Below are 56,525 nucleotides of genomic sequence, written 5' to 3'. Positions count from 1 at the left end.
ATGCCGGGCAGCTCGACGAGCGGGCCGACCAGTACATCGCCTTCGCGGTGGACGGCGCGCAGCGGATGCAGCGCCTGATCAACGATCTGCTCGCGTTCTCCCGGATCGGCCGTCTCACCACCGGCTTCGTCGAGGTCGACCTCAACAAGGTGATGGGCGACGTGGCCGGCCAGACCGAAGCCGCCCGGCAGTACGCCGACGCCGAGCTGACCTGGACCGAGCTGCCGGTTATCTCGGGGGAGGAGCCGCTGCTCACCAACCTGCTCGCCAACCTGGTCAGCAACTCGATCAAGTTCCGTCGCCCGGACGTGCCGCCGAAGGTGCACATCTCGGCCCGGCTGGTGGGCACCGAGTGGGAGATCAGCTGCCAGGACAACGGCATCGGGATCGAGCCGGAGTTCGCCGACAAGATCTTCGTGATCTTCCAGCGGCTGCACTCGAAGGACGCGTACCCGGGCACCGGCATCGGGTTGGCCATCGTCAAGAAGATCGTCGAATATCACGGCGGCCGGGTCTGGGTGGACACCGACGTGCCGGAGGGCACCGCGATCCGGTTCACCCTGCCGGCGCTTCCCGAGGACATCGCGGCTGCCGCGGCTGCCGCTGTCGACCCGTCGGAGCAGCCGCAGGCTATGGCAGCGGGCGACGCGACGCCCTCGAACGAGGTTCCGGCAGCGCTGACGGAGCAGTCCGACGGGTCGGACCGGCCGGACCGGGCCGACGAGTCGCCGGAAAGCGGTAGAACGGGTGACATGAGGGAGACGGTGGGATGACCGCGCCGGCGGATGGCAAGAGCCCGATCGAGGTCCTGCTCGTGGAGGACGACCCGGGTGATGTGCTGATGACCCAGGAGGCGTTCGAGGAGCACAAGCTGCGGAACCGGCTGACCGTCGTCTCCGACGGCGCCGAGGCGCTCGCCTACCTGCGGCAGGAGGGTCAGTACGCGGACGCGGTGACACCCGACCTGATCCTGCTCGACCTCAACCTGCCCCGCCGTGACGGCCGGGAGGTGCTGGAGGAGATCAAGAAGGACGAGGAACTGCGTCGGATCCCGGTGGTGGTGCTCACCACCTCGCAGGCCGACGAGGACATCCTGCGCAGCTACCAGCTGCACGCCAACGCCTACGTGACCAAGCCGGTGGACTTCGAGCGCTTCATCTCGGTGGTCCGTCAGATCGACGAGTTCTTCGTCAGCGTGGTCAAGCTGCCGCCGCGTGGCTGACACCCTGCTCGACGACGTTGGCGACCTGCTCCGAGAGGCCGCCGACCAGGTCGTTCTGCCACTGTTCCGCAAGCTCGACGACGCCGACGTGTCGGAGAAGGCGCCCGGCGAGGTGGTCACCATCGCCGACCGCCGGGCCGAGGAGTTGCTCTCGGCGGGGCTGCGCCGACTGCGGCCGGGCTCGACGGTGGTCGGTGAGGAGGGCGTCGCCGACGATCCAGGGCTGTTGCGGCACCTGCGCGACAGCGGGGACGTCTGGTTGGTCGACCCGGTCGACGGCACCGCCAACTTCGCCGCGGGCCGCCGGCCGTTCGCCCTGATGGTGTCGCTGCTGACCGACGGGCGGCCGACCGCCGGCTGGATCCTCGACCCGCTCGCCGACACTCTCGCCGCGGGCTGGGCGGACGACGGGACCCTGCTCAACGGCCGACCGGTCGACGGCACCGCCACGGTGCCGCCACTCGGCGAGCTGCGCGGCGCGGCGATGACCCAGTTCCTGCCGCCGGAGACCCGCGACCGGGTCCGCGCCGGCGGGCGCCGGCTCGGTGAGCTGCTGCCCGGCCAGCACTGCGCCGGCCGGGAGTACCTGGACATCCTCACCGGCGAGCAGCAGTTCGCCCTCTTCTGGCGCACCCTGCCGTGGGACCACGCGCCGGGCACGGTGCTGGTCCGCGCGGCTGGTGGCGTTGCCCGCCGGTTCGACGGAGTCGACTACCACCCCGCCGACGACGGCCGAGGTCTGCTCGTCGCGGTCAACGAGCAGGTCTGGGCCGAGGTACGCGACGCCCTCCTCAACCCCTGATCCGCGCACTGCGCGACGGCGTCAAAACGCTCCGTCGACATTGAGGCAGCTCGAAGGTCAGGGGACTGGTCACCGGCCCACAGTCCGGTATCGTGACCGGCGGTCTCCGCCAGCAGGCCGCCGACCGGCGCCGGCGGGGACGCCGCCGCGCAGTTGTTGACCCGGGGGCCGGCGGTCGACGGAAGGACGCTTGCGTGCCCAGGACCAGGCTCAGCCCGCGGCTCGGTCGCCGCGCACTGTTCGCCCTGCTCGCCACCGTCGCGCTGATGCTCGGCGGTACCGCCGTGCCCGCGTACGCGGAACCCGGCGAGGGTGGCAGCAAGAAGCTGCAGGACGCGTTGGAGCTGACCGCCAAGGGGCACATCGAGGCCAAGGCCAAACTGGACAACTCCAAGCGGCGCCAGACGGCGCTGACCGGCGAGCTGACGGTGGTCGAGGGTCGCCTGGTCGGGCTCACCGCCCAGGTTGGCGAGGTGGCCGCGCAGTCGTACCGCGCCGGCCGGCTCAGCCCGGTCGCCATGCTGCTCAACACCGCCACGCCGCAGACGTTCCTGCAACGCGCGAGCGACCTTGAGCTGATGGCCCAGCGGGACAGCAAGCGGCTGCGTGACCTCGTCGAAGCCCGGCAGCAGGCGCAGCAGGCCAAGCTCGCCATCGACGCCGAGGTCCGCGAGCAGCAGAAGCAGCTCGCCGTCATGGCGAAGAAGAAGAAGGAGGCCGAGGCGGCACTCGCCGAGGTCAGCTCGGGCGGCAGCAACGGTTTCAGCGGCGGCAGTTCCGCCTCGGCGAAGCCGGCGCCGCGCAACTCCGACGGATCCTGGCCGTCGGAATCCTGTTCCGTGAAGGACCCGACCACCTCGGGCTGCATCACCCCGCGCACCCTCCACGCGCTGAACCAGACCCAGGCGGCCGGCTACAAGCGGCACGTCTCCTGCAAACGCAGCGGTGGCGGCGGCGAGCACCCGAAGGGGCGGGCCTGCGACTTCGCGGCCGCCACGAACGGCTTCGAGGACCGCAACGCGACCGGCGGCGACAAGGCGTACGGCGACAGCCTGGCCGCCTGGCACGTGCGCAACGCCGACCGGCTGGGTGTGCTCTACGTGATCTGGTACCGGCAGATCTGGCATCCCGGCACCGGGTGGCGTTCGTACAGCGGCAGCGGCAGTCCCGCCGCGTCCCACACGAACCACGTTCATCTATCGCTGTACTGACCCGAGGCATCAGCTTCGCTGCGTACCATCGCGACGATGAGCACCCCACCGTCCGACGTGGCGGCCCCGCCGGCATCCTCGGCCCCGCCCGTGTCCATCACTGGCCGGGCGCTGCCCAACGGCCTGGCCGCCTTCCTGGTCTTCTTCTCCAGCGGTGCCGTATTGGTGCTGGAGACCGTCGCGCTACGCCTGGTCGGCCCGTACGTCGGGGTGACCCTCCAGGTGACCAGCTCGGTGATCGGCATCGCGCTGGCCGCGATCGCCTACGGGGCGTGGTCCGGCGGCTGGCTGGCCGACCGGCGCAATCCGCGAGGCCTGCTGGCGCCAGCGCTGGTGCTGGCCGGCATCGCCACCGCCGTCACCCTGCCCGTCGTCCGGTACGCCGGTGAGGTGCTACGCGGTGGCGCGGCCAGCGGCATCCTGCTGCTGGTTGCTCTGGCCGTATTCGTACCGGCCGCGCTGCTCGCCGCGGTCACCCCGCTGGTCGTGAAGCTCCAGCTCGCCGACCTGCGCCGCACCGGCCAGGTGGTCGGCCGACTTTCCGGGATCGGCACCCTGGGCGGAATCACGGCGACCCTGCTCACCGGCTTCGTGCTGGTCGCCGCACTGCGCAGCACGGTCATCCTGCTGACCCTGGCGGTCGCGCTCGGGCTGGTCGGCATCGGCCTCGGCTGGTACCTGCGCCGGCAGGAGCCCACCGAGCTGCCCGGTCCCGCCCGGACCCGGGCCGCGCTGGCCGTGCTCGGCCTGGTCGGGGCGGGGCTGACCACCGTGGCACCGAACCCGTGCGACATCGAGACGGCGTACCACTGCGCCCGGGTCACGTCAGACCCCGACCGGCCCACCGGACGGACCCTGCTGCTCAACTCGGCCCAGCACTCGTACGTGGACCTGGCCGATCCGAAGCACCTGGAGTACGCGTACACGAAGTGGGTCGGCGCGGTCGCCGACGTGGCCGCGCCGACCGGGCAGCGGTTGGACGCGCTGCACCTGGGCGGCGGTGGGTTCACCGTGCCGCGCTACCTGACCGCCACCCGGCCGGGCACCGACAACGTGGTCTTCGAGATCGACGGCGGGCTCGTCGAGTTGGGCGAGCGGGAGCTGGGCGTACGCACCGGGCCGGACCTGCGGGCGGTCGTGGGCGACGCACGGATGCTGGTCGTCGGCGAGCCGACGGACAGCCGCGACCTGGTGGTCGGTGACGCGTTCGGTCACCTGGTGGTGCCCTGGCACCTGGCCACCCGGGAGATGGCCGCCGAGGTCCGGCGGGTGACCCGCCCCGGCGGCGTGTACGTGCAGAACGTCATCGACTACCCGCCGCTGCGGTTCATCCGCGCCGAGCTGGCCACGGTGGCCGCCGAGTTCACGCACGTCGCGCTGATCGCCCCACCGGAGGCGCTCGCCGAGCAGCAGGGCAGCAACTTCCTCATCGTCGGCTCCGACGCCCCGCTGCCGCTGGACGCCATCCGCGCCCGGCTGAACGCGGTCGACCCCACGGTCAGCCTGCTCGCCGGCACTGAGCTGACGGGTTTCGTCGGCTCGGCGCTGGTGTTGACCGACGACTACGCCCCGGTCGACCAACTGCTGGCCACCGCCTGAACGGGTGACAATTCTGACCGATTCCGATACTCCAGGTGTAGGTCGGTTGCTCGTGGGCAACAACGGTCACCATGGGTGGTGGGGACCGAAACGGCGCGCAGCTGCTCGATGAGCGGTACCGGCTCATCGAGCAGCTCGGCGCGGGCGGCATGTCGGTGGTCTGGCGCGGCTACGACGAGGTGCTCGGCCGCCAGGTCGCGGTGAAGGTGCTGGCCTCGCGGCTGGCGAGCGACCGGGCCTTCCGCCACCGGATCCGAATCGAAGCGCAGGCCGCCGCGCGGCTCTGCCACCCCAACATCACCAACGTGTACGACTACGGCGAGTCCGAGCAGGTCGGCCTGACCGTTCCCTACGTCGTGATGGAGCTGGTCGACGGCGCATCGCTGGCCAGCCGACTGGGCCGGGAGAGCCAGCTGCCGTGGCGGGAGGCGGTGACCATCGCCGCGGAGGTCAGCTCGGCGCTGGCCACCGCGCACGCCCGTGGCGTGGTGCACCGCGACGTCACCCCGGGCAACGTCATGCTCACGTCGACCGGGGTCAAGGTGGTCGACTTCGGTATCTCCGCGCTGGTCGGGGAGAGCGAGAAGGGGCCGGACGGCGCGCTGCTGGGCACTCCCGCGTACCTCGCTCCCGAACGGCTCGACAACGGCCAGGTCTCCCCGGCCACCGACGTGTACGCCGTCGGGCTGCTGCTCTACCGGATGCTCACCGGGCGGCTGCCGTGGCGGGCCAGCACGACCACCCAGATGTTGCGCGCACACATGTACAACGAACCGGAGCCGATGCCCACCGTCGCAGGGCTGCCCGACGAGGTGACCGAACTGGTGGGGCGCTGCCTGGCCAAGCGGCCCGATGACCGGCCCGCCACCGCCGAGCTGACCCGGACCCTCGCGGACGCAGCCGGAATGCTCGCGCCGGTCTCCCCGGCCGGCGGGCCCCTGGACCCGGCCATGTTGGGCAGTGCGCGGACCACGATTCTGCCCTGGTCCGCGGCGACCGACGCGTTGCCGCTGTCGCGTACCCGTGAACGGGACCGGCGGACGCGTCGGCGGGTGACCCGACGTCGTCGGGTTGAGGCGGGGGTGGCAGCCGTCGGGCTGATCGCGGTCACCGGGGCGATGTGGGGGTTCACCTCGCGCAGCCCGGCCAGCGGTGAGGGCCGGCCGACGACCGAGGCCCGGATGGGTCTGCCGCCGTCGGCGCCGCCCTGCGAGGTGGCGTACGCGCTGCGCACGGACTCCGGCACCGACTTCGCCGCCGAGTTGACGCTGACCAACACCGGTGACCGTGAGCTGCGGGACTGGGCGATGAGCTTCACTTTCCCCGGTCAGCAGACGGTGACGAAGGCCGAGCCCGCGCCGGTGCACCAGCAGGGAAGCACGGTGCTGATTCGGCCGACGGCCCAGCGCAACACGCTGGCACCCGGTGCGGCCGAGAAGCTCACCCTCACGGGGAAGTACAGCGGGGCGAACCCGCTGCCGGTGGAGTTCCGGCTCGGCGAGGCGACCTGCGGGGTCCGCGTCTCCGGTGTCGCCGGCAGTGCGCCGTCCACGGTCCCGCCGGTCAAGGCCGCCCCACCGAAGGCCCCAGCGAAGGCGACGACGGTGCGCGGCGGCTCCGGTACGGGCGGCGGCGCGACGAAGGCCAAGCCCCCGAAAGCCGCCAAGGTCCCCGCGAAACCGAAAAAGGCCGAGGGACACGGTGGCGGTGGCCCGGGGCAAGCACCACGTTGACCGAAGGTCGCGGCGGTCGTTGAAGGCGCGTTGTCACGGTTCAGGGCCGTCAGACCAGTTGGTCTGACGGCCCTGTTCGGTCTGTTGACGCTCAGGCCTTGTTGAAGGTGTTCTTGGCCCAGAGGTAGGAGACGAGGGCGATACCGGTGCACCAGGCGGTGGCGATGATGGCGCTGTTGCCGATCGGGGTGCCGAGCAGGAGGCCGCGGACGGTTTCCATGATCGGGGTGAAGGGCTGGTACTCGGCGAACCAGCGGAGGGCGGTGGGCATGGAGTCGGTGGGGACGAAGCCGCTGCCGAGAAAGGGGAGCAGGATCAGGGGCATCGGCGCGTTGCTGGCGGCCTCGGGAGTCGAGGACTTCAGGCCGAGGGCGACCGCCAGCCAGGTGACCGCCAGGACGAGCAGGGTGAGCACTCCGCCGGCGGCGAGCCACTCGGTTGCGCTGGCGTTCGGCCGGAAGCCGATGGCGAGGGCGATGCCGATGAGGACGGCCATGCTGAGGAGCTGCTGGACGAGGCTGCCGATGACGTGGCCGGTCAGGACCGAGGCCCGGGAGATTCGCATGCTGCGGAAGCGGGCGATGATGCCTTCGGTCATGTCGGTGGCGACCATGACGGCGGTTCCGGTCGCCGCTGTGGCTGCCGCCATGAGCAGGATGCCGGGGACGACATAGTCGACGTAGGCGTCGCGGCCACCGCCGATGCCCGCGCCAAGGGTGCCGCCGAAGACATAGACGAACAGGACCAGGAGGATGGCGGGCGTCGCGACCAGCTGCACGGTCATGGACGGGTAGCGGATCAGGCGCTTGAGCTGCCGCCGGACCATCGTGGAGCTGTCCCGCATGGCGAGGGTGAGGGTGTTCATCGGGTGGTCTCCTTCTGGCGGCCGGTGAGGGTGAGGAACACGTCGTCGAGGTCGGGGGTGTGGACGCTCATCTCGTCGATGTCGATCGAGCCTTCGTCCAGGCGGGCGAGCAGTTCGCGGATCGCGCGGACACTTCCGTCGCTGGGCACCTGCAGGCTGAGCGCCTCGGGGTCGGCGACTCCTGCTCCGAGGAGGTGCTGAGCGGCATCGAGCAGGTGCGTGTCGCTGAAGGTGAGCTCGATGTGGCCGCCGGGAATGAGGCGCTTGAGTTCGTCGGCGGTGCCTTCGGCGATCAGGCGTCCGTGGTCGAGGAGGGCGATGCGGTCGGCGAGTTCGTCGGCCTCTTCCAGGTACTGGGTGGTGAGGAAGATGGTGACGCCGTTGGCGACCAGTTCGCGGACGATCTGCCACATGGAGCGACGGCTGCGGGGGTCGAGCCCGGTGGTGGGCTCGTCCAGGAAGATCAGGCGGGGGTCGCCGACCAGGGTCATTGCCAGGTCCAGCCTGCGCTGCATTCCACCGGAGTAGGTGCCGGCGGTCTTGCCGGCCGCGTCGACCAGGTCGAACCGTTCGAGCAGCTCGGCGGCCTTGCGCTTGCCATCGGAGCGGGACAGGTGATTCAGGTCGGCCATGAGGAGCAGGTTCTCCTCGCCGGTGAGCAGCTTGTCGACGGCCGAGTACTGGCCGGTGACGCCGATCGCGCCGCGCACGTCGTCCGGCTTGCGGGCCAGGTCGTAGCCGGCGACGTGGACGGTGCCGCCATCGGCGGGGAGCAGAGTGGACAGGATCTGGACGGTGGTGGTCTTGCCCGCCCCGTTCGGGCCGAGCAGCGAAAAGATCGTTCCTTCGGGTACGGCCAGGTCGATGCCGTCGAGCACGATCTTGTCGCCGTAGGACTTGTGCAGTCCGTTCGCTGAGATGGCCAGGTTGGTCATGATCATGCCCTTCAGAGGCTGCGGGCGACGATGTCGCCGTAGCCGGTGGTCGCGTGGATGTTCAGGTCGGTGGCGCCTTCGGTGTTCTTGAGCGCGTTGTGGATCCGGCCGAATCCGGTGCCGGCGTCCAGGGAGGCCGAGACGCCGTGGGCGGCGCCGACCGACAGTTCGCCGGCGTCGGTACGCAGGACGACCGTGCCGCGTACGGCCTCGGTGATGCGGATGTCGCCCTTGCTGGTGCTGATCTCCGCGGAGCCGTTGATGCGGCCGACCGAGACGTCACCGGCGACGGCGGTGAGTCGGGCGGTGGCGGCCTCGTCGAGCTTGATGTCGCCGTGTGCGACCTCGAAGGCGACGTCGCCGAACCGTCCGACGCCCAGCAGTTCGGCGCTGGCCGCCTTGGCCTCGATCCGGGAACCGGTGGGCAGCTGGACCGTCACCTCGATGGATCCGGAGCTGCCGAAGAGCTGGTTCTTCGCCGAAGCCTTGATCCGGAGAACGCCGTCGCCGTATTCGACAGTGGTCTGCTCCGCGACCTGCACGTCGCGGCCGTTCGAGGCGTCCGCGGGGAGGACCTCGACCGCGGTGTCGACGCGGTCGGCGGCGATGAACCGCACCCGGCCGGCGGGGATGTCGACGACGGTGGAAATCGGGGTGGGGCTGTCGAACTTCTGCATGACGCTCTCCTTGCGGCCCGTTCTTTCTGACATCGGAAACGCTACGTTGCTTTCCAATGCCCTTCAAGCCGCTCGTTGCGATGCAGAGGTGTTGTCCCAGCTCAAGCCGCTAATTTCGTTGCATCGGGAATGAAGCTAACGCAACGAAGATCAAATTGGCGTTGCTATGAGCTGGAGTGAACGCTATGCGGTGGCCAGCAGGAAGCAGTCAGGTCAGCGCTGTCCCGCGAACCGCTGCACCTGGTCGATTCCACCCTCGACGATGAGCACACCACCCTGCGGGAGCGCGGTGTCGTCCGAGGTGTAGCGGAAGCGTTCGCCCGGCAGTTTGGCGCCGACCACCCGAACCCCATAACGCTCCTCCGGTCGCAGGTCGAGCAGGGTGCGTCCGACCAGGGACTCCGGCACCCGGACGGTGGCGATGGCGAAGTCGTCGTCGAACTCGATGAAGTCCAGCAACCGGCTGACGATCAGGTGCGCGACCCGGTCCCCGGTCTCGGCCTCCGGAAAGATCACGTGGTGTGCGCCCACCGACGACAGAATCTTGGCGTGCTTCTGTGAGGTCGCCCGGGCCCAGATCTGGGGCAGGCCCAGCTCAACCAGTGCCAGCACGGTGAGCACGCTCGCCTCCACCGAGGCCCCGATGGCCACCACCGCCCGTCCGAAACTGGTGACCCCGAGCTGCCGCAGCGCTCCCTCCTCGGTCGAGTCTGCCTGGACGACCCGGTCGAGCTGCGCCGACCAGCGCTGCACCTGCGCCGGGTTGCGGTCGATGGCCAACACCTCGCGGTTCATCCGGGCCAACGACCCGGCCAGGTGGCAACCGAAGCGACCAAGCCCGATCACGACGACGCCGCCGCTGTCCGCTCTCTTAGCCGACACCGCACCGCTCCTTCCCTGCTAGCCGACGATGGGTTGTTCCTGGGGATAGCGGTAGAGCCGGCGTCGCGTGTTCAGGGCGATCGCCGACCCGAGGGTGAGGGTCCCGACCCGGCCGATGAACATCAGCACGGTCAGGGTCAGTTGACCGCCGGCCGGCAGTTCGCTGGCCAGGCCGGTGGACAGACCGGTGGTGCTGAACGCGGAGGTGATCTCGAACAGGGCCGCGACGAAGCGGACGCCCTCGGTGAGCAGCAGCAACGTCATCGTTCCGAGCGTGACCAGCGCGACGCTGAGCAGCGCCACGGTGACCGCCTGCCGCTGACTGGCGGTGGCCACCCGGCGGTGCCCGACCGTCACGTCGGGCTCGCCGCGCAGCTCCGCCCAGAGGGTGAACGCCAGCAGGAAGAACGTGGAGACCTTGATGCCACCGGCCGTGCTGGCGCTGCCCCCACCGATGAACATCAGCACGATCAGCAGGGGGTAGCTCTCCTCCTGCAGGGCGGCGATGTCCAGGACGCTGAAGCCGCCGGTGCGGCTCAACGCGATCTGGGTGAACGACGCGAGCATCTTGCCGGGTACGTCGTACTGGCCGATCGTGCTCGCGTTGGTCCACTCGGCGGCGAGCAGGCCGGCGAAGCCGATCAGCAGCAGCACCGCGCTGCCCCAGATGGTCAACTTGGTCGCGACCGCCCAGTGCGCCGGCTGGCGCCACTCGCGTACCGCCTCGAACAGCGCGGGGAACCCGAGCCCACCGATGATCGCGCCGACCGCCAGGGGCAGCGACACCCACGGGTCGCGGCTGAAGGCCAGCAGACCGTCCGAGTAGAGCGCGAAGCCACCGTTGTTGAACCCCTGCACGGCGTGGAAGACACCCGACCAGAGAGCCCGCCCCGGTGAGTAGTCGTAGGCCAGCCAGAGCCGACCGGAGATCAGCGCGGTCATCACCGCCTCGCAGGCGAAGACGGTCACCGCGATCCGGCGTAACAGCCGCCCTACGTCGCCGATGCCGAACTCCGCCGTCTCGGCCTGCACGAGCAGCCGGTTGCGCAGCCCGAGCTGACTGGAGACGACCAGGATGGCCAGCGCCGCGACGGTGAGGATGCCGAGACCGCCAAGCTGGGTGAGCAGGGTGATCACCAGCAGTCCCCAGCCGGACCAGTAGTTCGGCGTGTCGGTGATCGCCAGGCCGGTGACCGACACGGCCGAGGTGGCGGTGAAGAGCGCGGTGACAAACGGCGGGCGCTCATGATCGGCGGTCGCCCAGCGCGCCATGAGCAACCCGGTACCGAGCAGGATCGGCACCAGGAACGCGAACGGCACCAGCCGCACGGGGTTGCGGAAAAACCGGCGCACCAGACAATCTTCCTTTTCCGCCCGCCACCCGGAGTGAGAACGCTCATTCCGGAGATTCATCTCCCGGTCAGCCATCGACCAACTGCCGGTCAATCCGGGGAGGTCTGCTGGAGCGGCTTCCCCCGACGACAGGAGACGGCGATGCGACGCACCCTCTCGACCCTGGGCCTGGCCGGCGTACTGCTCGCCACCGCCGTGGCCGTGCCGACCATGGCCGAAGCCGAACCGGTGGCCGACGCGGACCGCTCCCGGGCGAGCGACCGACCGATCGTGATCGGGCACCGTGGCGCCAGCGGCTACCGGCCGGAGCACACGCTGGAGGCGTACCGGTTGGCGATCCGGATGGGTGCCGACTACATCGAGCCGGACCTGGTTTCCACCTCCGACGGCGTGCTGGTCGCCCGGCACGAGAACGAGATCTCCGGCACCACCGACGTGGCCGCCCGCCCGGAGTTCGCCGCCCGCAAGGCGACGAAGAGCATCGACGGCGTCGCGGTGACCGGTTGGTTCACCGAGGACTTCACCCTCGCCGAGCTGAAGACGCTGCGGGCCAAGGAGCGGCTCCCGCAGGTCCGGGTGCCGAACACCGCCTTCGACGGCCGCTTCGAGGTGCCCACCCTCCAGGAGGTCATCGACCTGGCCCGAGCCGAGGGGCGGACACGGGGCCGCACCATCGGCATCTACCCGGAGACCAAGCACCCGAGCTACTTCGCCTCGATCGGCCTGTCGCTGGAGGAACCGCTGCTCCGCGTGCTGCGCCAGAACAAACTGGACCGGAAGAACTCGCCGGTCTTCATCCAGTCGTTCGAGACGGCGAACCTGCGTCGGTTGAGCCGGCTGACCGACGTCAAGCTGATCCAACTGCTCGACGCCACCGGCCGCCCGTACGACTTCACCGTCGCCGGCGACACGCGCAGCTACCAGGACCTGGCCTCGCCGGCCGGGCTGAAGTGGATCGCCGGGTACGCCGACGGCATCGGGGCGAACAAGAACCTGATCGTGCCCCGGGACGCCGCCGGTGCCCTGCTCGCCCCGACGGACGTGGTGCGTGACGCGCACCGGGAGCGCCTACTCGTGCACTCCTGGACGTTCCGCGCGGAGAACCAGTTCCTCCCGGTGGACTTCCGCATCGGCACCGATCCCAACGCGCGTGGCGACATCACTGCCGAGTACGAACTCTTCCTCGGCCTGGGCCTCGACGGTGTCTTCACCGACCAGCCCGACACCGCCGTCGCCGCCCGTGCCGGCCTCGCCGGGAACTGACCTCGGCCCGGAGCTGATCCGCTCCGCGCCGACCACCGGGCCGACCAAGCCCGGCCCACACGCTGGCCCGCCGTCCGCCACCCGGACTGCGGGCCAGCGGCACGTTCGTGCTCGATCCAGGTTGTAGTGGCCTCGCAGGCTCAAGATCGTGCTCGATCCAGGTTGTAGTGGTGTCGCTGCGCGGTCGAGGCCACTACTTCCAGGATCGAGCACGACCTTCGCCGGGGTGTCCAGCCCGACCGAGGGCGTGGCGGGATGGCGCGGCCCGACACAGGGGTCGAGTGGTCCGTGGGGGTTTGGGCCACCGGGGGAGCGGCTCTCCGAATGCTTGTGCGGCCCGTTGTAACCCTGGGCCACCTCATTCCTGTTACTTGTGTGTTTCCGCCACATAGCTCGTGGGTGACGTCACTTCTAGCGTGAGCCGACACGAAGAAGTTCTCTCCCTCCGAGTCCTCATGTGGAGTCGCGATGACGGTCCGGACGACGCGGCGGGTGTTCCTCTCCGCCGCCACGATGATGGCCGCGGCGTTGGCCGCCACGGCCTGTGGCAGCCCGCAGGACACCGCCACCGGCGGCGGCGACAGTGCCGCGCCGGTCAAGGTCGGCCTGGTGTATTCCCAGTCGGGTGCCCTGGCCAGCTACGGAAAGCAGTACATCGAGGGGTTCAAGGCGGGGCTCGATTTTGCCACCAAGGGCACCGGCAAGGTCGGCGACCGCAAGATCGAGTTGACCGAGGTCGACGACGCGGGCGACCCGGCCAAGGCGGTATCCGCCGCGAAGGACCTGATCGGCAAGGGCACGAAGATCATTGCCGGCTCCACGGCCTCCGGTGTGGCGCTGCAGGTCGCGCCCATCGCGGCGCAGAACAAGGTGCTGTTCATCTCCGGCCCGGCCGCCACCGACGCGGTGACCGGCGCGAACAAGTACACGTTCCGTTCCGGCCGACAGTCCTACCAGGACGTGGTCACCGCCAAGTCCTTCATCGGCGACTCGGCCGGTAAGAAGGTCGTGGTCTTCGCCCAGGACGGCGCGTTCGGCGACGCCAACGAGGCGGCCGTCAAGACCGTCATCGGCGGCGCGGGCGCCACCGTGAGCAGCGTCCGGGCCCCGGCCAGCGCCACCGAGTTCACCCCGTTCGCCAGCCAGATCAAGGCGGCCAAGCCGGATCTGCTCTTCGTGGCCTGGGCCGGCACCACCGCCCCGGCGATGTGGCAGAGCCTCGACCAGCAGGGCGTGCTCTCGTCCACCACGGTCGTCACCGGCCTGGACATCCGCTCCTCCTGGCCGACCTTCGGCGCCGCCGGCACGAAGATCTCCTTCCTGTCGCACTACTTCGACGGTGCCAGCGACACCGAGGCCAGCAAGGCGCTGAAGGCCAAGGTCAGCACCATCGACCTGTTCCACCCGGACGGCTTCGCCGCCGCCCAGATGGTGGTGCGCGCGGTGCAGGAGGGCGGGGACGACGTCGACAAGATGGTCACCGCCCTGGAGGACTGGAGCTTCGACGGGGTCAAGGGCAAGATGACCATCCGAGCCGCCGACCACGCGCTGCTTCAGCCGATGTTCCAGGCCAAGCTGACCGGCAGCGGCACCGCGTTCACGGCGACCGCGCAGAAGAGCCTCACCGGTGACGAGACCGCGCCACCGGCCGTGGCCATGAAGGGCTGACCCATGCTCGCCACCCGCGGTCTGACCTGGCGGATCGGTGAGGTCGCCATCGTCGACAGCGTCTACCTCGACCTCGCGCCCGGGGAGTTCCTGGGCGTGATCGGGCCGAACGGCGCCGGCAAGACCTCACTGTTCAACCTGATCACTGGCCTGCGCCGGGCCACGGAGGGTCGGATCACCCTGGACGGGCAGGACATCGGGGCGCTTCCGCCGCACCGGCGGGCCCGCCTCGGGTTGGGCCGTACCTTCCAGGCGTCCTCGGTCTTCGGCTCGCTCAGCGTGCGGGAGAACGTCCGGCTCGCCGTGCAGGCGCACCGCGGGGGCTCGATGGCACTGTGGCGGCGGGCGGCGGCCGACCGGGAGGTCGCCGTCGCCGCCGACACGGCGCTCGACCGGGTCGGCCTCGCCCACCGGGGTACGGCACTGGCCGGCACCCTGGCCCACGGCGAGAAGCGCAAGTTGGAGATCGCCCTGCTGCTCGCCGGTGAACCGCGGGTGATGCTGCTGGACGAACCGATGGCCGGGGTCAGCGCGGAGGACGTGCCCGAGCTGGTGGCCGTCATCAAGTCGTTGACCGGCGACAGCGGCCGGGCGGTGCTGATGGTGGAGCACCACATGGACGTCATCCTCGAACTGGCCGACCGCATCGCCGTGATGCACCACGGCGCGCTGCTGGCCTGCGACACCCCGGAGACGGTGATGGCGAACCCCACCGTGCAAGAGGCCTACCTGGGGGAGTCGCTGTGAGCGCGAGGAGTGAGCCGGGTTCGCGAGCCCCGCAGTCGCGAACGGAGGCGGCTCTGCTGGAACCGATCCTCAGTGTGGAGGACTTGTCGGTCCGGATCTCCGGGCTGCACATCCTCCAGGGGGTGTCCTTCACGGTCGCCCCGACCGGCGTGACCGTCCTGCTCGGGCGCAACGGAGTCGGCAAGACCACCACGTTGCGCGCGATCGTCGGCCTCACCCCGCCCGCCGGGGAGGTCCGCGGCACCGTCCGGATGGGCGCGCAGAGCCTGCTGGCTCGGCCCACTCACCGGCTGGTCCGCGGCGGGTTGGGCTACGTGCCGGAGGACCGGTGCGTGTTCGCCGGCCTCACCGTCGCCGAGAACCTGCGGCTCGCCGAGCGGCGCGGCACCAGCCCGGCGTACGACAGGGTTTTCGCGCTCTTCCCGGAGCTGGACCGGCGCGGACGGCAACGGGCCGGTTCGCTCTCCGGCGGGCAGCAACAGATGCTCGCGATCGGGCGGGTGCTGCTCAACGACAACCGGCTGCTGCTGGTGGACGAGCCGACCAAGGGGTTGGCGCCGAAGGTGGTGACCGAGGTGGCCGAGGTGCTGGAACGGGTCGCGGAGTCGGTGCCGGTGCTGCTCGTGGAGCAGAACCTGGCGGTGGTACGCCGGCTGGCCCGCGATGCGGTCGTGTTGGCCGCCGGCAAGGTGGCCTGGACCGGCGACGCCCGCGAGCTGCTGCTGGAAACCGCGCTGACCAAGTCGCTGCTCGGCGTCGGCTCGGCGGAGGTGTCGCACTGATGGGGACCGTGATCCTGTTGGCGTTGACCGGGCTCGGCCTGGCGGCGCTGTACTTCCTGGTCGCCTCCGGCCTGTCCCTGGTCTTCGGTCTGGCCGACGTGCTCAACTTCGCGCACGGGCTGTTCCTCGGCGTGGGCGCGTACGGCACCTGGTGGGCGGCGGGCAACCTGCCGGGCGCCGGCCCGGACGGGTTCGGCTTCGTGTTCGCGGTCGCCTTCGGGGTGGCCGCCGGAACGCTGGTGGCGATCCTGGTCGAGTTGGTGCTGATCCGCCCGCTCTACTCCCGCACGATCGAGCAGGTGCTGGTCACCGTTGGTCTGTCCCTGGCCGGGGTGGCGCTTCTGCAGGCCACCTGGGGTGCGGACGCCCGACCGTTCCCGCGTCCGGACTGGACCCGGCAGGTGACCGGGATCCTCGGCGCGCAGGTGCCCAACGGGGGCCTGCTGCTGATCATCGCGGCGGTGCTGGTGCTCGGCGCGATCCTGGCGTTCCTGCGCTGGACCCGGTACGGCCTGGTGATCCGGGCCGGGGTGGAGAACCGGGAGATGGTGACCGCGCTCGGCATCGACGTACGCAAGGCGTTCACCCTGGTCTTCGCGATCGGTGGGGCGGCCGCCGCGCTCGCCGGTGCGCTCGGCGGGGTCTACTTCGGCACTGTCTCGCCGGGGCAGGGCAGCTCACTGCTGATCTTCGCGTTCATCGTGGTGGTGATCGGCGGGATGGGCTCGGTGGTCGGCTCCGCGTACGCGGCGGTCGTGGTCGGGCTGGTGCAGCAGTTCGTCAACTACTACGGCACGTCCGGGCTGGGCGACATCTGTGTGGTCGGCCTGCTCGCCGTGGTGCTGCTGCTGCGCCCGCAGGGCATCGCCGGAAAGGTGGCAACGGCATGACGCTCCTCGACATAACCCCGGCACCGGCACCCACGTCGCCGCGACCCGGCCGTGTGCACCGAATCCGCCCGTTCCTTCCGCTGGTCGCGCTGGTCGTCCTCGTGATCCTGCCGTACTCGACGATCTCCCTTCCGGGGATCTTCGAGGGGCCGGTCAACTCGCCCGGCACCCTGCAACTGCTCGCCATCTGCCTGATCTTCGGTGGGCTGGCCGCCGGGTACGACCTGCTCTTCGGCCGGACCGGCATGCTCTCCTTCGGGCACGCGCTCTACTTCGCGGCCGGCGTGTACGGCACCGACATCCTGGTCACCCGGGCCGGCCTTCCCCTGTGGCAGGCGGCGCTGCTGACCATCACCGGCGGCACGATCCTCGCCGCGCTGCTCGGTGCGGTGGCGCTGCGTACCGTGGGTATCGCCTTCGCCATGGTCACGCTGGCCTTTGCGCAGGTCGGGGCGATCCTGGTCGCGCGCGACTTCGGTGGGCTCACCGGTGGCGAGGAGGGCCTGCCACTGGACGTGTCCGGGTTGCCCGCCGGCCTGGTGGGGGTGACGAACACGGTCAACCTCTACTGGCTGGCGCTGGCGTACCTGACGCTGGTGGTCTTCGTGGTGCACCGGGTGAGCGGGTCGCCGACCGGTCGGGTGCTCGCCGGGCTGCGCGACGACGAGCGGCGGATCGGTGTCCTCGGGTTGGACCCCTACCGCTACAAGCTGGTGGCGTTCACTCTGGCTGGTGGGCTGGCGTCGACGGGCGGGGTGGTCTACGTCCTGATCGTCGGCGGCGCGTCGCCGCACATCACCTCGTCCGAGCTGACCCTGTCACTGCTGGTCATGGTGGTGCTCGGCGGGCCGGGCACCCGGTGGGGGCCGGTGCTCGGCGGTGTCCTCTACATGTACCTGGACCACCGGCTCACCGCCTTCGGCACCTCCGACGCGGTCGACAACCTGCCGGCGGTCCTGAGCCATCCGCTGAGCCAGCCGCTGTTCGTCCTGGGCACGGTCTTCATCCTGGCCGTCTATTTCTTCCCAGGAGGCCTAACCAGCCTCGCCCCCCGCCTGTCCCACCTGACCCGCTCCCTAAAACCCCGAACCCCCCCAAACTGACCCAACCCCACCCCCACCCCCACCCAGGCCCCCCGCCCTGGCCCCGGTCGATCATGAAGTTATTGCCCCGACACGGCGTGCGGCTTGTCGCTAACTTCATGATCGACGGGGTTCTGGGTAGGGGTTCGGGTGAGGGAGGTTGGGGAGATGGACTTTAAGGTTGCGGTTGTCAGTGGGGGCGGGACCGGGATTGGTGCGGCCGTTGCGGGGACGCTCGCTTCGGACGGGTACGACGTTCTGATCGTCGGGCGGCGGACGGACGTGTTGACGGACACTGCCTCCCGCATCTCCTTCGACTGTGGTCGGGCCGATGCCGTCACCGCCGTCACCGCCGATCTGACCGACCCGGAGCAGCTCGACCGCGTACTCGCGGCGGTCGGCGACCGGGCGATCGACGTGGTGGTCAACAACGCCGGTGGCTATCTGGGCGGAGACACCGACACGCCGGCCGGGATCGCCGCGCACTGGCGGGCCAACCTGGACGCCAACGTGCTCACCGCCGTGCTGCTCACCGAGGCGCTGCGGCCCGCCCTCCGCCGCCCGGGCGGCCGGGTGATCCTGGTCAGCTCGATCGCCGCCCAACGCGGCGGCGGTGGGGCGTACTCGGCGGCGAAGGCCGCCCTGCACGGCTGGGCGTACGACCTGGCCGCTCAGCTCGGCCCGGAACAGATCACGGTCAACGTGGTGAGCCCCGGCTATGTCGCGGAAACCGAGTTCTTCGGCGACCGGATGACCACCGAGGGGTACGCGAAGCGGGTGGCGGCGACCCTGGTCGGGCGGGCCGGGCTGCCGGACGACATCGCCGAGGCCGTCCGCTATCTCGCCAGCCCTGCTGCCGGTTACGTCACCGGCCAGGTCCTCGGTGTCAACGGGGGCTCGGTCCTCGGCCGCTGACCAGGCCCCGCGGCCACGAACGATTAGCCGCGGCCACGAACGACTGAAGGGCGGCGGCCCCCCGTGTGGCCGCCGCCCTCCTGCGTCGTGGGTCAGCCGTTCAACATCTCGTACGCCATCTTGGGTGCGTTCGTCACGGCAGCGCCGGTCGGCACGCTGATCTTCGGCGTGGTGCCGTAGTCGGCGTAGTTGACGACGTAGTCGTACGCCTTCGCCTTGCCGGCGGCCGGGATTTTCAGCGTGAGCGAGGTCAGGTGCTTGTCCGCGTCGACGACCGCGGTGAACGGCACCGTCCTGGCGGCTTCGCCGAGCGCCGCCGCCTCGCCCTCCTCCAACGCCTGGGCCGCGTTACCAACGCTCATGTCGATGACCCCGACGTACTTCCCGGGGCTCTGCTCCTTGACGGAGGTGGCCGCCTCGATGAGTGGGCCGGCGTTGCCCTGGTCGGCACCGTCGTAGGCCGGGATGGAGTCGCTGTCGGCCAGCTTCGTGCGGTCCAGCTTCATCCACTTGTCCGGGAACTTCGGCAGGCCCGGCTGGCCGCTGAACTTCGCCTTCACCCAGACCTCCTCCCCGATCAGCAGGAACGACATCTTCGTGGTGATGCCGTCGGAGCCCGGCGCGGCAGTGGTGTTGATCTCGATCGCCTTCGAGGCGTGGTCGATCCGTCCGCTGAGCGTGCTGGAGGAGTCCTTGCCACTGAACTGGAACGTCCCCTCGGTGCCGTCCGGGACGGCGTCGAGGAGCGCCTGCTTCGGGTCGACGGTCGGGCTGGCGCTCGGGCTGCTCTGCGGTGCAGAGGCTGGTTCGTTCTTGGGCCCGCACCCCCCGAGCAGGGTGGTCGTGGCCAGCATGGCGGCGACCGCGCCGACCGTCCGTCGGATGGTGCTCGCGCTGCCCGTTGCCTGTGTCATCACACTTCTCTTTCTCGATGCGTGGCTTGTGCCGATGACGATGTTGTCGGCGGGCACGGCGGTGCGGCTGCCGATATGCTGCCGTCCGGCTGCCGGGCACTGCCGTCCGGCGCTCGCCGGGGGTGTCAGGAGCGGAAATTCGCATGTCAGGAACGCTGCGTTTCGAGATCCTCGGGCCTCAGCGGGCCTGGTACGCCGACCGTGAGATCGACCTCGGTCCCGGCAAGCAGCGCGCGGTGTTGGCCGTGCTGCTGCTCTCCGCGGGTCGTCCGGTGGCCACCGGGCAGATCGTCGAGGCGGTCTGGCCGGACGATCCGCCCGCGAACGGCCCCAACGTGGTGCAGAAGTACGTCGCCGGGCTGCGCCGGGTGCTGGAGCCGGACCGGTCGCCGCGTACGCCGGGGCAGGTGCTGAGCCTGACCGACGCCGGTTACCTGCTGCGGGTGGATCCCGAGGCGGTGGACGCGGTCCGCTTCGATCGGAGCGTCCAGGCCGCCCGGCAGCGGCACGCGTCCGGGCAGACGGAGCAGGCGTTGGCCGAGTTGACCGCCGCCCTGGACCTGTGGCGCGGAGAGCCGTTCACGGGCTTCTCCGGGGGAGTGTTCGAGGCCGCCCGGCACCGCCTGGTGGAGCTGCGGGCCGTTGCCCTGGAGACCCGCGCCGAGCTGAAACTGGACAGCGGGCGGCACCGCGAGCTGGTCGGCGAGCTGGTCGAGTTGGTGGCCGAGTTCCCCGTCCGGGAGCGGCTACGCCACCAGTACATGCTGGCGCTGTACCGCAGCGGCCGGCAGGCCGAGGCGTTGGCCGCGTACCGGGATATCGACAGCCTGCTCCGCGAGGAGTACGGCATCGGGCCCGGCGAGGCGCTCCGCGAGTTGCACGGGCGGATCCTGCGCGCCGACCCGACCCTCACCGCCAGCGTCCCGGGTGCCCCGACCTCCAACCCGACCGTGCCACCCCCCGCTGCGCCGCCCGCCTCGACCGCCCCGGCCCAGGCGTCGGCCCCGCCGCTCCAGGCGGCCGTCCCGCCGTACGCGGACCTCCCCTCGCCGCTGCACCCCGCGCTGGACGGTCTGCCCGCCGGCCCGCCCTCCCCGTTCGGGGTCGACCAGCCGCGCCGGGAGCGGCACCCGCTGCCGACCTGGGTGAGCACCACGGCCACCGTCGCCGGCACCCTCCTGCCACTGCTGTCGTTCGGCACGGTGACCTGGCTGGTGATGCTGGCGTACGCGGTGCGGCGGCGCAGTCGACGGCTCGGCCTTGCCGCCTTCGGCTACCTCGTCACCGCGTCGGTGCTGGTCGTCATGATCTCCACCGACGACCTCGAGACGGAGGACTCCGCCGTCGAGGCGTTCTCCGGGCTCGGCGTGCTCGGTCTCTGCTGGGTGGTCGGCGCCGCGCACGTGGTCCTGCTCAACAGATGGGTCTGGGGACGGGTCACCGGGCGGCGGCTCGTGGCCCAGGCGCGCGACGAGGAGCGCCGGGTGCGCCGCCAGCAGGCGCGAAACCTGCTGCACCGCTACCCGTCGGCGCGTTACGAGTTCGCGATCGGCCGACCGGACCTGGCCCGCGCCTTCGACGACGGCGGGCTCGTCGACGTCAACGCCGTACCCGACCAGGTGCTCGCCACCCTTCCCGGGCTCACCGAAGTGCAACGCCGGCAGATCGCGATGGACCGGTGGGTACGCGGCCCGTACGCGTCGATGGAGGAGCTGGCCGCCCGCTGCGCGCTGCCGCTCGCGGCTGTCGACGCGCTCCGCGGTGTCCTGCTCTTCCTGCCGCCGCCCGCCCCGCCCGCGAGCCGCCCCGCTGCGGTGGAGGCGGAGCCAGCCGAGCCCCGCTGATCGTGGGGGTTCTCGGGTCAGGGCTGGTAGAAATGCCGGATGGGCGACGAGCGGGCGGCGGTACGGGAGCGGGCCGAGGCGGTGCTGCGCCGGCTGGCCGGCGACCACGCCCGGCTGCGGGAGGATCAGTGGCGGGCCATCGAGGCGCTGGTCGTCGACCGGCGGAGGGTGCTCTGCGTGCAGCGCACCGGTTGGGGCAAGTCGGCCGTCTACTTCGTGGCCACCGCGCTGCTGCGTGACGCCACCCGGGCCGAGCAGGCCGGCCCGACCGTCATCGTGTCGCCGCTGCTGGCGCTGATGCGCAACCAGGTCGAGGCGGCTGCCCGGGCCGGCATCCGGGCTCGCACGATCAACTCGGCCAACCTCGACGAGTGGGACGAGATCACCGCCGAGATCCAGACCGGTGCGGTGGACGTGCTGCTGATCAGCCCGGAGCGGCTCAACAACCCGGACTTCCGCGACGGTGTGCTGCCGAAGCTGGCCGCGACCACCGGGCTGCTGGTGGTCGACGAGGCGCACTGCGTCTCCGACTGGGGGCACGACTTCCGGCCGGACTACCGGCGACTGCGGACGTTCCTCGCCGAGTTGCCCGAGCGGACCCCGGTGCTGGCGACCACCGCCACCGCCAACGCCCGGGTCACCCAGGACGTCGCCGAGCAGTTGGGTGACGCTCTCATCCTGCGCGGCACCCTGGACCGCGAGTCGCTGCGTCTCGGCGTACTCGACCTGCCCAGCCCGGCGCACCGGCTGGCCTGGCTCGCCGACCACCTGGACCAGCTGCCCGGCTCGGGCATCGTCTACACGCTGACCGTGGCGGCAGCGGGGGAGACGGCCGAGTTCCTGCGCTCCCGGGGCTACCCGGTGGCCTCGTACACCGGTCAGGTCGAGGACGCCGACCGGCGGGCCGCCGAGCAGGACCTGCTCGACAACAAGATCAAGGCGTTGGTCGCCACCAGCGCGCTCGGCATGGGCTTCGACAAGCCTGACCTGGGCTTCGTCGTGCACCTCGGCGCGCCGCCCTCGCCGATCGCGTACTACCAGCAGGTCGGCCGCGCCGGCCGTGCGGTCGAGCACGCGGAGGTGCTGCTGCTGCCCGGTGCGGAGGACGCGGCGATCTGGCGCTACTTCGCCTCGCTGGCGTTCCCGCCGGAGCAGCAGGTGCGTGCCGTGCTGGCCGCCCTGCACACCGACCGCCCGCTCAGCACCCAGGCTCTTGAGCCCCTCGTCGACCTGCGCCGGGCCCGGTTGGAGCTGATGCTCAAGGTGCTCGACGTGGACGGCGCGGTCCGCCGGGTGCGCGGCGGTTGGCTCGCCACCGGTGAGCCCTGGGTCTACGACGAGGCCCGGTTGCGGCGCGTCGCCGAGGCACGCACCGTCGAGCAACAGGCCATGCGGGAGTACGCGACCACGACCGACTGCCGGATGCGGTATCTACGGGAATGCCTGGACGACACCGGGGCGGCCGACTGCGGCCGGTGCGACAGATGCGCCGACCCACTCTTCTCCGCCGACGTGTCGACGGCCGCGCTCGCGGCCGCGCAGACCTTCCTGGGCCGACCCGGCGTGGAGATCGCGCCGAAGAAGCTCTGGCCGACCGGCCTCGACGCGGTGGGCGTACCCCTCAAGGGCCGGATCTCCCCCGCGGAGCAGGCGCTGCCGGGCCGGGCCGTCGGACGCCTCTCCGACCTGGGCTGGGGTGGTCGGCTGCGTGATCTCGTCGGTCCGGAGGCGCCGGACGCGCCGGTGCCCGACGACGTCGCGGGCGCGGTGGTCGAGGTGCTGAAGGCGTGGGCGCACGGCGACGACCCGTGGCCGCGTCGGCCGGTGGCGGTGGTCGCGGTCGGTTCCCGGCGACGGCCCCGGCTGGTCGGGTCGCTCGCCGAGCGGATCGCCGCCGTGGGCCGGCTGCCGATTCTCGGCGAGGTCACCCCGGCCGGCCCGGGCGGCCCAGGCGGGCCGCGCGGCAACAGCGCCCAACGGGTACGCGCGCTGCACGACACCTTCACCGTGCCAGCCGACCTGGCCGATGCCGTGGCGGGACTGGACGGTCCGGTGCTGCTCGTCGACGACCTGATCGACTCGGGTTGGACGATGACGCTGGTGGCCCGGGCTCTGCGCCGGGCTGGCGCACCCGACGTGCTCCCACTCGCCCTCGCGGTGGCGGGCTGACTCGCTGCCGCTCGCGGTGGCCGGCTGACCCGTGCTGCTCGCGCCTGTGGCCTCGGCCTCGCCCGGGTGGGCGGGAAAGTTCCCGGGCGCTGCCGAATGCGACGGGCGCCACGCCGTCCGGGCGTCTGCCTGGACGAACCCGCCACGGCGGTACCGTGGGCGGCATGACCGACCAGCACCCCACCGCCGCGCCGGTGGTGTCTGACCAGGTCTCCGCCGCGCCCGCGGTGCCTGATGACGTCGCTGTCGCGCCCGCGGTGCCGGACGAGGTCTCTGCCGCGCCGGACCGGAGCACCCTTCGGCTGGCGCTGGTGGTCGGCGGGCTGGTGCTGGCGGTCCTGCTCGGTTTCGGCCTCGGCCGGTTGAACACCGACGGTGCCGCCACGGGCAGCCCGTCGTTGGCGGCCGGGCACACCGATCCGCCCGGCATCGGGCCGCACAGCCACGGCACCGCCACGGGCACCGATCAGGGCGCGCCAACCGAGCCGGGAGGTCTGGCGGTCAGCTCGGCCGGGTTCACCCTGGCACCGCTGGGCACCGAGTTCGCGGCCGGCCGTCCCGGTCAACTCCGCTTCCAGGTGCGCGACGTGCAACGCCGGCCGGTAACCCGGTTCGCGATCGTGCACGACAAGCCGATGCACCTCATCGTCGTCCGCCGGGACCTGACCGGCTACCAGCATCTGCACCCGACCATGGCGACGGACGGCACCTGGTCGGTGCCGTTGACGCTCGCGCAGCCCGGCGTCTGGCGCGCGTACGCCGACTTCACCGTCGTCGCCGACAACGGCGCGCAGACCGCGGTGACCCTCGGCACGGACCTTGTCGCGCCCGGTGGCTACCAGCCCCGCCCGCTGCCGGGCACTGCGACGTCGACGACCGTGGACGGGTTCACCGTCGGCTATCAGGGCGCCCCGCAGGCCGGAGCGACAGTGCCGCTGACCTTCCGGGTCGACGGCGCTGGCGGTGCGGCTCCGCTGGAGCGTTACCTCGGGGCGTACGGGCACCTGGTGGCGTTACGCGAAGGCGACCTCGGCTACCTGCACGTGCACCCGGAGCCGGAGCTGGTCGACGGCCAGGTCAAGTTCTGGCTGACCATCCCGGGCCCCGGTCGCTACCGCCTCTACCTCGACTTCCAGGTGGGGGCCGACGTCCACACCGCGGAATTCAGCGTCATCGTCCCCTGAGCCGGCCGGCTCAGCCGGCGCGGCGGATGGGGCGGCGGGCCAGGTAGCGGAGCAGGTCGCGGATGTGGTGCTTCTCCTCGGCGCTGACCGTTGGGTCGGCCAGCCGATCCAGGATGGCACGGACGTCCGCCTCGACCGGGCCGTCGTCGTGGCGTCGGCGGGGCACCGGACCGGCGTCGGGCAGCCCGAGCGCGCGGAACGCGGCAGCGACCGGCAGGTCCAGTGCGGCGCAGAAGCCGCGCACCTTGGCCAACTCGGGATAGTCCTGCCAGTCACCGGCCAGCCAGCGGAACACGGTGGAGCGGCCCACGCCCGTGTGTGCGGCGAGATCGGTCACGGTCCAGCCACGTTCGTCGCGAGCGTCGTCGATGGCACGCCGAACGAAGCGGGCGAAGGCCATCTGCGGTGATATGTCGGCGGATCCCATCCCTGTGTGTCTGTTCCTCCCTGCCGAGCACTGGGACGATCTGCCTTCCGAGGGTAGTACTCCCAGGGTCGGAAACAACTGACTGATCGCACAAACTGTCCCGTGGGCGGGACTTTGCATCCGTCAGGATGCGTACCAACCAGAAATGGCACCGAGCGATCACCATCGTTCTTCCACTAAGCTCGGTGCCCGCCCCGGCATGGCGTTCGTTCGCCTGCCGTGTTCGACCGGACCACCGCCGAGGAGCACCATGGCCGAATCGAGCCGTCCCCAGCCGTACCAGCCCGGTGCGGTCAGCCTCTTCTTCGTCGCCAAGGCTGGCGTCTTCGCTGCCACGTTCTGGATCTGGTTGCTGGTCCTGGTGCTCCGCACCGACTCGGCGACCGGTCTCCAGGTGCTGGCAGCCACCGGCGCCATCACCACCACGCTGCTGGGCGTGGTGCTGGGCGCCCGGATGGCGCTGCAGCACAACGCCGCCATCCGGCACGCGGAGATGAAGAAGCTGCTTGTCGACATCTCCTGGAACGCCTTCACCGCCGCCGGCAACGCCGAGAGCACGGGCAAGGTGGTGCCGTTCCCGACCGCCCCCGGCGACACCGAGTGGGCCAGCCAGCGCAGCGGTGGCGACCGGGTGACGGTCCTCGACGGTGGTGCCGGCGAGCGCAACAGTGGCCGGGAGCGCGGCGACAAGCGTCGCTAGCCCTCGCCCCGGGGCTGGCTAGGCCACGGGCTGCTGGTCGATCGGCTGTTCGCCGGCGGCCAGCAGGGTCTCCAGCCGGGGCGTGACCTGCCACTGGTTCACCAGCTCGCGATACTCCGCGCGCTGCGGCTCGGTTGCCGCAGCGCCGGTACGGCGGGCGCGGATCAGCAGGTTACGTGGCGTGTGCTGGGAGTCCACGAACTCCACCACCTCGGCCCGATATCCGTGCACCCGCAGCAGCCCGGCCCGCAGCGCGTCGGTGAGCACGTCGGCGAAGCGCTCGCGCAGGATGCCCTGTCGGGTCAGCAGCTCGTACGGGGCCGGGGCGGGGTGGGCGCGGAGCTGCTTCGCCAGGTCGTGATGGCAGCACGGCGCGGCCAGCACCCAGCGGGCCTCCCAGCGCACCGCGCGGGCCAGCGCCTCGTCGGTGGCGGTGTCGCAGGCGTGCAGCGCCAGCACCAGGTCGGGGGCGGGGTCGACGACGGCGTCGGCGATCGTGCCGGCCACGAAGCTGACCCGCTCGGCCCAGCCCAGCCGCTCGGCCAGCTCGGTGTTGCGCCGCCGCTGGTCCTCCCGGACATCCACGCCGATCAGCTGGACGTCGAGCCCTCGGTTCGACAGGTAGCGGTACGCGGCGAACGTCAGGTAGGCGTTGCCGCAGCCCAGGTCGACGACCCGCAGCGGACCGGTCAGGTCGTCGGGCAGGGTCGCGGCCAGGGCACGCAGGAACGCGTCCACCTGGCGGCGTTTGGCCGCCGACCCGCCGATCTCGGCGAAGATCTCATCGCCCGGGTCGAGCAGGTACTCCTTGGTCCGGTCGTTCCCGCCCGGCGTCGCCGCCGGACGGGCCGTCGCGGCCGCCCGGTGCACCTGCGCCTCGCCGGACTTGGTCACCCGCAGTTGGAGCGTCGCGTCGGCCGTCTCCACGTGCCAGTTGCCGAAGGGCTCGGCCAGCAGTTCGTCGACCGCGACAGCGGCCTCGGGACCGGGGGCGACGTTGCGGGTGTACGGACGAGCGCCGTCGGACGTGGCGATCTGAAGTCTGGGCCCGGCCTTGAGCGTCACCGGCCGCAACTCGGCCCGAACAACAGTGGGACGGTGCCCGCGCCGGCGTCCGGCGGCGACCGCCCGGGTCAGCGCGGGGTCGAGCAGCAACGCCCGGACCTCGGTCAGGGCGGCGTCCAGTGATTCCGGCATCGTTCCATCTTCGGCAGGTGGGGTGGGAAGGCAACATCCCCCGTACCGCGCGTGGCGGTGCGGGGGATGTCAGGTGTGGCTGGTGGTCAGTCCGCGGTCGCCTCGGCCGGCGTACCCGCGTCGGAACCGCCACCACGGCGGCGCCGACGGCGGCGCGGCTTCGACGGCTCGCCCTCGGACGCGACGGCCGGCTCGGTGGGACCGGCGTCGGTGGAGATCACCGCGGTCGGCTCGCCCGCGACCGCATCGCCGGCCCGGCGGCGACGCCGACGGCGCGGGGTACGGGTGCCTTCCTCGGCGGCGTCGCCGACGGGCGCCTCGGCGACGGCTGGCGTGCCGGCGTCGGAGCGGTCACGACGGCCGTCGCCCCGACCACGGCGCTCGCCGCGGCCTTCGCCCCGGCTCTCACCGCGTCGGCCGCCCCGAGGGCCGCTGTCGCCCCGGCGGGAGCGCGTCGTCCCACCCAGATCCTCTTCGATCTCGGCGGACAGCCCGGCGCGGGTGCGCTCGGCGGTGGGCAGCGTGCCGCTGACCTCGGTGGAGATGTGCAGGTCGGTGTAGAGGTGCGGCGACGTGTGGTACGTCTCCGGCGGCTCGGGCATCTCCAGACCGAGGGTCTTGTCGATGATCCGCCAGCGCGGCATGTCGTCCCAGTCGACGAAGGTCACCGCGACACCCGTCGCGCCCGCCCGGCCGGTACGGCCGATCCGGTGGGTGTAGGTGTCCTGGTCTTCCGGGCAGTCATAGTTGATCACGTGCGTGACGCCGGTGACGTCGAGCCCTCGGGCCGCCACATCGGTGGCGACCAGAATGTCGATCTTGCCGGCCCGGAAGGCCCGCAGCGCCCGCTCGCGGGCACCCTGGCCGAGGTCACCGTGCACCGCGGCAACCGCGAACCCGCGGAAGTCGAGGTCCTCGGCGACCCGGTCGGCGGCCCGCTTGGTACGGGTGAAGATCATGGTCAACCCGCGCCCCTCGGCCTGGAGGATGCGCGCCACCACCTCGACCTTGTTCATCGAGTGGGTGCGGTAGACCAGCTGCTGGGTCTGCGGCGACGGGCCGGTCTCGGCGGTGTGCCCGGCGTGGATCGTCATCGGCTGACGCAGGAAGCGCCGGGACAGGGTGACGATCGGGTCCGGCATGGTGGCCGAGAAGAGCATCGTCTGGCGGTCTTCCGGAAGCATCGCCAGGATCTTCTCGACGTCGTCGAGGAAGCCCAGGTCGAGCATCCGGTCGGCCTCGTCGAGAACGAGTGCGTGCACCCGGTCCAGTCGGAGGTGCTTCTGCTTCTGCAGGTCCATCAGCCGGCCGGGGGTGCCGACCAGGATCTCCACGCCCTTGCGCAGCGCGTCGATCTGCGGCTCGTACGCCACGCCGCCGTAGATCGGCAGCACCCGGACGCCTCGCGTCCGGCCAGCGGCGGCCAGATCCTTGGCGACCTGGATGCCCAGCTCGCGGGTGGGGACGACGACCAGTGCCTGGGGGACGCCGTCGCTGCCCTCGCCCGGTGCGAAGACCCGGTCGAGCAGCGGGACGCCGAAGCCGAGGGTCTTGCCGGTGCCGGTGGGCGCCTGACCGATCAGGTCGACGCCGCGCAGCGCGATCGGGATCGCGTACTCCTGGATGGCGAAGGCGCGGGTGATGCCGGCCGCGGCCAATGCCTCGACGGTCTCGGCACGGGCGCCGAGTGCGGCGAACGTGGGGGCCTCCGGTCGAACCGGGGCTGTGGGGGCCAGTTCCTGGCCGTCCATCAAATCTTGAGTCAGCTCGCTCATGTGGATGTGGGGGTGCCCTCTCGTGGGTGCGCCCGTCATGTCCTCAGGGCGCGATCGGTGTGACGCGGGCCACACGGTCGGCGGCAGATTGCCGAGCCGGACCGGGCCGCACGCGCGCCGCGGGCTGAGCTTCGATCAGATCGGCGCCCACGGCAACTGCTCCATGCTACCTGAACAGGCATGGCCCCGTCCCGATTCCCAGCCGGCCAGGCGCCACGCGGGGGCAAGGATTATGATCTGCATCACACGATCGGTGAGGGCGGGGGGCGTCCTCGGCGACGCGATGACCGACGAGTCATCCGAGCGGTCGCCGATGCGCGGGAAGTGCCGAGGGGTCGGCCGAGCGGGCCGCGCTCACCGCGCGCGGGTGGCCGGGCCGACGTGCCGGGGCTGTGCGGGAGGCCCGCCGCCGCGCACACCACGCGGATGACCGCCGTCGGAATGACGAACCGGCCACCCGGGCGAGTCGGGCCCGGCACCGGCCTGCGGCAGGTGGGTCGACGCCGACCTGCCGCGATGGCCGGACCGGTCAGCGGACGGTGAAACCGACCGACCGGGGCGACGCCTCGGCGATCTCGACGTAGGCGACCTTCTCGACCGGAACGATGACCCGCCGGCCCTTCTCGTCGGTCAGGGAGAGCGTGCCGCCGTTACCGGCGAAGGCGTCGGTCACGATCTGCTCGATCTCGGCCGGCGACTGAGCGCTGTCCAGTACCAGCTCACGCGGCGCGTACTGCACGCCGATCTTGACCTCCACTGTGCCTCCTCAACTGGGGCGAAAGAACCGCCCTGCGAAGGCTATCCGATCACGGGGTCGGCGGTCAGGCTGACTCACCTTGCAGCGGGAAGCTCGCGATGCCCCGCCAGGACAGCGCGGCCACCAACGCCTCGGCCTCGGCCTTCGGCACCTGCCGGCCTCCGGCCAGCCAGAACTGGGCGGCCGTCTCCGCCGCGCCGACCAGCCCGGAGGCGAGCAACTCGGCGTGCGCCCGGCTCACCCCGGTGTCCGAGATGATGGTGTCGGTGATCGCCGCGATGCAGCCCTGCTCGACCCGCTCCACCCGCTGCCGCACCGCCGGGTCGTTGCGCAGATCCGACTCGAAGACGAGGCGGAACGCCTCACTCTCGTGGTCGACGAAGTCGAAGTACGCCCGCACCGAGGCGCCGACCCGTTCCTTGTTGTCGCTGGTGCCGCGCATGGCGTCGTGCACCTTAGCGACGATGGCGTCACAGTGCGTGTCGAGCAGCGCCAGGTAGAGATCCATCTTTCCGGGAAAGTGTTGGTAGAGCACCGGCTTCGAGACCCCGGCCCGCTCGGCGATGTCGTCCATCGCGGCGGCGTGGTAACCCTGCGCGACGAACACCTCCTGCGCCGCAGCGAGGAGCTGCTTTCGGCGCGCGGAGCGGGGCAGGCGGGTGGGCCGGCCAGCGGTCTGTGCACCGTTCCCCGCAGCGGTCATGGGATCCTCCGAGTTCTCCGTACGAGCCGGCATTTTCCCCCCAGACCGGGCGAAGCCCGTGACCCCCGTCGTGGAAATGGCCCGCCGCTGTAACTTATCGCCACTCTCGGCACACGGTAGCCTCAGCGAGGGCGACCAAGGAGCGCGCGGTGAGTGAAACAGGGCAACCCGGAGCCGCCACCCCGGGAGAGCACGGTGACGGAGCGGGTCAGCACGACGACCCGGGCCGTCCCGTCAGCGGGTGGGCGCCCCCGGCGGGTGGGTGGCCACGAGCCGCCGATCGTGAGGATGCCCGGGACGAGGCGCCACGCTGGCAACCCGACCCCGCGTCCGGCTGGCGCACCTCTTCCACCCGTCATGGCGACCTGCCGCCGCCCCTGGTCGGGCTGCCGGGTGACCTCGATCCGCCGGCCCGCGCCAACGGCCACCACGCCAACGGCCACCACGCCAACGGCGTGCACCACCCGGACGAGACCAACGGCGTTCGCCGTCCCGGTCTCGAACCACCCGCAGGACGCCCCACGCCGGTGAGCGCGCCGCCCGGGCTGCCTGCGGAGGGTCGACCCGAGGCGACCAGCGACCGGCTGGTGGTGCCCGCCCAACGACCCGTACCTTCGCTGGAACAGGGGGGCGGCGAGCCCGACACGGGCCCCGCCAAACGCTCCAGCGCCGATCCGGCCGCCGCGCACCGGGCTCGCTGGGCCGAGCCCGGGTTGCCCACCTCGGCGCCGCCGGCCGTCCAGGTGCCGCCCGTCGGCACCGCCGCGTCGGGTTTCGAGGTGCCGCCCGGCTTCCACGCGCCGACCAGCGAGCGGCTGGCCGCCGACGAACCTCCGGCCGTGCCACGCGACTGGCGGGACCCACAGCCACCGGGGGGCCCGGCAACGCCGGGACGCACCGGACCGGCCGGGCACGCCGACGCGACCGAGCCGGGTCGCGCCGCCGAAAGCTCCCGGCCAGGAGAATCGCGCCGTGCCGGTGACGCGCCTCGTGCCGGAGAATCGTCGGCCATCGAGCCGGACTGGTCGGGGCCGAGCTGGAACCGCCCGAGTTGGGGTGGCGGATGGGCCCCGCCCTGGTCCCGTCAGGACGACGAGTCGGCTGGCGCCACGTCGCGGGACGAGTCCCCGCCGGGCTGGGTCGCCGAGCCCAACCAGCCGTACGAGCCGGTGCGCGCCGACCCGCCCCACCCCTACGAATCGACCCGGGGCGAGTCGCTGTCCGATGCCGCGCCGGTGCGCCCCGCCGAACCAACCAGCGCGCCGCCGTCCGACCGTCCGTCCTGGGCGGCACCGGCTGCCGTGCCGCCTGCTGATCGCCCGCTCCGGGCCGCCGACGCGGACCCGCCTCCCACCAGTGGCCCGCCGGCGTCGTCAGGCATGACACCACCGGTCGTCGAACGCCCCACCTGGGCCGGTGGTCCGACGCCGAGCAGTGGCCCGCCCGCCGAGCGGCCGACCTGGGCTGGCGGTCCGACGCCGACCAGTGGCCCGCCCGCCGACCGGCCGGCCTGGGCCGGCGGCTCGACGCCGACCAGCGCACCCCGTCTTGAGCGGCCGTCCTGGGCTGGCGGAGCCGACTCCGAGCCGACCAGCGCTCCGCCGGTTCGGCCGTCCTGGGCCGGTGGGTCGGAGTCGTCGACGAGCGTTCCGCCGGTTCGGCCTTCTTGGGCCGGTGGGTCCGAGGCGTCGACGAGCGTTCCGCCGGTGAGGCCGTCCTGGGCCGGGGGATCCGATCCGGCGCCAACCAGTTCCCCGCCGACGCGCCCCTCCTGGGCCGCCAGCTCGGCGTCGGCCGACGGGCCACCTGCTGCGCCAACGGCGCCACCTGCCGCGCCACCCCCGGCGCCGGCCGGGCCACCTCCCACGTTGGCCGACGCGCCACCGGCTCCGGCGGGCCCGCCCCTGGTGGCGGAGCGCCCCTCCTGGGTGAGCGGTGCGTCCACCACCCCGGCGAGTGCCGCCCGTGCCGAGCGGCCGGACTGGTCCGAGGGTCGCATCCCCCCGGCCGCCGCGGAGCGCCCGTCCTGGGCGGCGAGCCAGTCGGCGAGCCGACCCCTCGGGGGCGACGCGAGCGAGACGCCCGGTATGCCACGGCCCGAGATCCGGCCGGCCGCGCCGTTCCGACTCCGGCCGGCGACACCCGAATCGCCCGGGCCGTCGCCCGTCGATCCACCGCGCGCACCCGTGTCGACAAACGCCCCGTCCTCCGCCGAGGGCACGTCGTCCTCCAGCGGAGCGGTCCCACCCCCCGCCACGATGGGGTCCGATCGCCGCGACCGGCCCACGTCCGCGTCCACCTCCCCCTACGCGGCTCGCCGATCCGCCCCCGACCTGACGTCGCCGACCGACCCGGCCGACGACGCCCGCCAACCGGACCCGAGGGCGGTGGTGTTGCCGCAACGCGTCCCCGCGGAACCGGACGTGCCCGTCGTGCCGGAACCGCCAGCCGTGGAGCCACCCGCCGAAACCCCGGAGCGCGCCCGCATCGCCACCCACCTCCGCCGTGAGGACGAGCCAGCCCCACTGCGGGAGCGCCCCGAGGGGTTCGACGTCAACGCCATCCTGGACGCCGTTCGGGAGGTCGCCGGTGTCCGCGACGCGGCGCTGCGCCGCACCCCGGCAGGGGCGCACAGTCTGCGACTGGACCTGGCCGACGGCGCCGACCCGGCCGAGGTGAGCCGACAGGTGGCCCGGCTGCTCCAGGAGCGGATGGGGCTGGCCGCCGCCCCACAGAACGTGCCCGGCCTGCCCACCACCCCACCCCCGCCGGTACGCCGTCGCGTGGCCGAGCCCCGAACTGCCGAGCCCCGACCTGTCGAGCCCCGACCTGCCGATCGGCGTACCGCGGAGCCCCAGGGCACGACCCCGCGCGATGCCGGTGCCGACCCGCGTACCGGCGAGATCCGGGCGGCCGAGTCGACAGCGGTCGGTCGACCGTCCGGTGGTCCGGCGGAGGCCACGCCGGCAGACCCCGAGCAGTGGACCGGCACGGACACCTCGCGCCGTCGCCGGCCGAACGCGCCGCACCGGGGTCGGGCCACCGTCGAGGAACCGGGATCGGTCTCCGCCGCCCCGGCCGGTGCCGCAACCGGCAGCCCGGCGACGCTCGGGACGTCGTACTCCGGTGGTCAGGTGACCACGACGGAGTCGGCGCCGTCCCGACCGCTGGACACCGGCGGCACGCCGGGTCCGCGGGTGGTCATCGACCATGTGCAGGTCAGCACCTTCGGCCTGGACGCCAACGTGGAGGTCCGGCTGCTGGCCGATGGCGAAAGCGCCTCCGGGTACGCCACCGGGCCGGCCGTGGACGGCTACGTGCTGCGGCTCTGCGCGGTGGCGGCGGCCGCCGCCGTGGACGAGCTGCTGCGTGGCGCCGACAACGCCGAGCGGGGGCGCTGCTTCGTCGAGCACGCGGCGGTGGTGCCGTTCGGCAACTGCGAAGTCGCCACCGTGGTGGTGCTGCTCGTCTGTGAGGGCTGGGTCGAGCAGCTCGCCGGTTCGGCCCTGGTCGCCGGTGATCCGCGGCAGGCGGTGGTCCGGGCGACGCTCGCGGCGGTGAATCGTCGGCTGGAGGCGCTGCTGTCCTGAGTGGTCCGGGGCAGACTGTATTGATGAAGCGTGCCACCCTCTGGCCGGACCATCTGCTCCCCGATGACCAGGTCCCGCCGCCGTGGCCAGGCCGGGAGGTTCGCCTCGACGGCCTGGTCACGTACGTGCGGGACACCCCGGCCACCGCCAGCGGCGCGGAGCCGGCGCTGTACGTGCACGGGCTGGGTGGGTCGTCGCAGAACTGGACCGACCTGGCCGGGCTGCTCGCCGACCGGCTGGACGGTCAGGCCATCGACCTGCCCGGCTTCGGCCGCAGCGAGCCGGGCCCCCGCTACACCATCCCGGCTTTCGCGGATCTGGTCGTCCGCTGGATCGAGCACTCCGGTCGGGGCCCCGTGCACCTGTTCGGCAACTCGCTGGGCGGCGCGGTCACGGTCCAGGTCGCCGGGTCCCGGCCGGACCTGGTCCGTACCCTCACGCTGATCTCCCCGGCGCTGCCGTTCCTGGATTTCCGCCGCTCCCTGCAGGGGCGGATGCTGCCGGTGCTCGCCATTCCCAGGGGTGAACGGTTGGTCGCCCGACGGCTCACCCAGCTTCCCCCGGAGGTGATGGCCGAGCAGGTGTTGGAGGCCTGCGTCGCCGACCTTAGCCGGATCTGCGCGCAGCGCCGGGCCGAGGCGCTGGAGGAGATCCGGGTGCGCTACGAGGCGGAGCACTACGCCGCCGCGTACGTCCGGACGTTCCGCGGGCTGGTCTCCAGTTTCCTGCGGGCGTACCTGCCGGGGCCGGGTTCGCTGTGGCGCCTCGCCGCGTCGGTGCGCGCACCGACCCTGGTGGTGGGCGGCCGACAGGATCGCCTGGTCGACGTGCGCGTCGCGCCGCAGACCGCCCGGGTCATCCGGGACAGCCGGTTGATGATGCTCGACGGCGTCGGTCACGTGGCGCAGCTGGAAGTTCCCCGCCTGGTCGCCCGGGCGGTGGTCGGCCTGCTCGCCGAAACGGGGGACACCGTCGGGCGGTCTGATCTGGCAGGCTGAGCCGGATGCCCAGCTCAGCCCGCCGCCCTGTTCGCCGTCAGCGGCGCTTCGCCCTGCTCGCCCAACTGGTGGCGGTGGTGTTGGCGGTCGGCGCGGTGGTGACCGTGATCGCCGAAGGACCGGGTGGCCGCCCCGGCGCCGACCAGTTGGCCGCCGAGGAGGTCGCCACGCTGCCGCCGCTGGTGGCCGCGCCGTTGCCGCCGTCGGTCAGCCCGTCGCCCTCCGACTCGGTGCCGTCCAGCCCGCCCCCGGTGCTGCGGGTGTCCGGCGCGGTCCCGAGCGCCGGCACGGGGACGTTCGGCTACGACGCGCGTTCCGGCCCGGTGCTGGGTCGCGCGGGTGAGCTGCGGCGTTACCGGGTCGCGGTGGAGTCGGGCAGCAACGAGGACGCCGCAGACTTCGCGCAGGCGGTGCAGACGGCGCTCGCCGGGCCGGGTAGCTGGGTCGACAGCGGCAGGCTGCGGCTGCAGCAGGTGCCGGGGGACGCGCCCCGCGACTTCACCGTCTACCTGGCCACCGCCCGCACTGCGGGTCGGATGTGCGCCGATGGTGGGGTGGACATCCGGATCGGGGGTCGGCCGTACACGTCCTGCCGCGCGCCCGGCCAGGTGATCATCAATCTGGATCGGTGGCGGCTGTCCGTGCCGCACTTCGTCTCGGCCGGCGTGCCGCTGACGGTCTATCGGACGTACGTGGTCAACCACGAGGTGGGTCACCAGCTCGGGCACCGGCACGAGCGCTGCCCCGGTTCGGGTCGACCGGCGCCGGTGATGATGCAGCAGACGCTCTTCCTCAACGGGTGCCGGGTCAACCCGTGGCCGTACCTTGACGGGCGCCGCTACGCCGGCCCTGCCCTCTGAACGACCGCCGACACGCCGACCGCCCTGCCCTCCATCAGGCGTCTTGCGTCAATAGCGGCAAAAACAGGGAAATGCCCGAATAATCTGGCAGGCTCGACGTCATGACGCCGTCGTCCCCTTACGGCCCGCCCTCGCCGCCCGACCCCTCAGGCCGGTCGGTGTACGGGGGTGTGCGTCCCGCGACCGTCCGGATGCACCGGCGACGTCGCCGCAGTCTGCTGCTCGGCCTGCTCGTGCTCGCCGCCGCCATCGTCGTGACGGTGAACCGGGGCGGCGAGCCGCCAGCCGAGACTCCTGCCACCACCCAGGGCGAGATGGGCCACGGAGGAGGGGCGCCCGCGCACCCGGCGCCCACCAGCTACCCGTCGGTCGGAGCGGGACGGTTCACTGCGGCCGACGGCGAAACACCCGTGCACGGCACGGACGGGCCGCTGCGGCGTTACCGGGTCACGGTCGAACGCGGCACCGGCCAGGACGCGGACGCGTTCGCCGCCAAGGTGGACGAGGTGCTGACCGACCCGCGCAGCTGGATCGCCTCCGACGAGCTGCGGGTGCAGCGGGTGGCCGACGCCGGGGCCGCCGACTTCACCATCTACCTCGCCACGCCGGTCACCTCCGAGCTGATGTGCGCCGAGGGTGGGCTGACCACCGAGCGCTACACCTCCTGCCGCCTGCCCGGCCAGGTCATCATCAACCTGGCCCGCTGGATGGAGGCGGTCCCCGACTACGGTGCGCCGCTGGACACCTACCGCACCTACGTGATCAACCATGAGGTGGGCCACGAGTTCGGCGAGGAGCACGAGGCCTGCCCCGGCCCGGGTGAGGCCGCTCCGGTGATGCAGCAGCAGACGTACGGCCTGAATGGCTGCCTCGCCAACGCCTGGCCATACCTCGACGGCCGTCGCTACGCGGGTGACATCGTCCCCTGATCGGCCGGGTCGTCGGTTATTCCCGCTCCCGCATCGCGGACCAGTGGCGTCCCTCATGGCCGAGTGGGGCTCCCGCGAGCAACAATGGCGCGGTTCACACCGCCGATCCCGGGGAGTCCACCGTGTCGTTGCCCCCGCTCGTCGAGCCCGCCGCCGAGCTGACCGTTGACGAGATCCGCCGCTACTCGCGCCACCTGATCATCCCGGATGTCGGAGTGACCGGGCAGAAGCGGCTGAAGAACGCCCGGGTGCTCTGTGTCGGCGCCGGTGGCCTCGGCTCGCCCGCCCTGATGTACCTCGCCGCAGCCGGGGTCGGCACGCTCGGCATCATCGACTTCGACACCGTCGACGAGTCGAACCTCCAGCGTCAGATCATCCACGGCGTGTCCGACATCGGCCGGTCCAAGGCCGAGTCCGCCGCCGCGTCGATCCGCGAGATCAACCCCCTGGTCAACGTGGAGATCCACAACACCGCGCTGGACCGGGAGAACGTCCGGGAGATCTTCGCCCAGTACGACCTGATCGTCGACGGCACCGACAACTTCGCCACCCGCTACATGGTCAACGACGCGGCGGTGCTGCTCGGCAAGCCGTACGTCTGGGGCTCGATCTACCGCTTCGACGGCCAGGCATCGGTGTTCTGGGCCGAGCACGGTCCCTGCTACCGCTGCCTCTACCCGGAGCCGCCGCCGCCCGGCATGGTCCCCTCCTGCGCCGAGGGTGGCGTGCTCGGCGTGCTCTGCGCGTCGATCGGCTCCATCCAGGTGAACGAGGCGATCAAGCTGCTGACCGGCATCGGTGAGCCGCTGGTCGGCCGCCTGATGGTCTACGACGCCCTCGAGATGGAATACCGCAAGATCAAGGTCCGCAAGGACCCGAACTGCGCGCTCTGCGGCGAGAACCCGACGGTCACCGACCTGCTGGAAGACTACGAGGACTTCTGCGGCGCGGTCTCCGAGGAGGCCCAGGAGGCGACGGTCGACTCGACCATCACCGCTCTGGAGCTGAAGGAGTGGCAGGACGCCGGCAAGGACATCTTCCTGGTCGACGTACGGGAGCCGGCCGAGTACGAGATCGTCCGCATCCCCGGCGCCACCCTGATCCCCAAGGGCGACATCATCTCCGGGGAGGCCCTCGCGAAGCTGCCGCAGGACCGGCAGATCGTGCTGCACTGCAAGTCCGGCGTCCGCTCGGCGGAGGCGCTCGCCGCCCTCAAGGCGGCCGGTTTCCGGGACGCCGTGCACGTGCAGGGCGGCGTGCTCTCCTGGATCAAGCAGATCGACCCGTCGCTGCCCGCGTACTGAGCGACGACCGGGGCCGGCGGCGGGCCACTCACCCGCCCCGGCCTCGGCCGATTCCCCGAGGCGCGACGACCTTTCCGCAGGTAGCGTGACCGCCGTGGTGGACATGGACGCCGCTATCGGCTTCGTCGTGGCGCACGGAGACGCGGTCGACCGCGCGCGTCTCTCCTGGCTGCGCACCGGCGCGCCGGTGCCGGACGAGGTACTCGACGCCGCCGAGACCGGGCAGACGCCCGACGGTGGCTGGCCGGCCGTCCTGGACGGTACCGTCGGCTCCGTCGACGCGACCTGTTACCGCCTCGCCGAGCTGGACGATCTCGGCGCCCTCGGTCGGCCTGCGGCCCGGCACGCGCTGGACTGGCTCGCCGCCCGCCAGCTGCCCGACGGCGGCTGGGACGAGGACCCGTCGCTGGCCGACCTCGCCCCGGAGTGGGCCCGGCCGGGCGACCTGGAGGCCCGTCTCTACCTCACCGCCAACGCCGGCTTCTGGCTCAGCGTGGGCGGGCGGGACGCCCGGGCCGCCGGGCCGCTGGACCACCGGGTCGGCGGGTCGTACGCCGGGGTGGTGCAGGCCGCCGCGCAGGCGCTCGCGGTGCAGCTCGCCCCGGACGGCACCTGGCCGTCCTTCGTGCCCGTCGGTTGGCTGAGCGCGGCCGTGCTGCACCGGCAGGAGATGTACTACGAGTCGGCGCTGATCCAGGGGGTGCTCGCCGAGCGGATCCCCAAGCTGTCCCCGGCGGACGTGGCCTGGCTGGCCGGGACGCTGCGCCGGGTCGACGTGGGCGAGGAGCACTGGTTGCTGGTCGCGGCCCGCGAGCGGCTCACCAGGACGCAGCGCAGCGACGGCGGCTGGGACAGCGACGACGGTCACCAGTTCGACGTGCACACCACGCTGCGGGCGATCCGGGCCTGCCGGACGGTCACTGCAACTGGCTGATCACCAGCGGCCACCAGCCGTTCGGGGCGAACGCGGGCGGGTCGATGCTCTCCAGCACCGTCCGCAGCGTCTCGGCCCGCTCCGCCCGGCCCGCCTTGCCCTCGTCGGCCTCGACGAAGAGGGCGAACTGGTAGAGGAACTCGACGAACGTGCGGAAGTTGCTGTTGACGCCCTGGACGTCCTTCTGGTTCATGTCGAACTGGAGGATCTCGCCGGTGCGCGGGTCCAGCACGTAGAGCAGGTTGGGGTTGTCGGCGACCGCGCCCACCACGATCAGCCGGATGTCCAGCGAGCCGTCCTCGGTGGTCAGCTGCATGGTGTCGAACAGCTCGACGTCGTCTTCGAGGTAGGCGGTGTAGACGACCGCCACGTCGAGCGGGATCTCGTCGCCGGCGGGGAGCAGGTCGGGGCTGAAGCCCCCGTCCAGCCACGCCTCACGCGGGTACGGGATGAGCTCGTCCTCGTGCCAGAGGACACGGAACCGGGGATCAGCGGCCATGACGATCCTTCGTGGTCACAGGAGTCGGCTCGGTCAGGACGACAGGCCGGCGGTGATCAGCAGACGGTGCCAGTTGTCGGCGTACTCTCCGGCATGTCGGCCCTTGCGGAGCCGCCGATCGCGGACTCCGGGGCCGAGGACTGTCGCGACCAGGTCGGGGTAGCCCGGACCGAGCACCCGCTCGTTGAAGAACGTGGCGAGGTCGGGGGCGAGGACCGTGTATTCGACGTCGTCGTCCGGGTGCTCGTACTGGAACATGTACGCGCCCGGCTCCATCCAGTAGACCTCGAGGTCCTCGATGTCCAGGAAGATCGCGGCACCGCCCGGGATCTCGCTGCGTAGGCCTTTCGGAATGCTCCAGATCTCGTGGCCGATGGGCAACGGGCTGCCCATCGGATCGTCCGGGTCGACGGTGTAGGCGCTCCAGGCCGCCGGGCTGGTGATCTCCTCGGGGGGCTTGAACCGGAAGTTGTCGCCCTCCACCCGGCCGAGGAGGCTGTAAGCCTCCGCCACGCCGGGCAGGTCGGGGAGGGGCTCCAGCGGAGCCAGGTCCTCGATGACGACGCCGAAGCCGTGCTCGGCCTCCAGGCGCGTGAGCAGCGCCAGCTTGTCCCGGATTTCGGCCAGCACGCCGGTGGCGTCGGGGCTGCTCACTCGTCGATCCACTTCACGATGATCGGGTGGCCCTCGGGGACGTTCCGCAGCGCGACGGAGATGTCGCTGCCGATCTGGCGGTTGGTCCAGGCGTCCATCAGCCTGAGGTTATCGTATGCATCCTCCCCATCCAGCTGCAGCTCCTGGATGTGGTCCGCGTCGACGCCCTGGCCGACGGCGGTGGGCTGTTTCCGCTTGGGGTAGTAGAGGCGATCCACCAGGGACTTGTTGGCCAGGTACTTGTTGGTCTCCCGGGTGCCGTGGTCCTTTGTCAGCTTCCCGTTCTTGGTCAGCCGCCGGATCATCCGCTCGCGGTACACGCTCGAACGGTCGCGCATCGTCTTGTTGTTGCGGTCGTAGACGCTGTTGCTATCCCGGTCCGACTTCGCCTTGGACAGCTTGCCCTCCTGACCGAGCCGGACCAGATCCCTCGCCTTGCGGTCGAAGTCTCTCTTGTCGAAGTCCGGTCGGTATTTCAGACGCAGTACCGCGGGCTCGGTGACCTTGGCACCGGTGGTCTTGGCGGTCCGGAAGACCTCGTCGTTGTCCAGGAACGCCGAGACGATTCGCGCGCCCTTCGCCTTGGCCTGCCGCGTAGGGGCGTCGCGCTTCTTACCCGCCATTGAGCACCGCGTCCACCGCCATGCCGATCAACTGATCGACGATCAATCCGGTGATCATCTTGAAGATCGGGATCTCCAGCAGCGACGCCCCCAGGGTGACCACCGCTGTCGCGATCGCCTGCGCGATCTGGATCGCCAGCAGAATGAGCTGCACGATCACCTGGATCTTCAACGCCAGCACGATGCCCGCCCCGGCCATCAACCCGATGGCGATGATGTTCGTCGGGTCGGTGGCGTCGGCGATGTTGCGCGGGGCCGACTCCCCGTCGTTCCACTCTTCGGCGAAGGCGGCGAAACTCTCGCCCCGGTTGGTGTCCAGCACCGTCCGCGCGGCCGACTCCAACTGGGCGACCGAACCGTTGATCCGGTCGGCCATGCCGGTCCACTCGCCGGCAAGCTGGAACAGTGCGGTCTCGTCCGACTCCGGCCAGTCGTAACCGATCATCGAGAGGAACGACACGAGCTCACCCGGGAGCGTCAGGCCCACGGCGACTCCTTTCCCCGTGCGGCGGGATCAGCCGCCGAGCTTGCCGAGAATTGATTGGAAGATGTCGGTGACGCCCTCCTCGACGGCCCGGTATCCCTCCGCCATCGAGTGCAGGCCAGCGGCGTAGTTCTCCAGCTCGGTGAGGTTGGTGCTGAGGCACTCGGTCAGCCCGTCCACACAGGCCTGGTGGGCGACGCCGAGCAGCATCCCGATGTCGTCGCCGCCGAAGGCGTCCGCGTAGCTGCCCACCGCCGCCTGGAACGCGTCGAAGGCCTGCCCGACCTGCTCCTTCGCCTGGGCCAGCTCCTCCGCGCCGCGGCGCACCGAGTCGACGTCGACGTCGAGTGGGTTCATCGTCAGCTCCTCCCATGCAGTTTCCGCATGGTCTCGCCGACCGCGAGGGTGATCTCCCGCATCTGCCGCAGGCCCTGGTCCTGGAGCCGCTCCACGGTGGCGGTCATCGCGGCCAGGTCGGGCATCGGCTCCGTCCCGGCCCCGGCCTCGTCCTGTCCGTCGAGGGCGGCGTTCACCGCCCGGCGGAACTCCTCGGCGAGCTGTTCCGAGCCCTCGCGGAGCAGCCGGGGATCGAGGTCGACCGCGCTGACCCGCCCGTCGCTGCCGACGGTGACCCGGAGCCGCCCGCCGGCCGCCTCGCCCACCGACTCGACCCGTTCCGGGGGCGTGACGGTGCGGCTGACATCCCGCAACGCGGCCCGCGCCTGCGCCAGTTGCTCTTCCAGGGCCTTCTCACCCAGCATGCTGCCTCCCCGGACTAGCCGTACCGAACCAACCTCAGACTAGCGACCCGGCACACCCCGGCGGGACCCCGTCCACGGAGGACGGTCAGCCCCGCAGGTGCCCGTCCCCGGTGACCACGTACTTGGTCGAGGTCAGCTCGGGCAGGCCCATCGGGCCGCGGGCGTGCAGTTTCTGGGTCGAGATGCCGATTTCAGCGCCGAACCCGAACTCGCCGCCGTCGGTGAAGCGTGTCGAGGCGTTCACCATCACCGCAGCCGCGTCCACCCGGGCGACGAAGTCGCGGGCCGCGCTCGCCGAGTCGGTGAGGATCGCCTCGGTGTGCCCGGTGCCGAAACGGCGGATGTGCGCGACCGCCGCGTCCAGCGAATCGACCACCGCGACCGAGATGTCGGCGGACAGGTATTCGGTGGCGAAGTCCTCCTCGGTGGCCGGAACCACGGCGGCGGAGTATGCCGCCACCTCGGGCGAGCCGTGCACGGTCACCCCGGCCTCGGCGAAGGCGGCCAGCATCGGCGGCAGGAACGTGTCGGCGACGCCCGCGTGCACCAGCAAGGACTCCGCGGTGTTGCAGGTGGACAGGCGTTGCGTCTTGGCGTTCAGCGTCACCGCGACGGCTTTCGCCACGTCCGCGGCGGCATCCACGTAGACGTGGCAGTTGCCCACCCCGGTCTCGATCACCGGCACGGTCGACTCCTCGACCACGGTGCGGATCAGGGACGCGCCACCGCGCGGGATGAGCACGTCGACCAGCCCTCGGGCGCGCATCAGCTCCTTGACCGAGTCGCGGGAGCTGGCGTCGAGGAGTTGCACCGCGTCGGCCGGCAGCCCGGCCCCGGCGACCGCGTCGCGCAGCACCGCGACCAGCGCCGCGTTGGAGTGCGCGGCCGAGGACGACCCGCGCAGCAGCGCCGCGTTGCCGGACTTCAGGCAGATCCCGGCGGCGTCCACTGTCACGTTCGGCCGCGCCTCGTAGATGATGCCCACCACCCCGAACGGCACCCGGATCTGGCGCAGCTCCAGCCCGTTGGGCAGGGTCGAGCCGCGAACCACCTCGCCGACCGGGTCGGGCAGTGCGGCCATCTCGCGCAGCGCGTCGGCGATGGCGGCCACCCGGCCCGCGTCGAGGGCGAGCCGGTCCAGCACGGCCGCGCTCAGCCCGGCCTCCCGCCCGGCCGCCAGGTCCGTCTCGTTCGCGGCCAGGACCTCCGGGGTACGCGCCACCAGGGCGTCAGCCATCGCCACCAGCGCGGCGTCCTTGACGGTACGGGTGGCCACGGCCAACTCAGCGGCGGCGTCCCGTGCCCGTCGCGCCTGCTCGACGACGCTCATGCCAGCACTCCTCAGGTGGGGAAATGATGCCCATGTTCACAGCAGGACGAGGTCGTCGCGGTGGACGACCTCTCGTTCGTACGCCGGGCCCAGTGCCGCGGCGAGTTCGGACGTGGAGCGGCCGAGCAGCCCCGGCAGCTCCACCGCGTCGTAGTTGACCAGCCCTCGGGCGACCGATGCGCCGGCGGTGTCCACCAGGTCCACCGGGTCGCCGGCGGTGAACGTGCCGTCCACGGCGGTGATGCCGGCGGGCAGCAGCGACTTGCGCCGCCCGACGACGGCGGCCACCGCGCCCGGGTCGAGGTGCAGCCGCCCCCGGGGCGAGGTGGCGTGGGCCAGCCAGAACAGCCGGGCGGTCGGGCGTTGCCGCTGCGGATGGAACAGCGTGCCGACCGGTTCGCCGGCCAGGGCCGGCGCGGCCAGGTTGGCGGCGGTGAGCACCACCGGGATGCCGAAGCCGGTGGCGATCCGGGCGGCCTCGACCTTGGTCACCATGCCGCCGGTGCCGACGCCGGAGCGGCCGGCCCCGCCGATGGTGATCCCGGCGAGGTCCGCGTCGTCGCGGACCTCCGTGATCCGGGTCGAGTGCGGTTTGGTGGGGTCGCCGGTCCAGAGGGCGTCCACGTCGGAGAGGAGGACCAGCAGGTCGGCGTGCACCAGCGCCGCCACCAGGGCGGCCAGCCGATCGTTGTCGCCGAACCGGATCTCCTGGGTGGCAACCGTGTCGTTCTCGTTGACGATCGGCACCGCCCGCAGGTCGAGCAGTTTGCGCAGCGTCCGGTACGCGTTGCGGTAGTGCGCCCGCCGGGTCACGTCGTCGACGGTGAGCAGCACCTGCCCGACGGTGCGGCCGTGCCGGGCGAAGCTGGCCGCGTACCGGCCGATCAGCAGCCCCTGCCCGACGCTGGCGGCGGCCTGCTGGGTGGCCAGGTCGCGCGGGCGTCGGGGCAGCCCGAGCGGGGCGAGACCGGCGGCGATCGCGCCGGAGGACACCAGCACCACCTCGCGCCCTTCGGCGGTGAGCCGGCCGAGGGTGTCGACCAACGCGTCGACGCGCTCGTCGGCCAGCCCGCCGCTGGCGGTGGTCAACGAGGAGGATCCGATCTTGACGACGACCCGCCGGGCCGTCGTGACTGCGTCGCGCACCCGACCATTCTGCGTGGTCACGGCCGCACCGCCCGTCGGCGTTCCCATATGGTGGCGGATTGTGACTCCTGACGAGTACGTCGAGGCGGTGCTCGACCTGGTCGAGCGGATCCCGGAGGGCCGGGTGATGTCGTACGGGGCGGTCGCCGACGCCCTCGCCGAGCGCTCGGGTCGCACCTCGGCTCGGCTGGTGGGCAACATCATGGCCCGGCACGGCGGCTCGGTGCCCTGGCACCGGGTGGTGACGGCGGGTGGCCGGCTGCCGCCGGGGCACGAGCGGGAGGCGCGGGCCCGACTGCGGGCGGAGGGGGCGCCGCTGCGCGGCGAGGGCGTGGACATCGCTGCGGCGGGCTGGTCACCAGATCAGGGGATGTGACCCCCGGCATAACGTGAGTAACATTCGGCCCCATGAAAACGCCGCCCGGCGTCGGCTCATCAGCCGCCGGCTCGCTGCCCCGACCGGTGCACGCCGGCTACGCGCTCGGATCCCTGGCGACCGGTGCGTTCGGCACCGTGCCCGGTCTGCTGCTGCTGCCCTACCTGACCGACACGCTGGGTGTGGCCGCCGGACTGGCCGCCCTGCTGGTGCTGTTGCCCAAGGCATGGGACGTGCTGGTCAACCCGGTCGCGGGGCGGATCTCCGACCGCACCCGGTCGCGCTGGGGCGCCCGCCGGCCGTACCTGCTCATCGGCGGCCTCGCGCTCGCCGTCCTGTTCGCGTCGATCTTCGCCGCGCCGTTCGGTAACGGCCCGGCCGCCGCGGCGTACGTGGCGTTCGCCTTCCTCGCCACGGCCACCGCGTTCGCCTTCTTCCAGGTGCCGTACGTGGCGATGCCGGCGGAGCTGACCGACGACTACGCCGAGCGCACCCGGCTCATGACGTGGCGGATCGCGGTGCTGGCGCTGGCCATCCTGGTCTCCGGCGCGGTGGCCCCGCTGGTGGTGACCGCCGGTGGCGACGGTGTGGCGGGACACCGGTGGATGGGGCTGTTCGTGGCGGTGCTGATCGCCCTCGGGGCGCTCGGCGCGTTCTTCGGCACCCGGTCCGCGCCGACCGGCTCGGTGGGCGGCAGCGAGCCGACCCTGCGCGCCCAACTCGCCGTGGCGGGCGCCAACCGCCCGTTCCGGGCGCTGCTGATCTGCTTCGTGGTGCAGTCCGCCGGGGTGGCGACGATCCTGGCCGGGGTCAACTACTTCGCGGGGCAGATCCTGCGCGACGACGAGAGCGGGCCGACCCTGCTCTTCGTCTGCTTCGTCGGGCCGGCGTTGCTGGTGATGCCGATCTGGACCCGGGTAGGTGCCCGGTTGGGTAAACGCACCGCGCTGGTCGTCGCCTCGCTGATCCTCGCCGCCGGGGCGCTCGCCCTGATCGCCGCGCCGGTGCTGCCGCCGGTCGCGGTCTACCTCGTGGTCGCGGTGCTCGGCGTCGGGTACGCCGGGCAGCAGGTCTTCGCGTTGGCGATGCTGCCGGACTGCATCGCGTACGACACGGCGCGCACCGGTCGACGGCAGGCGGGTGTCTTCACCGGTCTGTGGACCGCCGGGGAGACCTTCGGCCTGGCGCTCGGCCCGGGCATCTACGGACTGGTGCTCCAGCTCTCCGGCTACGTGTCCTCCGACACCGGCACGGCAGCCGCCCAGTCCGACACGGCCCGACTGGGCGTCCTCCTCGGCTTCACGATCATCCCGGCACTCCTGGTGGGCCCCCCGATCTTCCTTCTGCGCCGCTACACCCTGACCCCCGCCGTCCTGGCCGCCGCCGCTCAGGACCGGCGCGGCGACCAAGAGGTCGCAGTGGGGGACCGCCACGAGAAGGGCACCATTACTTCATGATCGACGAGAACAGGGCGGGGGCGGGGGTGCTTCCTGCCGGGGTTTCCGCGGAGCGGGTTCTGGCGGAGGTTCGTCAGTTGCGCGCCGGTGATCGGCCCACCCACGGCGGGCAGTTGTTCGCGTACGTCTACGACCCGGCGGTGGCAGGGCTGGACGAGTTGGCCGCCGCCGCGCACCGGGAGAGCGCGCACGTCAACGGGCTGGACCCGACGGCGTTCCCGTCCCTGCTGGCCATGGAGAACGCGTTGGTGGCCGCCGCCGGCCGGGTGCTCGGCGCCGGCCCGGGCACCACCGCCCCGGACGTCGTCGGCAGCGTCACCAGCGGCGGCACCGAATCGCTGATCCTCGCCGTCAAGACGGCCCGGGACGCCCACCCGGAAATCACCGCGCCCCGGATCGTGGTGCCGTCGACCGCCCACGCCGCGTTCGCCAAGGCGGCGCACTACCTGCGGGTGGCGCTGGACGTCGTGCCGGTCTCCCCGGACACGCTGCGCCCCGACCCGGCCGCGATGGCCGCCGCGATCCGCCCGGAGACGGTGCTGGTCGCCTGCTCCGCGCCGTCCTACGCGCACGGGGTGGTCGACCCGGTCACGGAGATCGCCGCCGCGGCCGCCGACGCCGGGGTGCGCTGCCACGTGGACGCCTGCTTCGGCGGCTGGACCCTGCCGTACCTGCGTCGTCTCGGGGAGCCGGTGCCGGCGTTCGACTTCGCGGTGCCCGGGGTCACCTCCATCTCGGTGGACCTGCACAAGTACGCGTACGCGCCGAAGGGCGTGTCGGTGCTGCTGCACCGCGACGCCGCGCTGCGTGCCCCGCAGTACTTCGCGTACGCCGACTGGCCCGGCTACACGATGATCAACCCGGTGATCGCCTCCACCCGCTCGGGTGGGCCGATCGCCGCCGCGTACGCGACTCTGCGCCACCTCGGCGACGACGGCTACCTGCGGCTGGCCACCGTCACCCGGGACGCGGTCGCCGGCCTGGCCGACGCGGTCCGTGCCGTCGACGGGTTGCGGCTGATGGCCGAGCCCGAGTCCACTGTGGTCTGCTTCACCGCCAACGAAGGCGGCCCCGACCTGTTCGTCCTGGTCGACGAGCTGACCATGCGCGGTTGGCACACCCAACCCCAGCTGTCGTACGCCGGTCTGCCCGCCAGCGTGCACCTCACGGTGACCGCCTCGGTCGCGCCCCGGGTGGCCGAGTTCGCCCCGGACCTGGCCGACGCTGTTGTCGCGGCCCGGGCTGCCGGCCCGGTCGCCCTCCCGCCCGAGCTGATGGCACTGGCGACGGCCCTGACGCCGGACGCCCTCACACCCGAGTTGGTCGCCGGGCTCGCGGATGGGCTCGGGCTCGGTGCCGGGGACGGGCCGACGCCGGACCGGATGGCGGTGGTGAACACGCTGCTCGACGCGGCTCCGCCCGCGCTGCGGGAACGGCTGCTGGTGGAGTTCGTCGGACTGCTGCAACGTCCCGCCTGGTAGGCGGTCGCCTGACCGCCGGTGCCCTGCCCGCACGGGCAGGGCACCGGCAGGCTCAACTGAGATCGAGCGTCACCTTGTTGTCGTCCGGTGTCAGGTCGCGCCACGTGCGGTCCTGTCGGTCCCAGTGCGACACCACGATGTTCTGCGGATCCATGTACTCCTGCCGCGCCCCGCCGGGAATCAACTCTTCGAAGGTGTACCGGCGGCTTTCACCGACCGGTATCCCCGGGAGCAGACACGCGGAGTCGTTCGGCTCCTTTGGTGGCGGCGGGCCGCACTTCGACCAGTCGCCGCCCGTCGGGTCGCCCAGGCCCAGCCCATCGAAGCTGATCCGCTCCACGTCTCGGGGGCCGGCATTCTTGACCGTCAGGACGGTGGTGAGGTATTGCCGGGCGTCGTTGTCGACGAACGCGCCCAGCTCGTACGTCATGGTCAGGCGCAGATCGGTGAGCCGGGGGTCCTTCCCGAACTTCGTCGGGCCGTCGGTCTGCGTGAACCGGCTCCCCTCCCACCGGTACGTGCGCAGTTGCTCCTGCTTCCAGTACGCCGGAGTGCTGCAGCACGGCTGGAGGTCGGCCACCCGCACCTCGATCGAGCCGGCCGCAGTGACCTTCAGCCCGAGGATGTCCTCGACACCGTCGGTGGTCCGGACGACCCGGCCGAGCGTCACGATCTGCCCACTGCTGTCCCGGTCGAAGGCGACGACCTGCTTCGCCAACGCCTCGGCGAACCGGCAGGCGATGACGGCGACTATCTCGTCAACGCCGTCACCGTCCAGGTCAGCGTGACCCACGGGCACGTCGGCGAGCACCGGCACCGGCACGGAGCCCTCGTTCGACATGGTCCTCAACCGCACCTTCGAGGTGGTGCAGGTCTCCGGCGTGACCGGCGGCCAGACCGGCAGATCGAGGCGGGCGGCGAGTAGTTGGGTCCGGCTGATCGGGTCAGGCGGCGTCTGCGTGGGGGTCGCCGACGCGTTGGGCGGCTCGGTGACGGTCGGCGTCGGAACTGACGTCGGCGGGGCGGTCGGGTCGACGGACTCCGCTGGCAACGGGGGATTTCGATCCTCCCGCAGCGCGGCGTTGGCGATGACCGGGGCGAACACCAGGGTCACCGCCGCGACCGCCAGGGCCACCGCCGTCGTCCGCCGCCGTCGGCGCAGGGTGTGCCGAGTCTGCTCGGGTCCGGGACCGACGACCCGGGCTGTCACGTCACTGCGGTACGCGGCGAAGCGCTCGCGCAGTAGCGGGTCGAGGTCAGACATCGCACACCCCCTCGGTGTTCTCGTCGAGCAGGCCGGCCATGGCGATTCGGCCGCGATGCAACCAGGATTTGACGGTCCCCTCAGCCACCCCTTCCTGGGCGGCTATCTCGTGCACCGGCAGGTCGGCCAGGTAGTGCAGGATGACGGCCCGGCGATGGTTGGGGGGCAGCTTCGCCAGCGCCGCGTCGATGGCCACGCGGTCGGGCGTCGGACCGGCGACCTCCGCATCGTTCCGCCGTTGCCGCAGCAGATGGTTGCGGGCGGTGCGGAGCCGGCGCCACCGGCTACGGGCCAGGTTCCACGCGACCCGCCGGACCCACGCCACCGGATCGTCGTACCGGACCAGGCGGTCCCAACGGGCCAGCGCTCGAAGGAACGCCTCCTGAGCCAGGTCCTGCGCGTGCCCCAGGTCCCCGGTGTACGCGCACAGTTGCGCGGTCACCCCTCGGAAATGGGCGTGGTAGAACTCGTCGAAGGTCGTCGTCACCGCGTCCGACCCGCCGGTCCTCATCGCCCCCGGTGGCTCGTTGGCGCGGCCCCCCATCGTTGCTGTCACTGCCCCTCCCCGTTGCCGTCGGGCCGGTGCCCTGGGCACCGGTAACACTTCAAGACGGTGGATGCGGTTGCGCCTTGTTCGGCCGCGAATCCGACAGCTCGGCCGCGCGCGACGGGCACTGCGAAGCGGTTGCCGGACCGGCTCAGCGGTAGGTGATCGTGACCGTGTTGTCCAGGTCGTAGACCTCCTCCACGAAGTCGAAGTCGGCGTCCATCGGCCGGGCGTCCACGTCCGCCTTGCCCGTACCGACGGTGGTGCCCGCCGCAGCCCGGAACCCCAGCGTGAGCAGGACATCCTTCCCGGCCTTGAGCCCGTTCAGGTCGCAGGTCACCGGCTCCCGGGTCGTCTCCGGGTCGTTGCGGCAGGCCGCCCAGCCATCGCCGTCCGGGCGGAGCGACGCCGGCAGGCCGAGCCGCAGGGCCACATAGGCGGCCGCTCCGACCCTGTTGCGGATGCGCACGGTCACCGTGCCGGCCCGGGAGCCGTCCGCCGCGTCGGCCAGCACCAGGTTGGTGGCGGTGACGACGAGGTTCACGTCGTGCCGGTTCGGACCGAAGGTGGTCGGCCCGGAGACCTGGGCGAAGGCGTCGCCGCTCCAGCGGTAGCCCCGCCACTGTCGCTGTGACCACTCGGCGTTCCAGCCGCCCCCGGGAGCGATGTCACCGACCTCCACCCGGACCGTGCCGTCGCCCACGACATCAAGCGCGAACAACCACTGCGGCTTGTCGATGGTGGTCGCGACCACCCGGCCGAGCGTCACCACCTTCCCCTCCTCGTCGCGATCGAAGGCGACCACCTGCATCGGCCCGCCGCTGCCGAACACGCACTGCACCAGCGCCACCGTCTCCACCGCGCCGTCCCCGTCGATGTCGCCGTAGTCGAGCGACAGGAGCCAGTTCACGCCCTCCTTGTCGTCGGCGCTGAGCCGTGTCTGCGACGTCGGGCAGCCTGGCCCGGCCCGCCATGCCGGCAGGGTCACCGACGCACCGAGCAACTGGGCCCGGCTGATCCGGCCGTCCGGCACGGGCGCGGTCGGGCTGGCGCTGGTCCCGGAAGGGCTGGGGGTTGGCGTCGGGCTCGGCGTCGGCGACACCGACACACTCGGCGTCGGCTCGACCGGGCCCGGCCGGTGGTCCGGGCCGTTCATCGCGGCGTATCCGACGGCCGACCCCGCGAACAGCGCGAGCGCCGTCGTGGCGCTGGCCGCCAGCCGGCGTCGGCCGCGGCCTCGTACCGTCCGCCGAACGGCGCCGGGTCCCGGCGCCTCGACCTCTGCCAGCGCGGTGAGGCGGTAGCGGTTGAACTCTTCGGCGAGGTCAAGAGTCTCCTGCTCAGACATCCCGCACCTCCTCAGTGCTGTCGCGCAAGTGTGTGGCGAGTGCGGCCCGACCCCGGTGCAGCCAGGACTTCACCGTCCCTTCGGCGACCTGCTCCTGGGCGGCGATCTCCGCGATCGTCAGGTCGGCGAGGTAGTGCAGCACGACGGCCCGCCGCTGCTTCGGCGGCAACTTCGCCAAGGCGGTGTCGACGGCGACCCGGTCGGGGCTCGGCTCCGCGACGTGTGTCTCCCGCTGCCGCAGCAGCCACGTCTGGGCGGTCCGCAGCCGCCGCCAGCGGTTGTGGCCGAGGTTCCAGGCGACCTTGCGTACCCAGGCCAGGGGGTCCTCGTACCTGGCGAGCCGGTCCCAGCGGGCGTACGCCCGACAGAACGCCTCCTGGACCAGGTCCTGGGCCTGCCCGCGGTCACCCGTGTACGCGGTCAGCTGCACCACCAGCCCGCGGAAGTGGGCATGGTAGAAGTCGTCGAAGACCAGCTCTGTCGGCGCCGAGGCTGTGGTTTCCGGTGGGTCCGGCGGGCGTTCACCCACCCGCACGTCTCGTGTCACAAGCACTCGTCCTCCCCGTGGTGGCTGCGCGCGGTGTGTTCGCCAGCACTGGTCACACAAGCGAGGATGTCGGTAGGTTGCGCGTCAACCGGTGCCGATGCCTTGTCGGGTCCGGGACAACCGGCCGGCGTTCAGGCCGCTCACTGCCGGACCGCGTCGACGCCGCCTGTGATTCACTGTCGGTGAGGAGAGGGGGCGCTCGTGCAGCTGCCGGGAGTGCTCGGTGAGCCGATCCGGTTCGTGCTGAACTGGGGCCGGCGCTACTCGCTCTGGGTGTTCAACTTCGGCCTGGCCTGCTGCGCGATCGAATTCATCGCGACCAGCATGGGTCGGCACGACTTCATCCGGCTCGGCGTGATCCCGTTCGCCCACGGTCCTCGGCAGGCCGACCTGATGGTGGTGTCCGGCACGGTGACCGACAAGATGGCTCCGGCGATCAAGCGGCTCTACGACCAGATGCCCGAGCCGAAGTACGTCATCTCGTTCGGTGCCTGCTCCAACTGCGGCGGCCCCTACTGGGACTCGTACTCGGTGACCAAGGGCGTCGACCAGCTCATCCCGGTCGACGTCTACGTGCCCGGGTGCCCGCCCCGACCGGAGGCACTGCTGCACGGCATCCTGCGTCTGCAGGAGAAGATCGCCGCCGAGCAGTCCGGCATCGGCGGTGTGCCGCAACGGGACGTGCTGGCCGCGCCGCTGGACGCCCCGCCCCGCGAAGCCGCCGCCCCCCGCTCCGTCGACTCACTCACCGCCCCGCCGGTACGCCCACCCGCCACGAACTGACGACGGCCAGCCGCCGACGGCCGACCGCCGCCGGACGAATCCGGGCGACGGTCGGCCGCGTACGCGTCAGCTGTCGGCCGAAACGGCCAGCGTGGTCTGGGCGGTGTTGTCACTCGGGCGAGCGTCCGCAACCTCGTACCAGAGGGCCGACACCGTCAGGGTGATGACGTCCTGAGCGTCGGCCGGGTCGGTCGGCGGGCTGATCAGCAGATCGAAGCTGCGCACCTCGCCGGGCATCATCCGCAGCCCCGGCACCAGGGCCTCGTCCGACCCCACCGGTCCCTCCGACGGCACCGTGTACTGGATCAGCGACCCCGCGGGCAGTGGGCTGGCCTTGATGTACAGGCTGAGGTGTGGGGCGTCTCCCCGGTACCGGATGGTCACCGGCACGCGGAGGTTGCCGCTGCCCTCCGGATCGAGGGTCACCGGGCCCACCGAATCGATCGCGGCGTCCGGCTGGGTGTTCTGCACGTAGCGCCGGGGGTGGGCCAGCGACCCGCTGGTTGACCGGAACAGTGCGCCGAACGACTTGCTCGCCACCAGCCCGCCGTTGGTGGAGTAGACCTCGACCCAGCCCCCGCTCATGCTCATCGGGTACCGCCGTGGGTTGGTCAGCACGTGGAAGTCCAGCACGTTCCGGACGCTCTCGCCCGGGGCCAGGTTCGCCCAGTTGTCCGTCAGGGAGCAGTTGGCCACCCGGCGGTTCTCCTCCACCCGCATGTCGAACATGTCGCAGGCGGTGCCATCGAACTGGAAGGCGCCCGGGACCGGCTCGCGCAGCTTGTAGTAGAAGTAGTCGCTCTCGCTGCCGGTGTTGGTGACAGTCACCGGGACGCTGCCCTGGTAGCCACGCTCGGTCGGCTTCAGGATGAGCTTGCCCACCGACAGCGCACCGCCGGTGCGGTCTGCCGGTGCGGCGGCCGCGGGGCCGGCGGTGGCGACCGTCGCGGTCAGGCCGAGCAGTACGGCGGTGAGCAGGATCCCCGTTTTTTTGAGCATGTGTACCTGGTCCTCTCCGCTAGCGGCCGGCACCGGTCGTGTCGGCCGACGAAAATAGACACAGGTGAACCCGGGGGTTGGTTGCACCCGAACAACCATCGATTTGCGCGGGCCCGGCCTCGGCGACCCGGCGGTCCGCCGCGACCCCGTGTTCACCCGGCGGCTACACGGGGCAGTGTGGTTCTTCGACGACGGGGTGGCTGGGCAGGGCTAACCTGCCCATCATGACCAGCTCCACGGACCAGCGGTCCGCCCACATCGTCGACGTGCTCACCGAGGAGTTCGGCGCGTCGATGGCGACCGACCCGGCCGCCTTCCGCCGCAAGTTCCGCAAGATGGCGGCGTCCCCGTTCGCCTTCTACCGGGGCAGCGCCGCGCTGTTCTACGCCGACCAGCTCGGCGACTTCGCCGACGACCGGTTCAGCAACGAGCAGACCAGCCGGGTGTGGATCCACGGTGACCTGCACGCGGAGAACTTCGGCACCTACATGAACGCCTCCGGGCAGCTGGTGTTCAACGTCAACGACTTCGACGAGGCGTACGTCGGGCCGTTCACCTGGGACCTGCGTCGGCTCGCGGCCAGCGTGGCGCTGCTCGGCTACAGCAAGGCGCTCTCCGACACCTCGATCGGGGACCTGGTGGCGGGCTTCGCCCGGTCGTACCTGACCGAGCTGCGGGCGATCGCCGCCGGCGGTGACGACGCGATCGGCTCGATCACCCTGGAGAACGCCGACGGGGTGCTGCGCCGTGTGCTCCAGCAGGCTCGGCTCAACACCCGCGTCGACCTGCTCGCCGCGCAGACCACCATCGACAACTACGAGCGACGCTTCTCCGTCGGCGACGGGGTCTTCGAGATCGACGACGCCACGCGGGACAAGGTTCGCGCCGCTTTCCAGGACTACCTGGGCACCCTGCCCGTGGCGTCGAGCCAGCTCCGGCCGGTCGAGGCGCGGATCAAGGACGTCGTGTTGCGCAAGGGGGTGGGCATCGGCTCGGCCGGGCTGCCGTCGTACAACCTGCTGCTTGAGGGGCACACCCAGGCCCTGGAGAACGACGTCGTCATCTACATGAAGCAGGCGCAGGTGCCGGCTGTGGCGCGGTACGTCTCCGACGAGTCGGTCCGCGGCTACTTCCAGCACCAGGGGCACCGGACCGCCGAGTCGCAGCGGGCGTTGCAGGCGCACGCCGACCCGTGGCTGGGCTTCACCGAGTTGGACGGGGTCGGCCAGCTCGTCGCGGAGGTCTCCCCGTACGCCGCCGACCTGGACTGGTCGGACGTGAACGAGCCGGAGGAGCTGACCGGGGTTCTCGTCGACCTCGGCCGGGCGGTGGCCCGGATGCACTCGGTCGCCGACGACGAATCCAGCCACGACCTGGTGGACTACTCCACCGAGGAGGCGATCGTCGCCGCGGTGGACACCGACGAGTCGGGCTTCGTCGCCCACCTGGTGGACTTCGCGCACGCGTACGGGGTGCGCGCCCGCCAGGATCACCAGCTCTTCGTCGACCTGTTCCGCAACGGCCGTTTGCCGGGCATCTGATCGGGCGGGGTGTCGCTCAGGACGCGAACTCCAACACCACCTTGATGTCGTCCGGTCCGGAGGTGTACGCCTCGGCGTACGCCTCCACCGGCACCCGGCGGGTGATCAGCGAGCTGAGCCAGCCCTGGTCGGCGCGGGTGAGCGCCTCGACGGCGAAATCCCAGTGTCGGCGGTTGGCGTTGACCGAGCCGAACACCACGTTGTTCTCCAGGACCAGGGCCCGGTTGAGCGCCCCGGCGTCGAAGTCGATGCTCCGGCCGCCGCTGGACACCCCGGCCAGGCAGACGATGCCGGTTGGCCCCGCCTTGCACATGACGTCGAGGACCACCGTGGGTGCGCCGGTGCACTCGACCACCACGTCCGGTTCGAAGGGCAGATCGTTGACCGGCACCGCGTGGTAGGTGGCGCCGAGCGCGGCGACCAGCTCCGGCTTCGGGCCTTCGGTCGCCCGGTCCAACACGTGCACGGCGAGCCCGCGCTGGGTGGCGAGCAGTGCGGCCAGCAGCCCGATCGGCCCGGCCCCGGTCACCAGGACCGTCTGGGGCTGCCACTCGGCCCGGTGCCCGATCCGCTCGATGTGGTCCCAAGCCTTGGCGACGACGCTGGTCGGCTCTAGCAGCATGCCGACCCGCGACAACGCCGGGTCGAGCCGGACCGCGAAGCGCGGTTGGAGCCGCCAGCGGTCACGGGCGAAGCCTGGCAAGCCCTTGATGCCGTGCTCGGTGAACTGCCCGTTGCGGCACATGTCCCATTCGCCGACCGCGCAGTTGGAGCAGGGCACCGGGTCTGGATGCCGTACCACCCCGGCCACCAGGTCACCGGGTTGCAGGGTGCCGGTCGGGTCCTCCAGGACCCGGCCCAACGACTCGTGCCCGATGACCAGGCGGTCCGCGCCCGGCGGTGCCTCGCCGTACGCGCCGCTGATGATTTCGTGGTCGGTGCCGCAGATCCCCACCGCCAGAGCCTCGACCAGGATCGCGCCCTCCTCGGCAGCCGGCTCGGGTTGATCCTCGATGAGGCGCAGCGTATTGGCGACCCCGGGTGTCACAGTCACAGCGCGCACGCCCTCATCTTTCCCCGCCGCCGCCGACGCCGCGCCCAAAGCCGGCAGATCGTCAGGCATCGGCGGCGGACGGGCGCGGGCCGGGCTCGCACCGGCGGGACGTCCTAGGATCAGCGGCATGACTCCCGAAGAGGTCGGCGCTCGGCTGGTCGCGCTGCTCGCGCCGGTTGAGGCGACCCCGTCGGTCTCCGGCGGGCAACGGTTCGCCCGTGCCACCGTCGACGTGCCGGCGGAGAGCTGGCTGGCCGCCGTTCGTGCCGCCCGCGACGACACCACGCTGGCCTGCGATTTCTTCGACTGGCTCTCCGCTGTCGACGAGTTGACCGAGGGCTTCGACGTGGTGGCGCACCTCTGGTCGACACGGCTGCGACACGGCGTGCTGCTGCGTACCCGGCTGCCGCGCGACGCGCCCACGGTCGCCTCGGTGGTCGACGTCTACCCGGGTGCCGCCTGGCACGAGCGGGAGACACACGAGATGTTCGGCATCGACTTCGCCGGCCATGGGGAGCTGCTGCCGCTGTTGCTGCCGCCGGAGTTCGAGGGGCACCCGCTGCGCAAGGAGTTCGTGCTCGCCTCCCGGGTGGCCAAGCCGTGGCCGGGCGCGAAGGAGCCGGGCGAGTCCGAGGCCGGTGGTGGGCGTCGACCGATCCGCCCGCCGGGCGTTCCCGCTCCGGGGGAGTGGGGCACCACGCCCACGCCGGCCGGCGCCGG

The 56,525-nt window shown here is 71.7% G+C and carries 52 protein-coding genes and 2 pseudogenes (2 of these 54 only partly in view); 29 read left to right on the top strand and 25 right to left on the bottom strand.

The features are described 5' to 3' along the window. From HNR20_RS11395 to HNR20_RS11370, 6 genes are all read left to right on the top strand, one after another. Positions 1-773, top strand: partial view of a sensor histidine kinase gene (locus HNR20_RS11395; RefSeq protein WP_229687087.1) — the end only. It extends 967 nt beyond the left edge of the window; 773 of the gene's 1,740 nt are visible here — the last part of the coding sequence; its start codon lies beyond the left edge, outside the window; its stop codon occupies positions 771-773. Beyond that, a complete protein-coding gene (locus HNR20_RS11390) occupies positions 770-1,222 on the top strand; it encodes a response regulator (protein WP_121655896.1) in 453 nt (150 codons plus the stop codon). Before HNR20_RS11395 ends, HNR20_RS11390 begins: the two co-directional genes overlap by 4 nt. Then, positions 1,215-2,024 (top strand): inositol monophosphatase family protein, encoded by an 810-nt coding sequence (locus tag HNR20_RS11385; RefSeq protein ID WP_184178884.1) that lies wholly within the window; start codon positions 1,215-1,217, stop codon positions 2,022-2,024. The genes HNR20_RS11390 and HNR20_RS11385 overlap by 8 nt, the downstream gene beginning before the upstream one ends. Positions 2,025-2,290: 266 nt before the next feature. Next, positions 2,291-3,235, top strand: a complete 945-nt coding sequence (locus tag HNR20_RS11380; RefSeq protein ID WP_229687125.1) for a coiled-coil domain-containing protein — start codon at positions 2,291-2,293, stop codon at positions 3,233-3,235. Between the two features lie 36 nt (positions 3,236-3,271). Beyond that, a complete protein-coding gene (locus tag HNR20_RS11375) occupies positions 3,272-4,834 on the top strand; it encodes a fused MFS/spermidine synthase (RefSeq protein WP_221309769.1) in 1,563 nt (520 codons plus the stop codon). 71 nt (positions 4,835-4,905) lie between these two features. Continuing rightward, a complete protein-coding gene (locus tag HNR20_RS11370; RefSeq protein WP_184178880.1) occupies positions 4,906-6,567 on the top strand; it encodes a serine/threonine-protein kinase in 1,662 nt (553 codons plus the stop codon). A 91-nt stretch (positions 6,568-6,658) separates the two neighbouring features. Here the strand turns inward: HNR20_RS11370 and HNR20_RS11365 are convergent, their stop codons facing one another. The 5 genes from HNR20_RS11365 to HNR20_RS11345 form a co-directional block, all read right to left on the bottom strand. After that, positions 6,659-7,432, bottom strand: a complete 774-nt coding sequence (locus HNR20_RS11365) for an ABC transporter permease (RefSeq protein ID WP_184178878.1) — start codon at positions 7,430-7,432, stop codon at positions 6,659-6,661. After that, positions 7,429-8,367 carry an ATP-binding cassette domain-containing protein gene (locus HNR20_RS11360; protein WP_184188316.1) on the bottom strand — a complete coding sequence of 313 codons (939 nt, stop codon included), beginning with the start codon at positions 8,365-8,367 and terminating at the stop codon, positions 7,429-7,431. The genes HNR20_RS11365 and HNR20_RS11360 overlap by 4 nt, the downstream gene beginning before the upstream one ends. A gap of 11 nt (positions 8,368-8,378) precedes the next feature. Beyond that, complete coding sequence (locus HNR20_RS11355) at positions 8,379-9,044, bottom strand: DUF4097 family beta strand repeat-containing protein (RefSeq protein WP_184178876.1); 666 nt, start codon at positions 9,042-9,044, stop codon at positions 8,379-8,381. Positions 9,045-9,257: 213 nt separating this feature from the next. After that, a complete protein-coding gene (locus HNR20_RS11350; RefSeq protein WP_184178874.1) occupies positions 9,258-9,926 on the bottom strand; it encodes a potassium channel family protein in 669 nt (222 codons plus the stop codon). Between the two features lie 18 nt (positions 9,927-9,944). After that, positions 9,945-11,279 (bottom strand): TrkH family potassium uptake protein, encoded by a 1,335-nt coding sequence (locus tag HNR20_RS11345; protein ID WP_229687086.1) that lies wholly within the window; start codon positions 11,277-11,279, stop codon positions 9,945-9,947. 141 nt (positions 11,280-11,420) lie between these two features. On the opposite strand from HNR20_RS11345, the gene HNR20_RS11340 reads away from it, so the two are divergent. From HNR20_RS11340 to HNR20_RS11310, 7 genes are all read left to right on the top strand, one after another. After that, on the top strand, positions 11,421-12,542 hold the full coding sequence (locus HNR20_RS11340; RefSeq protein WP_184178870.1) for a glycerophosphodiester phosphodiesterase: 1,122 nt from the start codon (positions 11,421-11,423) through the stop codon (positions 12,540-12,542). A gap of 468 nt (positions 12,543-13,010) precedes the next feature. Next, complete coding sequence (locus HNR20_RS11335; protein WP_184178868.1) at positions 13,011-14,210, top strand: substrate-binding domain-containing protein; 1,200 nt, start codon at positions 13,011-13,013, stop codon at positions 14,208-14,210. 3 nt (positions 14,211-14,213) lie between these two features. Continuing rightward, complete coding sequence (locus HNR20_RS11330; protein WP_184178866.1) at positions 14,214-14,957, top strand: ABC transporter ATP-binding protein; 744 nt, start codon at positions 14,214-14,216, stop codon at positions 14,955-14,957. Positions 14,958-15,010: 53 nt separating this feature from the next. Next, complete coding sequence (locus HNR20_RS11325; protein ID WP_184188312.1) at positions 15,011-15,739, top strand: ABC transporter ATP-binding protein; 729 nt, start codon at positions 15,011-15,013, stop codon at positions 15,737-15,739. Then, on the top strand, positions 15,739-16,629 hold the full coding sequence (locus HNR20_RS11320) for a branched-chain amino acid ABC transporter permease (RefSeq protein WP_110563169.1): 891 nt from the start codon (positions 15,739-15,741) through the stop codon (positions 16,627-16,629). The genes HNR20_RS11325 and HNR20_RS11320 overlap by 1 nt, the downstream gene beginning before the upstream one ends. After that, positions 16,626-17,732, top strand: coding sequence for a branched-chain amino acid ABC transporter permease (locus HNR20_RS11315; RefSeq protein ID WP_184178864.1), 1,107 nt, complete (start codon positions 16,626-16,628; stop codon positions 17,730-17,732). The genes HNR20_RS11320 and HNR20_RS11315 overlap by 4 nt, the downstream gene beginning before the upstream one ends. A 147-nt stretch (positions 17,733-17,879) precedes the next feature. Continuing rightward, a complete protein-coding gene (locus tag HNR20_RS11310) occupies positions 17,880-18,626 on the top strand; it encodes an SDR family NAD(P)-dependent oxidoreductase (protein ID WP_184178862.1) in 747 nt (248 codons plus the stop codon). Positions 18,627-18,718: 92 nt separating this feature from the next. Here the strand turns inward: HNR20_RS11310 and HNR20_RS11305 are convergent, their stop codons facing one another. Beyond that, on the bottom strand, positions 18,719-19,540 hold the full coding sequence (locus HNR20_RS11305) for a hypothetical protein (protein WP_184178860.1): 822 nt from the start codon (positions 19,538-19,540) through the stop codon (positions 18,719-18,721). Positions 19,541-19,683: 143 nt separating this feature from the next. Between HNR20_RS11305 and HNR20_RS11300 the strand changes: the two genes are divergently transcribed. The 3 genes from HNR20_RS11300 to HNR20_RS11290 all read left to right on the top strand — a co-directional run bounded on the left by HNR20_RS11300 (position 19,684) and on the right by HNR20_RS11290 (position 24,737). Beyond that, on the top strand, positions 19,684-21,384 hold the full coding sequence (locus tag HNR20_RS11300; RefSeq protein WP_184178858.1) for an AfsR/SARP family transcriptional regulator: 1,701 nt from the start codon (positions 19,684-19,686) through the stop codon (positions 21,382-21,384). A 39-nt stretch (positions 21,385-21,423) separates the two neighbouring features. Then, positions 21,424-23,553, top strand: coding sequence for a RecQ family ATP-dependent DNA helicase (locus HNR20_RS11295; RefSeq protein WP_184178856.1), 2,130 nt, complete (start codon positions 21,424-21,426; stop codon positions 23,551-23,553). A 164-nt stretch (positions 23,554-23,717) separates the two neighbouring features. Beyond that, positions 23,718-24,737, top strand: coding sequence for a DUF8832 domain-containing protein (locus HNR20_RS11290; RefSeq protein WP_229687085.1), 1,020 nt, complete (start codon positions 23,718-23,720; stop codon positions 24,735-24,737). A 10-nt stretch (positions 24,738-24,747) separates the two neighbouring features. Here HNR20_RS11290 and HNR20_RS11285 read toward each other — a convergent pair whose 3' ends face one another. Then, positions 24,748-25,164 carry a helix-turn-helix domain-containing protein gene (locus HNR20_RS11285; RefSeq protein WP_184178854.1) on the bottom strand — a complete coding sequence of 139 codons (417 nt, stop codon included), beginning with the start codon at positions 25,162-25,164 and terminating at the stop codon, positions 24,748-24,750. A gap of 250 nt (positions 25,165-25,414) precedes the next feature. Between HNR20_RS11285 and HNR20_RS11280 the strand changes: the two genes are divergently transcribed. Beyond that, on the top strand, positions 25,415-25,864 hold the full coding sequence (locus tag HNR20_RS11280) for a hypothetical protein (RefSeq protein WP_184178852.1): 450 nt from the start codon (positions 25,415-25,417) through the stop codon (positions 25,862-25,864). Positions 25,865-25,882: 18 nt separating this feature from the next. Here HNR20_RS11280 and HNR20_RS11275 read toward each other — a convergent pair whose 3' ends face one another. The 4 genes from HNR20_RS11275 to HNR20_RS11260 all read right to left on the bottom strand — a co-directional run bounded on the left by HNR20_RS11275 (position 25,883) and on the right by HNR20_RS11260 (position 30,296). Continuing rightward, on the bottom strand, positions 25,883-27,061 hold the full coding sequence (locus HNR20_RS11275; RefSeq protein WP_184178850.1) for a class I SAM-dependent methyltransferase: 1,179 nt from the start codon (positions 27,059-27,061) through the stop codon (positions 25,883-25,885). A gap of 86 nt (positions 27,062-27,147) precedes the next feature. Then, a complete protein-coding gene (locus HNR20_RS11270; RefSeq protein WP_184178848.1) occupies positions 27,148-28,836 on the bottom strand; it encodes a DEAD/DEAH box helicase in 1,689 nt (562 codons plus the stop codon). A 529-nt stretch (positions 28,837-29,365) separates the two neighbouring features. Then, positions 29,366-29,593, bottom strand: coding sequence for a DUF3107 domain-containing protein (locus HNR20_RS11265; RefSeq protein WP_110563159.1), 228 nt, complete (start codon positions 29,591-29,593; stop codon positions 29,366-29,368). Between the two features lie 64 nt (positions 29,594-29,657). Further along, positions 29,658-30,296, bottom strand: coding sequence for a TetR/AcrR family transcriptional regulator (locus HNR20_RS11260; protein ID WP_184178846.1), 639 nt, complete (start codon positions 30,294-30,296; stop codon positions 29,658-29,660). Positions 30,297-32,137: 1,841 nt separating this feature from the next. Here HNR20_RS11260 and HNR20_RS32875 point away from each other — a divergent pair. The 6 genes and pseudogenes from HNR20_RS32875 to HNR20_RS11225 all read left to right on the top strand — a co-directional run. Beyond that, positions 32,138-33,886, top strand: a pseudogene (locus HNR20_RS32875) (hypothetical protein); the annotation flags it as partial. A gap of 23 nt (positions 33,887-33,909) precedes the next feature. Continuing rightward, on the top strand, positions 33,910-34,884 hold the full coding sequence (locus HNR20_RS11245; RefSeq protein WP_184178842.1) for an alpha/beta fold hydrolase: 975 nt from the start codon (positions 33,910-33,912) through the stop codon (positions 34,882-34,884). Positions 34,885-34,889: 5 nt separating this feature from the next. Then, positions 34,890-35,744: a DUF3152 domain-containing protein gene (locus HNR20_RS11240; RefSeq protein WP_184178840.1), complete on the top strand. Its 855-nt coding sequence runs from the start codon at positions 34,890-34,892 to the stop codon at positions 35,742-35,744. Between the two features lie 191 nt (positions 35,745-35,935). After that, complete coding sequence (locus HNR20_RS11235) at positions 35,936-36,673, top strand: DUF3152 domain-containing protein (RefSeq protein WP_229687084.1); 738 nt, start codon at positions 35,936-35,938, stop codon at positions 36,671-36,673. Between the two features lie 122 nt (positions 36,674-36,795). Continuing rightward, the gene (moeZ, locus tag HNR20_RS11230; RefSeq protein WP_184178836.1) at positions 36,796-37,977 is read left to right on the top strand and encodes an adenylyltransferase/sulfurtransferase MoeZ; all 1,182 of its coding nucleotides are present in this window, start codon (positions 36,796-36,798) and stop codon (positions 37,975-37,977) included. 103 nt (positions 37,978-38,080) lie between these two features. Next, positions 38,081-38,911: a prenyltransferase/squalene oxidase repeat-containing protein gene (locus tag HNR20_RS11225; protein ID WP_184188306.1), complete on the top strand. Its 831-nt coding sequence runs from the start codon at positions 38,081-38,083 to the stop codon at positions 38,909-38,911. Here the strand turns inward: HNR20_RS11225 and HNR20_RS11220 are convergent. The 8 genes from HNR20_RS11220 to proB all read right to left on the bottom strand — a co-directional run bounded on the left by HNR20_RS11220 (position 38,895) and on the right by proB (position 44,408). After that, positions 38,895-39,410, bottom strand: a complete 516-nt coding sequence (locus tag HNR20_RS11220; RefSeq protein WP_184178835.1) for an SUKH-4 family immunity protein — start codon at positions 39,408-39,410, stop codon at positions 38,895-38,897. The two genes, HNR20_RS11225 and HNR20_RS11220, sit on opposite strands and share 17 nt — an antisense overlap. Before the next feature lie 33 nt (positions 39,411-39,443). Next, positions 39,444-40,076, bottom strand: a complete 633-nt coding sequence (locus HNR20_RS11215) for a hypothetical protein (RefSeq protein WP_221309768.1) — start codon at positions 40,074-40,076, stop codon at positions 39,444-39,446. Beyond that, positions 40,061-40,687 (bottom strand): hypothetical protein, encoded by a 627-nt coding sequence (locus tag HNR20_RS11210; protein ID WP_184178831.1) that lies wholly within the window; start codon positions 40,685-40,687, stop codon positions 40,061-40,063. Before HNR20_RS11210 ends, HNR20_RS11215 begins: the two co-directional genes overlap by 16 nt. Beyond that, positions 40,677-41,174: a WXG100-like domain-containing protein gene (locus HNR20_RS11205; protein WP_184178829.1), complete on the bottom strand. Its 498-nt coding sequence runs from the start codon at positions 41,172-41,174 to the stop codon at positions 40,677-40,679. The genes HNR20_RS11210 and HNR20_RS11205 overlap by 11 nt, the downstream gene beginning before the upstream one ends. Positions 41,175-41,201: 27 nt before the next feature. Further along, a complete protein-coding gene (locus tag HNR20_RS11200) occupies positions 41,202-41,528 on the bottom strand; it encodes a hypothetical protein (RefSeq protein ID WP_184178827.1) in 327 nt (108 codons plus the stop codon). Positions 41,529-41,530: 2 nt separating this feature from the next. Then, on the bottom strand, positions 41,531-41,932 hold the full coding sequence (locus tag HNR20_RS11195; protein ID WP_184178825.1) for a YbaB/EbfC family nucleoid-associated protein: 402 nt from the start codon (positions 41,930-41,932) through the stop codon (positions 41,531-41,533). Positions 41,933-42,017: 85 nt separating this feature from the next. Next, complete coding sequence (locus HNR20_RS11190; protein ID WP_184178823.1) at positions 42,018-43,262, bottom strand: glutamate-5-semialdehyde dehydrogenase; 1,245 nt, start codon at positions 43,260-43,262, stop codon at positions 42,018-42,020. A 36-nt stretch (positions 43,263-43,298) separates the two neighbouring features. Continuing rightward, positions 43,299-44,408 (bottom strand): glutamate 5-kinase, encoded by a 1,110-nt coding sequence (proB, locus tag HNR20_RS11185; RefSeq protein ID WP_184178821.1) that lies wholly within the window; start codon positions 44,406-44,408, stop codon positions 43,299-43,301. A gap of 61 nt (positions 44,409-44,469) precedes the next feature. Here proB and HNR20_RS11180 point away from each other — a divergent pair, with 61 nt between their 5' ends. Genes HNR20_RS11180 through HNR20_RS11170 form a run of 3 tightly spaced genes read left to right on the top strand, consistent with a single transcriptional unit; the run spans position 44,470 to position 47,722 of the window. Continuing rightward, positions 44,470-44,784, top strand: a complete 315-nt coding sequence (locus tag HNR20_RS11180; RefSeq protein ID WP_184178819.1) for an MGMT family protein — start codon at positions 44,470-44,472, stop codon at positions 44,782-44,784. Positions 44,785-44,816: 32 nt separating this feature from the next. Then, positions 44,817-46,241 carry an MFS transporter gene (locus HNR20_RS11175; protein WP_184178817.1) on the top strand — a complete coding sequence of 475 codons (1,425 nt, stop codon included), beginning with the start codon at positions 44,817-44,819 and terminating at the stop codon, positions 46,239-46,241. Continuing rightward, complete coding sequence (locus HNR20_RS11170) at positions 46,238-47,722, top strand: pyridoxal phosphate-dependent decarboxylase family protein (RefSeq protein WP_184178815.1); 1,485 nt, start codon at positions 46,238-46,240, stop codon at positions 47,720-47,722. Before HNR20_RS11175 ends, HNR20_RS11170 begins: the two co-directional genes overlap by 4 nt. Before the next feature lie 52 nt (positions 47,723-47,774). Here the strand turns inward: HNR20_RS11170 and HNR20_RS11165 are convergent, their stop codons facing one another. The 4 genes from HNR20_RS11165 to HNR20_RS11150 form a co-directional block, all read right to left on the bottom strand. Continuing rightward, positions 47,775-48,986, bottom strand: a complete 1,212-nt coding sequence (locus tag HNR20_RS11165) for a hypothetical protein (RefSeq protein ID WP_184178813.1) — start codon at positions 48,984-48,986, stop codon at positions 47,775-47,777. Then, positions 48,979-49,542 (bottom strand): SigE family RNA polymerase sigma factor, encoded by a 564-nt coding sequence (locus tag HNR20_RS11160; protein WP_373291008.1) that lies wholly within the window; start codon positions 49,540-49,542, stop codon positions 48,979-48,981. Before HNR20_RS11160 ends, HNR20_RS11165 begins: the two co-directional genes overlap by 8 nt. A gap of 142 nt (positions 49,543-49,684) precedes the next feature. Next, positions 49,685-50,881, bottom strand: coding sequence for a hypothetical protein (locus HNR20_RS11155; RefSeq protein WP_373291007.1), 1,197 nt, complete (start codon positions 50,879-50,881; stop codon positions 49,685-49,687). Beyond that, positions 50,874-51,434 carry an RNA polymerase sigma factor gene (locus tag HNR20_RS11150; protein WP_184178811.1) on the bottom strand — a complete coding sequence of 187 codons (561 nt, stop codon included), beginning with the start codon at positions 51,432-51,434 and terminating at the stop codon, positions 50,874-50,876. The genes HNR20_RS11155 and HNR20_RS11150 overlap by 8 nt, the downstream gene beginning before the upstream one ends. A 195-nt stretch (positions 51,435-51,629) precedes the next feature. Between HNR20_RS11150 and HNR20_RS11145 the strand changes: the two genes are divergently transcribed. Beyond that, positions 51,630-52,211 carry an NADH-quinone oxidoreductase subunit B gene (locus HNR20_RS11145; protein ID WP_184178809.1) on the top strand — a complete coding sequence of 194 codons (582 nt, stop codon included), beginning with the start codon at positions 51,630-51,632 and terminating at the stop codon, positions 52,209-52,211. A 66-nt stretch (positions 52,212-52,277) separates the two neighbouring features. On the opposite strand, the gene HNR20_RS11140 is transcribed toward HNR20_RS11145, so the two are convergent. Next, the gene (locus HNR20_RS11140) at positions 52,278-53,210 is read right to left on the bottom strand and encodes a hypothetical protein (RefSeq protein WP_184178808.1); all 933 of its coding nucleotides are present in this window, start codon (positions 53,208-53,210) and stop codon (positions 52,278-52,280) included. Between the two features lie 224 nt (positions 53,211-53,434). Between HNR20_RS11140 and HNR20_RS11135 the strand changes: the two genes are divergently transcribed. Then, entirely contained in the window at positions 53,435-54,751 is a 1,317-nt protein-coding gene (locus tag HNR20_RS11135; RefSeq protein ID WP_184178807.1) for a DUF2252 domain-containing protein, read from the top strand. A gap of 16 nt (positions 54,752-54,767) precedes the next feature. Here the strand turns inward: HNR20_RS11135 and HNR20_RS11130 are convergent, their stop codons facing one another. Beyond that, positions 54,768-55,814, bottom strand: coding sequence for a glucose 1-dehydrogenase (locus HNR20_RS11130; RefSeq protein WP_184178806.1), 1,047 nt, complete (start codon positions 55,812-55,814; stop codon positions 54,768-54,770). A gap of 118 nt (positions 55,815-55,932) precedes the next feature. Here HNR20_RS11130 and HNR20_RS11125 point away from each other — a divergent pair. After that, a pseudogene (locus tag HNR20_RS11125) lies at positions 55,933-56,525 on the top strand (NADH-quinone oxidoreductase subunit C); its annotated part runs 4 nt beyond the window's last position; the annotation flags it as partial.

Origin of the sequence: Micromonospora parathelypteridis (genome assembly GCF_014201145.1) — a bacterium.
Classification (GTDB): Bacteria; Actinomycetota; Actinomycetes; order Mycobacteriales; family Micromonosporaceae; genus Micromonospora; species Micromonospora parathelypteridis.
This window is presented reverse-complemented; position numbering and strand designations above follow the sequence as displayed.

Bases quoted from the DNA above. Each gene is read 5' to 3' on its own strand.
- HNR20_RS11390 (WP_121655896.1), top strand. From the start codon at position 770: ATGACCGCGCCGGCGGATGGCAAGAGCCCGATCGAGGTCCTGCTCGTG.
- HNR20_RS11380 (WP_229687125.1), top strand. From the start codon at position 2,291: ATGCTCGGCGGTACCGCCGTGCCCGCGTACGCGGAACCCGGCGAGGGT.
- HNR20_RS11375 (WP_221309769.1), top strand. From the start codon at position 3,272: ATGAGCACCCCACCGTCCGACGTGGCGGCCCCGCCGGCATCCTCGGCC.
- HNR20_RS11370 (WP_184178880.1), top strand. From the start codon at position 4,906: ATGGGTGGTGGGGACCGAAACGGCGCGCAGCTGCTCGATGAGCGGTAC.
- HNR20_RS11365 (WP_184178878.1), bottom strand. From the start codon at position 7,432: ATGAACACCCTCACCCTCGCCATGCGGGACAGCTCCACGATGGTCCGG.
- HNR20_RS11360 (WP_184188316.1), bottom strand. From the start codon at position 8,367: ATGACCAACCTGGCCATCTCAGCGAACGGACTGCACAAGTCCTACGGC.
- HNR20_RS11355 (WP_184178876.1), bottom strand. From the start codon at position 9,044: ATGCAGAAGTTCGACAGCCCCACCCCGATTTCCACCGTCGTCGACATC.
- HNR20_RS11340 (WP_184178870.1), top strand. From the start codon at position 11,421: ATGCGACGCACCCTCTCGACCCTGGGCCTGGCCGGCGTACTGCTCGCC.
- HNR20_RS11335 (WP_184178868.1), top strand. From the start codon at position 13,011: ATGACGGTCCGGACGACGCGGCGGGTGTTCCTCTCCGCCGCCACGATG.
- HNR20_RS11330 (WP_184178866.1), top strand. From the start codon at position 14,214: ATGCTCGCCACCCGCGGTCTGACCTGGCGGATCGGTGAGGTCGCCATC.
- HNR20_RS11320 (WP_110563169.1), top strand. From the start codon at position 15,739: ATGGGGACCGTGATCCTGTTGGCGTTGACCGGGCTCGGCCTGGCGGCG.
- HNR20_RS11315 (WP_184178864.1), top strand. From the start codon at position 16,626: ATGACGCTCCTCGACATAACCCCGGCACCGGCACCCACGTCGCCGCGA.
- HNR20_RS11310 (WP_184178862.1), top strand. From the start codon at position 17,880: ATGGACTTTAAGGTTGCGGTTGTCAGTGGGGGCGGGACCGGGATTGGT.
- HNR20_RS11305 (WP_184178860.1), bottom strand. From the start codon at position 19,540: ATGACACAGGCAACGGGCAGCGCGAGCACCATCCGACGGACGGTCGGC.
- HNR20_RS11300 (WP_184178858.1), top strand. From the start codon at position 19,684: ATGTCAGGAACGCTGCGTTTCGAGATCCTCGGGCCTCAGCGGGCCTGG.
- HNR20_RS11295 (WP_184178856.1), top strand. From the start codon at position 21,424: ATGGGCGACGAGCGGGCGGCGGTACGGGAGCGGGCCGAGGCGGTGCTG.
- HNR20_RS11290 (WP_229687085.1), top strand. From the start codon at position 23,718: ATGACCGACCAGCACCCCACCGCCGCGCCGGTGGTGTCTGACCAGGTC.
- HNR20_RS11285 (WP_184178854.1), bottom strand. From the start codon at position 25,164: ATGGGATCCGCCGACATATCACCGCAGATGGCCTTCGCCCGCTTCGTT.
- HNR20_RS11280 (WP_184178852.1), top strand. From the start codon at position 25,415: ATGGCCGAATCGAGCCGTCCCCAGCCGTACCAGCCCGGTGCGGTCAGC.
- HNR20_RS11275 (WP_184178850.1), bottom strand. From the start codon at position 27,061: ATGCCGGAATCACTGGACGCCGCCCTGACCGAGGTCCGGGCGTTGCTG.
- HNR20_RS11270 (WP_184178848.1), bottom strand. From the start codon at position 28,836: ATGAGCGAGCTGACTCAAGATTTGATGGACGGCCAGGAACTGGCCCCC.
- HNR20_RS11260 (WP_184178846.1), bottom strand. From the start codon at position 30,296: ATGACCGCTGCGGGGAACGGTGCACAGACCGCTGGCCGGCCCACCCGC.
- HNR20_RS11245 (WP_184178842.1), top strand. From the start codon at position 33,910: ATGAAGCGTGCCACCCTCTGGCCGGACCATCTGCTCCCCGATGACCAG.
- HNR20_RS11240 (WP_184178840.1), top strand. From the start codon at position 34,890: ATGCCCAGCTCAGCCCGCCGCCCTGTTCGCCGTCAGCGGCGCTTCGCC.
- HNR20_RS11235 (WP_229687084.1), top strand. From the start codon at position 35,936: ATGCACCGGCGACGTCGCCGCAGTCTGCTGCTCGGCCTGCTCGTGCTC.
- HNR20_RS11225 (WP_184188306.1), top strand. From the start codon at position 38,081: ATGGACGCCGCTATCGGCTTCGTCGTGGCGCACGGAGACGCGGTCGAC.
- HNR20_RS11220 (WP_184178835.1), bottom strand. From the start codon at position 39,410: ATGGCCGCTGATCCCCGGTTCCGTGTCCTCTGGCACGAGGACGAGCTC.
- HNR20_RS11210 (WP_184178831.1), bottom strand. From the start codon at position 40,687: ATGGCGGGTAAGAAGCGCGACGCCCCTACGCGGCAGGCCAAGGCGAAG.
- HNR20_RS11200 (WP_184178827.1), bottom strand. From the start codon at position 41,528: ATGAACCCACTCGACGTCGACGTCGACTCGGTGCGCCGCGGCGCGGAG.
- HNR20_RS11195 (WP_184178825.1), bottom strand. From the start codon at position 41,932: ATGCTGGGTGAGAAGGCCCTGGAAGAGCAACTGGCGCAGGCGCGGGCC.
- HNR20_RS11190 (WP_184178823.1), bottom strand. From the start codon at position 43,262: ATGAGCGTCGTCGAGCAGGCGCGACGGGCACGGGACGCCGCCGCTGAG.
- HNR20_RS11175 (WP_184178817.1), top strand. From the start codon at position 44,817: ATGAAAACGCCGCCCGGCGTCGGCTCATCAGCCGCCGGCTCGCTGCCC.
- HNR20_RS11170 (WP_184178815.1), top strand. From the start codon at position 46,238: ATGATCGACGAGAACAGGGCGGGGGCGGGGGTGCTTCCTGCCGGGGTT.
- HNR20_RS11165 (WP_184178813.1), bottom strand. From the start codon at position 48,986: ATGTCTGACCTCGACCCGCTACTGCGCGAGCGCTTCGCCGCGTACCGC.
- HNR20_RS11155 (WP_373291007.1), bottom strand. From the start codon at position 50,881: ATGTCTGAGCAGGAGACTCTTGACCTCGCCGAAGAGTTCAACCGCTAC.
- HNR20_RS11140 (WP_184178808.1), bottom strand. From the start codon at position 53,210: ATGCTCAAAAAAACGGGGATCCTGCTCACCGCCGTACTGCTCGGCCTG.
- HNR20_RS11135 (WP_184178807.1), top strand. From the start codon at position 53,435: ATGACCAGCTCCACGGACCAGCGGTCCGCCCACATCGTCGACGTGCTC.